The organism is Vibrio sp. A1-b2, from assembly GCF_021726015.1.
Classification (GTDB): Bacteria; Pseudomonadota; Gammaproteobacteria; order Enterobacterales; family Vibrionaceae; genus Vibrio; species Vibrio diazotrophicus.
The window spans coordinates 115344-173014 of sequence record NZ_JAKKCI010000003.1 but is presented as its reverse complement, the minus strand read 5'-3'; the positions used below and the strand labels follow the sequence as shown (position 1 = coordinate 173014).

Annotated in this window: 46 protein-coding genes (2 of these 46 cut by a window edge); 29 read left to right on the top strand and 17 right to left on the bottom strand. The window is 42.9% G+C overall.

Translation table 11 applies throughout. The annotated features are described in order from the left end of the window. Nucleotides 1–192: the 5' end (the start) of a response regulator transcription factor gene (locus L3V23_RS08255; RefSeq protein WP_102962489.1), read on the bottom strand. Its footprint begins 429 nt before the window's first position; only the first 192 of its 621 coding nucleotides appear in the window; it begins with the start codon at nt 190–192; its stop codon lies beyond the left edge, outside the window. 488 nt (nt 193–680) lie between these two features. Here L3V23_RS08255 and L3V23_RS08250 point away from each other — a divergent pair, with 488 nt between their 5' ends. From L3V23_RS08250 to L3V23_RS08235, 4 genes are read left to right on the top strand one after another with little or no spacing between them, the layout of a single operon-like run. Further along, nucleotides 681–1289 (top strand): hypothetical protein, encoded by a 609-nt coding sequence (locus L3V23_RS08250; RefSeq protein WP_052404598.1) that lies wholly within the window; start codon nt 681–683, stop codon nt 1287–1289. A 25-nt stretch (nt 1290–1314) separates the two neighbouring features. Beyond that, the gene (locus L3V23_RS08245) at nt 1315–1641 is read left to right on the top strand and encodes a hypothetical protein (RefSeq protein ID WP_042485895.1); all 327 of its coding nucleotides are present in this window, start codon (nt 1315–1317) and stop codon (nt 1639–1641) included. Nucleotide 1642: 1 nt separating this feature from the next. Beyond that, the gene (locus L3V23_RS08240; RefSeq protein WP_237292193.1) at nt 1643–2320 is read left to right on the top strand and encodes a C39 family peptidase; all 678 of its coding nucleotides are present in this window, start codon (nt 1643–1645) and stop codon (nt 2318–2320) included. Nucleotides 2321–2337: 17 nt separating this feature from the next. Beyond that, nucleotides 2338–2895 carry a hypothetical protein gene (locus tag L3V23_RS08235; RefSeq protein WP_237292192.1) on the top strand — a complete coding sequence of 186 codons (558 nt, stop codon included), beginning with the start codon at nt 2338–2340 and terminating at the stop codon, nt 2893–2895. A 37-nt stretch (nt 2896–2932) separates the two neighbouring features. Here the strand turns inward: L3V23_RS08235 and L3V23_RS08230 are convergent, their stop codons facing one another. Further along, a complete protein-coding gene (locus L3V23_RS08230; protein ID WP_102969648.1) occupies nt 2933–3928 on the bottom strand; it encodes a transporter in 996 nt (331 codons plus the stop codon). 586 nt (nt 3929–4514) lie between these two features. Here L3V23_RS08230 and L3V23_RS08225 point away from each other — a divergent pair. The 3 genes from L3V23_RS08225 to L3V23_RS08215 all read left to right on the top strand — a co-directional run bounded on the left by L3V23_RS08225 (nt 4515) and on the right by L3V23_RS08215 (nt 7582). Further along, a complete protein-coding gene (locus L3V23_RS08225; RefSeq protein WP_237292191.1) occupies nt 4515–5888 on the top strand; it encodes an L-cystine transporter in 1374 nt (457 codons plus the stop codon). A gap of 236 nt (nt 5889–6124) precedes the next feature. Continuing rightward, entirely contained in the window at nt 6125–6487 is a 363-nt protein-coding gene (locus L3V23_RS08220; RefSeq protein ID WP_102965238.1) for a hypothetical protein, read from the top strand. A 396-nt stretch (nt 6488–6883) separates the two neighbouring features. Further along, nucleotides 6884–7582, top strand: coding sequence for a response regulator (locus tag L3V23_RS08215; protein WP_102954255.1), 699 nt, complete (start codon nt 6884–6886; stop codon nt 7580–7582). A gap of 59 nt (nt 7583–7641) precedes the next feature. Here the strand turns inward: L3V23_RS08215 and L3V23_RS08210 are convergent, their stop codons facing one another. The 4 genes from L3V23_RS08210 to L3V23_RS08195 all read right to left on the bottom strand — a co-directional run bounded on the left by L3V23_RS08210 (nt 7642) and on the right by L3V23_RS08195 (nt 11962). Then, complete coding sequence (locus L3V23_RS08210) at nt 7642–8697, bottom strand: 4-oxalomesaconate tautomerase (protein WP_237292190.1); 1056 nt, start codon at nt 8695–8697, stop codon at nt 7642–7644. A 246-nt stretch (nt 8698–8943) separates the two neighbouring features. Then, nucleotides 8944–10458, bottom strand: coding sequence for a tripartite tricarboxylate transporter permease (locus L3V23_RS08205; RefSeq protein ID WP_102954257.1), 1515 nt, complete (start codon nt 10456–10458; stop codon nt 8944–8946). 20 nt (nt 10459–10478) lie between these two features. Further along, a complete protein-coding gene (locus L3V23_RS08200; protein ID WP_102954258.1) occupies nt 10479–10964 on the bottom strand; it encodes a tripartite tricarboxylate transporter TctB family protein in 486 nt (161 codons plus the stop codon). 14 nt (nt 10965–10978) lie between these two features. After that, complete coding sequence (locus tag L3V23_RS08195) at nt 10979–11962, bottom strand: tripartite tricarboxylate transporter substrate binding protein (RefSeq protein WP_237292189.1); 984 nt, start codon at nt 11960–11962, stop codon at nt 10979–10981. A gap of 264 nt (nt 11963–12226) precedes the next feature. On the opposite strand from L3V23_RS08195, the gene L3V23_RS08190 reads away from it, so the two are divergent. The 3 genes from L3V23_RS08190 (at nt 12227) to L3V23_RS08180 (ending at nt 18529) form a co-directional block, all read left to right on the top strand. Continuing rightward, nucleotides 12227–13831: an ATP-binding protein gene (locus L3V23_RS08190; RefSeq protein WP_237292188.1), complete on the top strand. Its 1605-nt coding sequence runs from the start codon at nt 12227–12229 to the stop codon at nt 13829–13831. A 120-nt stretch (nt 13832–13951) separates the two neighbouring features. Then, the gene (locus tag L3V23_RS08185; protein ID WP_237292187.1) at nt 13952–16534 is read left to right on the top strand and encodes a bifunctional aconitate hydratase 2/2-methylisocitrate dehydratase; all 2583 of its coding nucleotides are present in this window, start codon (nt 13952–13954) and stop codon (nt 16532–16534) included. Between the two features lie 108 nt (nt 16535–16642). Further along, complete coding sequence (locus L3V23_RS08180) at nt 16643–18529, top strand: methyl-accepting chemotaxis protein (RefSeq protein WP_102965244.1); 1887 nt, start codon at nt 16643–16645, stop codon at nt 18527–18529. Between the two features lie 230 nt (nt 18530–18759). Here the strand turns inward: L3V23_RS08180 and L3V23_RS08175 are convergent, their stop codons facing one another. Further along, complete coding sequence (locus tag L3V23_RS08175; protein WP_102954263.1) at nt 18760–19470, bottom strand: GntR family transcriptional regulator; 711 nt, start codon at nt 19468–19470, stop codon at nt 18760–18762. 300 nt (nt 19471–19770) lie between these two features. Here L3V23_RS08175 and L3V23_RS08170 point away from each other — a divergent pair, with 300 nt between their 5' ends. Next, on the top strand, nt 19771–21375 hold the full coding sequence (locus L3V23_RS08170) for an alpha-glucoside-specific PTS transporter subunit IIBC (protein ID WP_237292186.1): 1605 nt from the start codon (nt 19771–19773) through the stop codon (nt 21373–21375). Between the two features lie 65 nt (nt 21376–21440). Beyond that, a complete protein-coding gene (locus L3V23_RS08165; RefSeq protein ID WP_237292185.1) occupies nt 21441–22769 on the top strand; it encodes a 6-phospho-alpha-glucosidase in 1329 nt (442 codons plus the stop codon). Between the two features lie 110 nt (nt 22770–22879). On the opposite strand, the gene L3V23_RS08160 is transcribed toward L3V23_RS08165, so the two are convergent. Together L3V23_RS08160 and L3V23_RS08155 are read right to left on the bottom strand one after the other, a co-directional pair. Beyond that, a complete protein-coding gene (locus L3V23_RS08160) occupies nt 22880–24577 on the bottom strand; it encodes an FAD-dependent oxidoreductase (protein WP_237292184.1) in 1698 nt (565 codons plus the stop codon). Nucleotides 24578–24645: 68 nt separating this feature from the next. After that, nucleotides 24646–24831: a DUF2892 domain-containing protein gene (locus tag L3V23_RS08155; RefSeq protein ID WP_042482844.1), complete on the bottom strand. Its 186-nt coding sequence runs from the start codon at nt 24829–24831 to the stop codon at nt 24646–24648. Between the two features lie 156 nt (nt 24832–24987). Here L3V23_RS08155 and L3V23_RS08150 point away from each other — a divergent pair, with 156 nt between their 5' ends. The 5 genes from L3V23_RS08150 to L3V23_RS08130 all read left to right on the top strand — a co-directional run bounded on the left by L3V23_RS08150 (nt 24988) and on the right by L3V23_RS08130 (nt 30595). Further along, the gene (locus L3V23_RS08150) at nt 24988–25290 is read left to right on the top strand and encodes a metalloregulator ArsR/SmtB family transcription factor (protein WP_042482847.1); all 303 of its coding nucleotides are present in this window, start codon (nt 24988–24990) and stop codon (nt 25288–25290) included. Between the two features lie 37 nt (nt 25291–25327). After that, nucleotides 25328–25747 (top strand): YeeE/YedE family protein, encoded by a 420-nt coding sequence (locus tag L3V23_RS08145; protein WP_237292183.1) that lies wholly within the window; start codon nt 25328–25330, stop codon nt 25745–25747. A gap of 100 nt (nt 25748–25847) precedes the next feature. Beyond that, on the top strand, nt 25848–26306 hold the full coding sequence (locus tag L3V23_RS08140) for a YeeE/YedE family protein (RefSeq protein ID WP_237292182.1): 459 nt from the start codon (nt 25848–25850) through the stop codon (nt 26304–26306). A 114-nt stretch (nt 26307–26420) separates the two neighbouring features. Continuing rightward, nucleotides 26421–27425 carry an efflux RND transporter periplasmic adaptor subunit gene (locus L3V23_RS08135; protein WP_237292181.1) on the top strand — a complete coding sequence of 335 codons (1005 nt, stop codon included), beginning with the start codon at nt 26421–26423 and terminating at the stop codon, nt 27423–27425. Between the two features lie 2 nt (nt 27426–27427). Continuing rightward, nucleotides 27428–30595, top strand: coding sequence for an efflux RND transporter permease subunit (locus L3V23_RS08130; RefSeq protein WP_237292180.1), 3168 nt, complete (start codon nt 27428–27430; stop codon nt 30593–30595). 135 nt (nt 30596–30730) lie between these two features. Here L3V23_RS08130 and L3V23_RS08125 read toward each other — a convergent pair whose 3' ends face one another. Further along, the gene (locus tag L3V23_RS08125; RefSeq protein WP_237292179.1) at nt 30731–31627 is read right to left on the bottom strand and encodes an endonuclease/exonuclease/phosphatase family protein; all 897 of its coding nucleotides are present in this window, start codon (nt 31625–31627) and stop codon (nt 30731–30733) included. A 308-nt stretch (nt 31628–31935) separates the two neighbouring features. Here L3V23_RS08125 and nrdD point away from each other — a divergent pair, with 308 nt between their 5' ends. The 4 genes from nrdD to L3V23_RS08105 all read left to right on the top strand — a co-directional run bounded on the left by nrdD (nt 31936) and on the right by L3V23_RS08105 (nt 36578). Further along, a complete protein-coding gene (gene nrdD / locus L3V23_RS08120; RefSeq protein ID WP_102942185.1) occupies nt 31936–34056 on the top strand; it encodes an anaerobic ribonucleoside-triphosphate reductase in 2121 nt (706 codons plus the stop codon). Nucleotides 34057–34074: 18 nt separating this feature from the next. After that, nucleotides 34075–34542: an anaerobic ribonucleoside-triphosphate reductase-activating protein gene (gene nrdG, locus L3V23_RS08115; RefSeq protein WP_102942186.1), complete on the top strand. Its 468-nt coding sequence runs from the start codon at nt 34075–34077 to the stop codon at nt 34540–34542. Nucleotides 34543–34669: 127 nt separating this feature from the next. Further along, nucleotides 34670–35851, top strand: a complete 1182-nt coding sequence (locus tag L3V23_RS08110) for an amino acid aminotransferase (protein WP_102965251.1) — start codon at nt 34670–34672, stop codon at nt 35849–35851. A 28-nt stretch (nt 35852–35879) separates the two neighbouring features. Beyond that, complete coding sequence (locus tag L3V23_RS08105; RefSeq protein WP_102954285.1) at nt 35880–36578, top strand: ATP-dependent zinc protease; 699 nt, start codon at nt 35880–35882, stop codon at nt 36576–36578. 49 nt (nt 36579–36627) lie between these two features. Here L3V23_RS08105 and L3V23_RS08100 read toward each other — a convergent pair whose 3' ends face one another. From L3V23_RS08100 to fruB, 4 genes are all read right to left on the bottom strand, one after another. After that, nucleotides 36628–37095, bottom strand: a complete 468-nt coding sequence (locus L3V23_RS08100; RefSeq protein WP_102965252.1) for a 2TM domain-containing protein — start codon at nt 37093–37095, stop codon at nt 36628–36630. 498 nt (nt 37096–37593) lie between these two features. Further along, complete coding sequence (gene fruA, locus L3V23_RS08095) at nt 37594–39336, bottom strand: PTS fructose transporter subunit IIBC (protein WP_237292178.1); 1743 nt, start codon at nt 39334–39336, stop codon at nt 37594–37596. 17 nt (nt 39337–39353) lie between these two features. After that, entirely contained in the window at nt 39354–40313 is a 960-nt protein-coding gene (gene pfkB, locus L3V23_RS08090; RefSeq protein ID WP_042483396.1) for a 1-phosphofructokinase, read from the bottom strand. Between the two features lie 25 nt (nt 40314–40338). Next, a complete protein-coding gene (gene fruB / locus L3V23_RS08085; RefSeq protein ID WP_237292177.1) occupies nt 40339–41478 on the bottom strand; it encodes a fused PTS fructose transporter subunit IIA/HPr protein in 1140 nt (379 codons plus the stop codon). A 325-nt stretch (nt 41479–41803) separates the two neighbouring features. Here fruB and cra point away from each other — a divergent pair, with 325 nt between their 5' ends. The 6 genes from cra (at nt 41804) to L3V23_RS08055 (ending at nt 50872) form a co-directional block, all read left to right on the top strand. Beyond that, entirely contained in the window at nt 41804–42784 is a 981-nt protein-coding gene (gene cra, locus L3V23_RS08080; RefSeq protein ID WP_042482883.1) for a catabolite repressor/activator, read from the top strand. Nucleotides 42785–42962: 178 nt separating this feature from the next. Then, nucleotides 42963–44099, top strand: coding sequence for an exonuclease SbcCD subunit D (locus L3V23_RS08075; RefSeq protein WP_102965254.1), 1137 nt, complete (start codon nt 42963–42965; stop codon nt 44097–44099). Nucleotide 44100: 1 nt separating this feature from the next. Beyond that, on the top strand, nt 44101–47142 hold the full coding sequence (locus L3V23_RS08070) for an SMC family ATPase (protein ID WP_237292176.1): 3042 nt from the start codon (nt 44101–44103) through the stop codon (nt 47140–47142). Nucleotides 47143–47330: 188 nt separating this feature from the next. Continuing rightward, on the top strand, nt 47331–49835 hold the full coding sequence (locus L3V23_RS08065) for a cache domain-containing protein (protein WP_237292175.1): 2505 nt from the start codon (nt 47331–47333) through the stop codon (nt 49833–49835). A gap of 71 nt (nt 49836–49906) precedes the next feature. Continuing rightward, nucleotides 49907–50320, top strand: a complete 414-nt coding sequence (gene arfB / locus L3V23_RS08060; RefSeq protein ID WP_102965257.1) for an alternative ribosome rescue aminoacyl-tRNA hydrolase ArfB — start codon at nt 49907–49909, stop codon at nt 50318–50320. A gap of 111 nt (nt 50321–50431) precedes the next feature. Continuing rightward, on the top strand, nt 50432–50872 hold the full coding sequence (locus L3V23_RS08055) for a universal stress protein (RefSeq protein ID WP_237292174.1): 441 nt from the start codon (nt 50432–50434) through the stop codon (nt 50870–50872). A gap of 126 nt (nt 50873–50998) precedes the next feature. Here the strand turns inward: L3V23_RS08055 and L3V23_RS08050 are convergent, their stop codons facing one another. Beyond that, a complete protein-coding gene (locus L3V23_RS08050) occupies nt 50999–52594 on the bottom strand; it encodes a DEAD/DEAH box helicase (RefSeq protein WP_237292173.1) in 1596 nt (531 codons plus the stop codon). 236 nt (nt 52595–52830) lie between these two features. On the opposite strand from L3V23_RS08050, the gene L3V23_RS08045 reads away from it, so the two are divergent. Next, on the top strand, nt 52831–53793 hold the full coding sequence (locus L3V23_RS08045; RefSeq protein WP_042483399.1) for a sensor domain-containing diguanylate cyclase: 963 nt from the start codon (nt 52831–52833) through the stop codon (nt 53791–53793). Here the strand turns inward: L3V23_RS08045 and L3V23_RS08040 are convergent. Together L3V23_RS08040 and clcA are read right to left on the bottom strand one after the other, a co-directional pair. After that, nucleotides 53790–54755 (bottom strand): TDT family transporter, encoded by a 966-nt coding sequence (locus L3V23_RS08040; protein WP_237292172.1) that lies wholly within the window; start codon nt 54753–54755, stop codon nt 53790–53792. The genes L3V23_RS08045 and L3V23_RS08040 overlap by 4 nt on opposite strands. Before the next feature lie 203 nt (nt 54756–54958). Further along, nucleotides 54959–56356 (bottom strand): H(+)/Cl(-) exchange transporter ClcA, encoded by a 1398-nt coding sequence (gene clcA, locus L3V23_RS08035; protein ID WP_102962512.1) that lies wholly within the window; start codon nt 56354–56356, stop codon nt 54959–54961. 609 nt (nt 56357–56965) lie between these two features. Here clcA and L3V23_RS08030 point away from each other — a divergent pair. Further along, a protein-coding gene (locus L3V23_RS08030) for a GTP-binding protein (RefSeq protein WP_237292171.1) crosses the window boundary here: on the top strand, nt 56966–57671 show its 5' portion. It continues 281 nt past the right edge of the window; only the first 706 of its 987 coding nucleotides appear in the window; its start codon is at nt 56966–56968; the stop codon falls past the right edge of the window.

Here is a 57671-nt window from a genome sequence, read left to right as displayed (position 1 = left end):
CAGTTGCTCTGACTGTTCAAGTTCTTTACACACATTGAAATCAATGACGACTAAATCGACATTATTCTGCTTCGATAATTCGGATACTTCACTTGTCTCAATTTTAATATTCTCAATTTTGTTCAATTGATTTTTTATTAAATTATTTTGTAAGGTGTTCTCTGAAATTATCAACAAGTTTTTGATGTTCATAGAAAAACCTAGTAGTTGGCTAGTATTGATAATAATTATTTTATTGGTTTGATTAATAGGTTAGCAATGAGTTGTTCAATTGACCAATTTTTAGGAGGTAATTATTAAAAAGATAACCATAAATAAACTTTAGTACTATTTTAAAGTTTTTTACTTATTAATTTATATCAAATAAATGTTTGAAATTGTTGTAATCAATCTTTTAATGTTGTTTTGAGTCTTGATGTGATTTATTGGTTATTAAAAAGTATCTTTTTAGTCAGTTTAAATAAGTTTTAAAAACATACTTTCATACTACTTGTTAAATTTTTCTGCGTAATGATTTGATTTGGATTGAGTTTATTTATTGTACGCTTGGTTAATTATTCGGTTATTGGTAAGTGTCATTTTTAACTTAATTATATTTTAAAAATACTACCTATAATGAATTTGCCAATCGGCATCCTTAAGCAGTAATTAAAACACTTAATTCACATGGAGTGGATATTATGAATATATGTAAAACAGGTATCGCTATCGCTGTCAGTTCATTAATGGCTAGTGGTTCTGCTTGGGCATTAGTAGACAATAATGATGTGTTGAGTAACAACACAACGTATGTTGATGCGAGTGACACAACGACAACAACAACCAATACTGATCTGAGTGATAACAATAGCTTCAACGATACAAACAGCAACAACAGCAGTACGGACGTTGACCTATTGAGCAACAATGATACAGAAACCAACACGCTAACCAGCAATGATAATGATACAGATGTCGATCTGCTCAGCAACAACACCGACAACAGCGTGAATAACAGCGGTAACTCTTCAAACTCAGCAAGTTGGACAGATAACAGCAGCTCGCAAAGTTATGAGTTGAGCATTGACTCTGAAGTTGTGGTGGCGAATGCCTCTCTCAGCGGCAATGTATCTGGTGTCGGCGTCAGCTATGGTGGTGGTTTTGTAAGTGCGGGTGTCAGTGTTAACAATATGAACTCATTAGATGGTATGAGCGGTGCAGCGGGTATTGTCACTGTGTCTCAAAACTCTGGTGCAAACTCTTTGACACAACAAGCGGTGACTACTAACGCATCATTGTTTACGGATTAATTTAATATCTAAGCAGGAGAAAGCGATGCGCTTAGCAATAATCGCCTTGAGTGCGATGGCTTCGCTATCCGCTAGTGCCGATGATATTAATTTGACTGAACAAGAACTGTCTACAGAAGTCATGGAGAGTTCACGAGGTGGTCAATATTACATCGACATTGAGAGTATAACGGCATCGTCTGAACTCAATGGTGTCAATGCGGGTAATACGGTTAATGACTCTGTGACAGGCAACAATATTATGTCATCAGGCGCATTAGCCAATAGTTCCGGCATTAACAGTGTTATTCAGAATAGTGGTAACAACGTGCTGATACAAAACTCAACGGTCGTAAACCTGACACTCAAATAACATGAACGTTTATCGTTTTTTAATAGTGGCGGTGCTTTTCGTATCAGCACCGTCATACTCATTAAATATACTGCCTAGTCGTGGCCAATATTCTGTGCCAGTAAAGAGCTACAGTGAAGTTGTATTTGGTAATGTATTACGCCAAAAATACGATTTCAGTTGTGGTTCGGCTGCTTTGGCATCCTTACTTTCCTTTCATTACGATATGCCTTCTGAAGAACAAGATATTTTCCAAAAAATGTTTGATAGCGGCGATAAAGAGCTCATTGAACAACAGGGTTTTTCATTGCTTGATATGAAAAAGTACTTGGAATCTGTTGGTCTTAAATCAGACGGTTTTAGACTCAATTTAGACAAGATTCGAGAGCTTGGTGTACCTGGGATTACTCTGGTTGACTTCGATGGTTATCTACATTTTGTCGTGATTAAAGGAATGAACGATGGATTCGTTATCCTTGGCGATCCTTCGAGAGGGACCATGAAAATGAAGTACGAAAGATTTGCAGAACACTATCAGGGAATTGTTTTACTTATTCGTAACCGCGCTGAAGTTGGAAGAACCACGTTTGTTACGGATAACGATTTCTCTGTGTACGCAACGTCTCCCATTCAGCAAGGTATCATGAGAGACAGTTCCGGAAATCTCGGTATTCTTCGACCGAACGTAGGGCAGTATTGAACGCTATGGAGGGATGTATGAAATATCGTTACCTATTTGGAGTCATGATAGCTTTAAATATTCCGGTAGGAGAGGTGGTGGCGAACCCAAATACTAACGCTAACGCACTGTTAATGGTGAGCAATGTGAATCCTCTGGATGACCAACAACTAGCCAGTTATCGAGGTGGGTTTAAATTTCAGAATGACTATATTGTGAATATTGGTTTGAGCATTAAGACAGCAATTGATGGGAATGTGATGCTCAATTCGAGAATTGCCAATTTAGTGATACAGAATGGGAATTTGAAAAATCTTGCGGTGAGTAGTAGTGAGCAAAACCAGCAAGAGGTAGGGCTAGTCAATGTGATTCAGAATGGTGGTGGAAATAATATTTCTGTGGATGAGATCTCTTCCTCATACCGTCCTGAAGTTGTCAGTGCTTCTTCCATCACTAATATTGTTCAAAATACGCTGGATAACAGTGTGATTGGTTTGAGCACGATTGTTGATGTCGACGCACAAGTCGGTTCCGCTTTACAGCAAGTTAGAGTAGCAAAGCAGCTTGAAGAAGCCGTCATGGCTCGCTTCTATTAAAACCTCATATCCTTTCTACTTAGGTAGAAAGGATATTTTAAAACGTTACGGGTACTCTTACTGAAAGCTGAAAGTCTGGCGTATCTTCAGTTAACCCCGCTTGAGCACTAATCCCAAGAGATGTTTTCTTACTAATCGCATAGTTGATCCCAAAGTTAAGCGAGTCCAGTTGGAGCAACTTCGCATCATCATTCTCCACGCCGTTAACTTTGCTTTTAAGTATGGTTTTATGGCTAAGCCCAACGGAAAAAGAAAAGTCAGGGTTAATAGCAAAACCAAAACCACCACTGAGTGAAATGGTGTCTCCTAAATCAACTTCGACCTGTTGATTACTGATTTCCACATCGTCTTTAAAGTTGTAGATGTAGCTAAGACTCGAATAGATGACGGCGGGATCGGAAGGGAAGATCATCGAAATTGAAGGCTCTACGCTCCAAAAACCGGATCCGGTAGGGACATCTAAAAACGTATTTGTACTGGAATCTACCTCAACATCGTAGGGAGATTTACCAGTATCCGATTTCACAATGAAACCCGCCACCCAATATGGGGTGGTGTTAAAGTTGAGTTGCTGGCGAAGCGCAAACTCAATATCCCCAAGCCCTCCACCGTCTAAAGTGGTATTGATGGTATTCGCTTCTGCTCCATCTTGAATTGGCCGGGTAGAGACTTGATCGTTGCGGTAAACATAGGGCAGACGGAGCTCCAACTCAGTACTTCGGGTTAATCCGTAGCGCATCGTCAGCCCCGTGGTAATAGTTGTTCGGTCAGAGTCGGAAACCTCTATTCGACCCACAAGAAGGGTTGGTAAAATTGTGTAACCAACGACGGAAACTTTATTCGATGAGTTTTGCGTGTAACTTATCGAAGTATCGACAGCGAATTTCCCTTTCGGTGTCAAAACCCCTGGTCTTTCAATTATGTCACTGACGGATTGTGGTCGTTTCGCCTCGTCCTTATCCTCAGCCAATACGGGTTGGAATAGACTCAATATGACTGGAAGAAAGGCAACCGATTTATATTTTATTAGCATGTGATTTTTCTATTTAGTTAGGTTCTATTTAACTTAGGTAAATAGTCGAGAAAAATCTTTTTAATGGTCGCTGGAATATGGTTCTTTATTGCTTGTTGGAATTATAAGTTTTGTTGCTTTGTAAGTGGGATGTTGTGTGTAAAATTTAAATGAAGTTGTAAATATAATAGTAAAGTTTATGGATGTTTTTATGTGTCCTACTTTCATAATACTAATTGTTAAAATATTTAGATTAACGTTATCTCTTCAATTTACTTGGAAGGTGAGTGGAACTGATAACAGAACTTCTGGATATCAGTTTAACCTTTTAACTTTGCCTCGTGAGTGCCGCTTTCTTCTAATTAATCGATTCTACGATGAATGACTTTCTGCGATGAAGATTATTTTTTGACCTATGAGTAAGGTTGAACGGATTCGTTAATCAGCGATTCTGCTGACGGTTTGTTGTTAGTTATGAACAATTAAGAACAATTTTGCATATCCAAGAACAAATGTGCATTGGATAAATGCAGGATAAACAACTACTTTACACTCCTTTATTAGAATTATATCTAAAACCCATTTTCCAACGTCTGAGGAATGCAGTATGTCAGTTGCGGTTATCGCTGCTTTAGCAGTATTTACCGGTATTCTCTTCTTGTTGTTTAAACAGCAGCAGAAAAAACACTCACTTTCACGTCTAGTTCTTTTAGGCTTAGTATCAGGCAGCTTGTTTGGCCTTGGTCTGCAACTCATTTTTGGTGAAGGTAACCCAGTAGTTAGCCAGACTCTTGACTGGGTAAAAGTGGTCGGCAGTGGCTATGTCGGTTTACTGAAAATGGTCATTATGCCGCTAGTGCTTGTTTCAATGATTTCTGCGGTTGTAAAACTGGAGAAAGGCGGCTCACTGGGCAAAATTTCTGGTTTAACCATTGGCGTACTGCTTTTCACTACGGCAATCTCTGCGATTATCGGTATTGGTATTGCTCATGTCTTTGGCCTGAGTGCAGAAGGTTTAACAGAAGGTGCGCGTGAAACTGCGCGTATCGCTGTGTTAGAAAGCCGCTCTGCTAGCGTAAGTGATTTGACTATCCCTCAAATGCTCATCAGCTTTATTCCAACAAACCCGTTTGCTGATTTAACGGGTGCTCGTTCAACATCAATCATTGCCGTGGTTATTTTCGGTGTTCTTAGCGGTATTGCTGCACGTAAAGTGATGATTGAGAAAGAAGAGTCAGCTTCGTCTATCCGTAGCTTTGTCGAGAACGCTCAGTTTGTAGTAATGCGCCTTGTGAAAATGATCATGGCTCTAACTCCATACGGTGTTGCTGCTTTGATGGCGAAAGTGGTTGCGACTTCTAGTGCATCAGACATCTTGAATCTACTCAGTTTCATCGTAGCTTCTTATGTGGCTATTGCTTTGATGTTTGTGGTGCACGGTGTGTTGGTTTCTTTTGTTGGTGTAAGCCCGAAAGAGTACTTCACTAAAATTCTGCCTGTACTGACGTTTGCATTTACTTCTCGTAGCTCTGCGGCAACGATTCCGCTAAACGTAGAAGCGCAAATCGAGAAATTACGTGTACCGCCAGCGATTGCAAACCTATCAGCTTCATTCGGTGCAACAATCGGTCAGAACGGTTGTGCGGGTATCTACCCAGCAATGCTGGCTGTAATGGTTGCGCCTAGTGTCGGTATTGACCCACTAAGCATTCATTTCATTGTTTCTCTGGTTGCGATGATCACGATTAGCTCATTTGGTATTGCTGGTGTGGGTGGTGGCGCGACTTTCGCAGCATTGATTGTTCTACCAGCAATGGGCTTACCTGTAACAATTGCTGCTTTGCTTATCTCAATTGAACCACTAATTGATATGGCACGTACGGCGCTAAACGTTTCTGGTGCAATGACAGCAGGAACGATCACTAGCCGAATTTTGGGTGAAACAGTTTCAGACGAAGAGCTGCAAACTCAGAAAGCGTAAGCGAATCAGTTCTATTCATTCGATAAAGGCAGGTATGAAACCTGCCTTTATTTTTTGCCTCAAATATCCTCCACACATTCTATTTACTAGTAAAGGGTGAATAGAATTTCAAAATAGTCTGCCTCATAAGCCATACCTGCCATGTGATATCACTCGAAACACAAATGCATTAAGTTGCTTATTATTCGCTCTCGCCACTAATGATCAGAATCGAAGATGAAAAAGGAGTGAGTTAAATGCTAGAGAAAGTCGAAAGCGTGATGGAAATGAATGGTCTTGAATATGCGCGCAGCACGTACAGTTTGACTGCGAAGTTTAGTTACGGGATTGGTAGCGTAAAAATCAGATACGATCCTGCGACCAATACTTATCTGTATAGCGGTTGTGAAAAAGTGATATGGGTCGGATGTTTTATCTTATTCTGTGTTTCTTTTAACATGATGCTCCATCCATCTGACTATATTCTCGCGGGATATTTAGCGGGGATGATGTTCGCATCGGCAATGTTGAGCTTTTTTCAGCAAGTGCTTCTTCATATTCAGATGTTGGACATCAAAGCACAGCTTAGAGGAGAGGGTATTTATCTCAAGCTCGGTTGATTGCAAAGGCACTTTAGTTAGGAATTTCTTATCTGTTGGATTAACTGGGTTTAGAGATCCGTTAATCCTATGACTGGTGTCGCGATTTATAACCAATCTCAATGTTTAACTTGGTAGTTTGACTCATCTCATCTCTCGCCAATAACAGTTCATATATTATTGCTTTCACCCTCACCCCTATAGTTTAAATGTGATGGCTCACCGCTAATAATTAATACCATAAAAACCATACTGGTTATTGTGGCCAAAAAATTACGTACACAAGTCTACGTTTTAGTTAAGTCAACTGAGTATAGTGTGCATGCTCAGCCACATTAGTAGAAAAGGTATTTTTTTAGCACGATTATAATAATGAAACTTAGTGCACAAATTTTATGTATTTAGAGCGAGCATACTATGTTTAACATTCCAGTCTTAATAGTTGAGGACATTAAAGAAATGTCCAGTATGTTATCCGAGCATATTTCTGGACTTTATCCTTACCAAGTGATTGGCATAGCCCCGACCATAGCAGAAGCGAAGGTGATGATTAACCATCTTAAACCTGCGTTAATTATTCTAGACAATTTCCTTCCTGATGGTACGGGTCTTGATCTGTTAAAATATTTACGAGCCAAGGACAATCCAGTCGATGTTATCTTTGTGACGGCTGCAAATGATTCTCAAACTGCAGTCACAACTGTCCGTTATGGTGCTTTTGACTACTTGTTAAAACCATTCTCTTTGGAGCAGGTTACTGATTCATTAGAGCGCTATTTTGAGTTTAATCGCAGCGTGTATATCGAGAAAGGTGAGAATATCAACCAGTCGTTTGTGAAACGTATATACAATACTCACCTCAATTCTGACAGTATGACTAAACGACCAAAAGGTATTGATTCAATTACTCTACAAAGGGTTTTGGAAGCATTCGATGATGGTGAAAGTTATACCTCTGTAGATATTAGTGAGAAAACGACGATTAGCAGAACAACTGCCAGAAGATATTTAGAATATGCAACGAATATAGGTCAGCTTGTTGCAGATATTGAATATGGCAAGGTAGGCCGGCCTCAGCGAGTATTTCGCAAAGTATATAATAAGCAGAAAGGTTAAATTGTTGATGTCCTCAGTTACATATTAGATATGAAGTATGTAACTGAGGATATGGTATTTTAAAGTGATACGTAGCCTTCAAAAATTTTCTTAGCCGTTCGGATTAAAGAAACAGAAGATACTTTATCGCCTTCTCTGGCAATTTTTAGATCGATAAAGCCAGATGGATGTTCAATGCAGCATTCTTCAAGCTTCTCTTCTAGCTTAAGCAAGTCAGAACTCACCGTTCCCTTATGACAAAGTGACATGGTAATAGCAATACTTCCTGTTACTGCAATCGCTTTGTGACAACGTTTAGGGACGTAATATCTAGCGCAGATTGTACCGCGGCTGCTAGCAGGTTTAGCGATTAATACAGGTTTAGGGATAACTTTATCTGATACATCTCCAAGCCCCATCATCTCACCAGCTTGGCAACGTAGGGCTTCAAGTTTATTAGTAAAGTCTGTGTCGGCATCCAGTTCGGCAGGAGACTCATAACCCGTTTTACCAAATTGTGCGGCATCGACGATCATTACGGGGATGGCTGCATCGACACAGCTAATCCTAAATTCGCCAATGCGGTCGGTGGTATTCCCAGTAGGAAACAGCTTGCCCGTTTTAGCGCCTTCAACACCTATAAAGTTAAGTTCAATTGGCGCACCTGGGCTATTTACACCGCTGATATAGGTGTCCCCTTTATAGCTTACTTTTCCGTTTGGTGTTTGTACGTTCGCGTGAATGATTTTGTTGGTATTAACATTGCGGATTTTTACCGTTGTCATATCTCCCTGAACTTTAACCAGCCCTTTTTCAATTGAAAAAGGGCCAACACCAGAGAGAATATTGCCGCAGTTAGGTGAAAAATCGACAGTACGCTCTTCTATACCAACCTGAGCAAACAAATAATCAACATCAACATCAGGTTGGTCGGAAGGTCCGACAATAGCTACTTTGCTGGTTAAACTATTGCCACCACCAATACCTTCTACTTGAAGTTCGTGGCCTGAACCCATTACATTCACTAAAATTTTGGCTATTTCATCGTGGCTTTGTGGTAAATCGGTAGAAAGGAAATAGGGCCCGCGGGAAGTACCGCCTCTCATTAGAGTACATGGCAGCTTTTGCTCAGTCATAAGATCCTCATTAATAGTTAGTTTGTGTGGAGTCAGGCTATATTCGGATAAATGATGAGAGAGAATTGCGATAATCAAAGCGAGTTGCTTGGGAAATAAAAGATACTATGAACGTAATGGATAAAATTACTTTGTTAATTAGCTTTCTAATTAACAATTCAAACTAAGGTTAAATATAAAAATAAAGCCATTACATAAAGTGTAATGGCTTTTATTAAGATAAGAATTAGATTCTAATTAACGAAATTAAGCTGAAGCTATTTTCTTTTCCTTTCTTATAGCAAGTTTTGAACTAATCATTGGCCAGAAAATCATACCTACTACCGCAATAAGAATAATAACGGTAATTGGGCGTTGGAAGAAAGATAAATAGTCACCATTTGAAATAAGCAGCTGGCGACGGAAAGTTTCTTCCATCATATTGCCAAGTACAATACCCAAAATTAAAGAAGCAGAAGAGAACTTAAATTTCTTAACAAAATAGCCGAAAATACCAAACGCTAACATAATCCAGATTTGGAATACGTCGTTGGTTCTTGCATAAGCACCGATAATTGAGAACATCACAATCATTGGAGCAATTAAGCCGTACGGTAATCTAAGAACCGCCGCGAACGCTTTCACCGCAATACGGCCACTAAAGAAAACAATAATACTTGCAATCAACATTGAGAAGAAGATGCAGTAAAGTAGCAAAGGTTGCTCTGTCATCAACTGCGGTCCAGGTTGCAAACCTTGCAATACCAACGCAGCAAGAATAATTGCGGTTGTTGGTGAACCAGGGATACCCAGTACCAATGTCGGAATCATCGCACCGCCACCTGCAGCATTGTTTGCTGTTTCAGGAGCTAATACGCCTTCTTCCGCGCCTTTACCAAACTGCTCTTTATGTTTACTTGAGCGAGCTGCTTCGCCATAACTAACGATAGAAGCAATTGAGCCGCCTGTACCAGGTAAGATACCAACAGCAGTGCCAATAATAGCAGACTTAAGCACAGTCGCCTTGTAAGACCAGAACTCTTTAAGGCTGATACTCTCAAGAGAGACTTTGCCAGTATCGCCAGTCGTATTATTGTTGTTGCTAGAACGATCAATGATCTGTTTGAACACCTCAGCCATGGCGAATGAACCAATCATGATTGGGATATATTCAATACCATTGAGGAATTCTAGTCGGCCAAATGTCAAACGAGAAACCCCTGTCATCGGATCCATACCAACCATAGCGATAAGAATACCGATAAGGCCTGTAGCAAGTGCTTTCCCAAGGTTTTTTGAACCAACAGAAGAGATACATGCCATACCAAGAAGAGTGAGGGCAAAGTATTCAGCACTTTGGATTTCTAATGCGATGGTAGATAGTGCGGGTGCTAGCAATAGCATTACTAATACGGAAAAGATGCCACCGAATGAAGATCCAGACATAGCAAGCCCAAGAGCTTTACCAGCTTTGCCTTGCTGTGCCATTGGGTAACCGTCAAATGTGGTCGCTACCGATTCTGCTGTTCCCGGTGTGTTGAATAGTATTGCAGTGATTGAACCACCGTAAGCGGAACCCGCATACAAAGCAACAAGCAGAATAATTGAAGGGTAGATACCCATGTAATAGGTAAATGGGATCATAAGAACGATACCCATCGAGGAACTGATACCCGGAAGTGTACCAAAACACACACCCAAGAACATACCGACGATGATCAAGATAAAATTCGCAGGTACAAAAATAACTTGTAATGCGTCTAACAATAATGAGAAGTCCATTATTTTACTCCAGATTAATATTAGTAGAGTAGGTAACTAATTGATTGGAAAATACTGATACCGCGCGGAAGTGGTATGCTCAAAATATTACCAAATACAACAGTGAATGCGATTGCACTAATTACAGTGGTTAAGGCCAGTTGTAATGGCTTTCTTTGATTAAGAATATACATTACCGACGAAACGATAATAGCCGCGCCAAACCAAAAACCTACATAATCAATAACCAATACGAACATGACAATCACGGATAAAACCGCAAGGAAACCTGGATCTAACTCTTTAATTTTTCCGTTATTCTTACTACTCTCGCCTTGGGCTTTATAAGCCTTAAAGGCTTTATAGAGTGAAGGAATTAAAAGTAAAATAGCTAGAATAATAACTACCTGAGGAAATCCAGCAGGACCAATTGGGTCACTCATTCGAGCTGTATTGATATCTAGTGAAGCGTTAAAAAATAACCCTAGCACTGTTAAAAGAAATACATGGAAGATTATCTCACCCATTTTATTTACCTCGCTTATTTAAGCCCAACTTTAACGGCGACTTTGTCAAACTTCTTATACTCAGATTCCCACTGTTTATAGAAACCTTCGGCGTCAAGATAGCCTGGACGAATATTAACTAAGTTCAGTTCTGCAAAATCTTTGTATTCTTTTGTTTCATAGGCAGATTTCATTTTATCAATCAGATACTGTTTAACTTCTGGAGCAGTACCTTTCTTAACAACAAATCCACGCCATGAACCGATAGTAACGTCGTAGCCAAGTTCAACAGCTGTTGGTACTTCTTTAAAGACATCAATTTGATCAATACGTTGGTCATTCAATACCAAAACTGGTTTCACTTTGCCGTCTTTAATGTAATTGACCGCTGATACAATTTTGTCCAAGTAAATGTCGACTTCACCACCCAGTACAGCCGCTTTTACTTCTGAACCAGAACGGTAAGGGATGAACTTAACTTGAACGCCTGTTTCATCGGCTAATGCGTTAAGAGTTAAATCATCCAGTCCACCAGGGCTTACACCACCGAATGTGACAGGGTTAGTTTGACCGAATTTAACAAGTTCTTCGAATGACGCGAATTTACTGTTTTCAGGTAGGCACAATACGTATACATCTGATTGAATTCGCGCAAGCGGTTCAAAATCACGCATAAATTTAACAGCTTTGCTGACGCCTAACGCATCCGCAATCACCATAGAAGGAGTAACTTCTAAGATGGTGTACCCATCGCTTGGTTGTTGAGCCGCATAAACCATTCCGACAAGGCCACTACTGCCTTTTTTATTGACCGCCTGAATAGGTTGAGGCATATCGCTAGCCATTAGTGTAGAAAATTTACGAGCGAAAGTATCGCTAGCGCCACCTTCACCAAAAGGAATAATCATTTCTATAGGTTTCGCTGGGTATACTGATTTATCTTCTGCTTTGTTTTCTTGCCCACAACCTGCAAGTAATAATGCTGCTGCAACACCTGATAGAGCAATTAACTTTTTCATATTTACATCCTCAAATTATTGGATTTTATGCTGGTTCAAAACTTGAATATGGGACCAATCATATCGCTCTAATAAGATTAGGATTGTGATGGTTATTGATATCAATCTGGAACATAATTGATAGTATGAAGTTAATGGACAAAATAAGAAAATCACTCTAACTTAATGTTTTTTAAAGGATGAATATTTTAATTATATTAGTTTCCTACAAAGGGATTTTATGTATACTTTGAACTAGTGAATTTTATTCAGAGATAAGCCATTGTGAAGCCGATATCATTTTTCCAGAAAATTTTACTTATAATGCTATTTTCAGCTTTTGTTATTGTATTTACATTTGAGTATGTTCTTTATGAGAATATTAATTCTGTAAGAGTTGATAGCATAAAATCTCTCGCATTAAGCCAGGCTAAGCTTATCGCATCCAATCAAAACCTCAGACAGGCTGTATATCACCAAGATAGCCTTATGATATCCAGATTAATGGAAAACTATATTCCACCAGAAGATATAGATTATGTTTCCATAACAAATACTCAACAGATTCGACTCTATCATAGTGAAGGTCGAGGAATCGGGCAGCCTTTGGTTAATGTCGATTTTGATAAAATAAAAAATGGTAATGATGTTACTTCGATTAGTACAGGAATGGAAAATAAGCTTTTGATAAAAGCTAGAGTTCCAGTTTTCTTTGATGATAAATTTTGCGGTGTAGTATCCGTTGGAATTAATTATGATAAGGCCTTAGGTCAACTCTCAAAAAGATATTTTTCTACCCTAATAATCTCTTTGTTACTTCTGTCTTTTTTTGGTTTCTTTAGCTTAAAATTTGTTCATTACCTCAGAAGGAAAATGTTTCATCAGACACCTCAGCAAATTGAAATGGCTTTAAAGTTGAGGCAGGGAATACTTAATACAGTCTTTGAAGGTGTCGTTGCCATAGATAAAGCAAATCATATTTTAGTGATTAATGACTCTGCGCTGCGCGATCTAAACATTCTAGATGGGCGTGATAAAGTGAATGGTTCTCACATTTCAGACTACTTATATCCCATTGAATTTTTTGATATTTCAAATGAAGACGAGATTGTAAGTTATCCCATGACATGCAATGGGGAAGAGTTTATTGCGAACAGACGATTTATGTATGATGAGCAAGGTGAAAAATCCGGTGTTGTCATTAGCTTACGTATAAAAAAGGGATTAGAAGAACTCGAACAAATTATAAACTATGCCAATAATGATAAAGAGAATTTACGCGCGATAATCCATGAATTTAATAATCAGTTGTCAATCGTTTATGGCTTGCTACAAATGGAGCAATACGATAAAGCAATTAACTTTATTAAAGACGAACATAAAAGCAAGCAAAGTGACATTTTTAATCTTTCAAAAATGTTCCAGTGTTCTACTTTTGTTGCTTTGATTTTAAGTAAGCTCTCAAGAGCTAAAGAGCTTGGTATTGTTCTAGAAGTCGACCCATTTAGCTATGTTCAATCTGATACTATGCCTATCAGTGAAAATGAATTGAACTGTATTGTTGGTAATCTATTAAATAATGCATTTGAAGCTATTATTTCATCAAAAAGTAGTGACCGGACTGTTCGATTGTATGTGTATGAAGGTGATGATTTTATCATCGAAGTAGAAGATAGTGGCTGTGGTATTCGTGATGACGAAATAGATAAGATATTTGATAGAAAATTCACCAGGAAAAAAGACCCGAATCATGGGATTGGCTTAAACCTAATAAATAATATTGTAACTAGCTCTAATGGAACAATTGTTGTAGAACAATCAGAGTTGGGAGGAGCACTATTCTCTATATATATTCCCTCCACTGAAGTGAGCCTAGTCAATGAAGCATAAAAATTATGTTCATAAAAAACATAGTGTTCTTTATGCTAAGTGGGCAGTTAGTTATTAATCACGTTACCGACAATACAAACTAATGACAATAATACTATTCATCACAATAGGAATAGTATTATGGATACAATTTATCAGCATTACATTAATAAGTGTAAAGAGCGTGAACTGATTGGCGTGAACAAACCCTCTCTATCCGCTGAAGAGGTCACCGCTTGCTTTTCATTGCTTGAGACTGAGACAAATGACTTTCGAGTAGCTGAATTGGTTGAACTGATTACCAATCAAACTCCAGCAGGGGTCGATGACGCAGCACTCGTTAAGGCTGATAAGCTATTTGCTATCGCGCAACAGAAGTTAAGAGTAAGTGGAATTAGCCCAGTAGAAGCAACAAAGCTGCTAGGCAGTATGGTAGGCGGTTACTGTGTCGATAAGCTAATAACAATCCTAGATGATGATGAGCTGGCTCAGACAGCGGCTGAGCAATTGAAAAATATCATCTTGGTTTACGAAAAAGCGGACGATGTTGTTGTTAAAGCGCAAGCTGGTAATAAATACGCTGCTGAAGTGGTAGATAGCTGGGCAAACAAAGAATGGTTCACTCATCGTCCAGAGGTTGCTCAGTGCTTGACGATGACGGTATTTAAAGTGTCTGGCGAGAGTACAACGGATGATTTCTCTCCTGCTCCAGATGCTTGGTCTCGCCCCGACATTCCTCTACATGCGAGAAGTATGTATAAGAACCCGCGTGATGGTGTACAACCAGATGAAGAAGGTGTCACTGGTCCGGTAGCTCAAATAGAACAACTAAAATCTAAAGGACATCCCATCTGCTTTGCCGGTGATGTTGTTGGTACGGGGTCCTCTCGAAAATCCGCCGCTAACTCATTGATTTGGTATATCGGTGACAATATTCCATTTGTACCCAATAAAAAGGCTGGTGGAGTTGTACTAGGTGGGAAAATTGCGCCGATATTCTTCAATACGCTGGAAGATTCCGGAAGCTTGCCAATTGAGGTTGATGTTACTCAGCTAAACACTGGTGATGTTATCGACATTTACCCTTATCAGGGGGTTATCTGTAAGCATGGCTCTAATGCGGAAATTGCGACCTTTAAATTAAAGCATGAATCAATTTTGGAACAGGTTCGCGCTGGCGGTCGGGTTCCATACCTAATCGGACAGTCTCTAACGAATCGAGTACGTAATGCATTAGGAGCTCCTTCAACAGAAAAGGGTAGCGAGAAGGCAACTGGACCGTTTACTCAGGCACAAAAAATAGTAGGTAGAGCATGCGGTGTTGAAGGTATAAAACCCGGAATGTTTTGCACACCTAAAGTGACTACTGTCGGTTCACAGGACACAACGGGTGGTATGACTCGAGATGAGATAAAAGATCTCGCCTGTACGAAATTTAGCGCAGACCTTGTTATGCAATCTTTCTGTCATACCTCTGCTTACCCAAGAGCTATCGATAGCAAACTGCATGAGACATTACCGGGTTTCTTCCATTCTCGAGGTGGTATCGCACTTCGCCCGGGCGATGGTGTCATTCACTCATGGTTGAACCGCATGTTGGTACCAGACACTCTTGGTACTGGTGGAGACAGCCATACGCGTTTCCCTGTGGGAATATCATTCCCAGCAGGCTCCGGAATGGTCGCCTATGCTGCTACAACAGGCACTATGCCAATAGATATGCCGGAATCCGTGCTTGTCCGATTTACCGGCGAAATGCAGGCGGGTATTACCTTACGAGATCTGGTACACGCGATTCCATATTTCGCTATTCAGAAAGGATTGCTCACTCTGGAAAAAGCAAACAAGAAGAACGTTTTTTCTGGTCGCATCATCGAAATTCAAGGGCTTGAACATCTAAGTGTTGATGAGGCATTCGAACTAACGGACGCTTCTGCTGAGCGATCTTCTTCAGCTTGTAGCATTGCACTCTCAGAAGATAAAGTGATCGAACATATGAAGTCGAATATCACTTTATTGAACTGGATGATAGCTAACGGTTATGGCGATCGTACGGCACTGCTAAATAGAATCCATGCTATTGAAACATGGTTGAAAGAGCCGACTTTAATTAAAGCCGATGAAGATGCTGAGTATGCAGACATTATCGAAATTGACCTCACTGAAATTAAAGAACCTATCCTCTGTTGTCCTAACGATCCTGATGATGCGAAGCTTTTATCAGATGTCACTGGAACTGAGGTAGAAGAAGTCTTCATTGGTTCGTGTATGACTCATGTTGGCCATTTCAGAGCGGCTGCACAGTTGCTATCAGAACAGAACCAAATTGTTCAATCAAAATTATGGCTAGCACCACCTACCAAGATGGACGATGTTCGCCTCCGTAAAGAAGGGTGTTTTAACACCTTCGTCCGATTTGGTGGACGTATAGAAGAACCCGGGTGTTCTCTATGTATGGGTAACCAGGCGAGAGCGATGGAAGGTACAACGGTTGTTTCAACCTCTACTCGTAACTTCCCCAATCGTATGGGAACAAATACAAATGTGTTTCTTGCATCAGCGGAACTGGCTGCAATTACCGCAATTATCGGACATCTTCCAACGGTAGGTGAATATCTTGAGGCGGTGTCTGTACTTCAAGAGAATAAAGAAAAAATCTATCATTATTTGGCTTTTGATAAGGACCCACTTTATAACAAAGAGCTAAATCTTCTTATTGCTTAATTTAACCCATGTACTATCCATTTTTATGGATAGTACATTTCATATTCCAGTTTTTGTCCGTTGGTTTTAATTAAAAATTGGAGATAAAGTCGATAAGGTTTAATTCATATGTCCCTTACTAAGAAAATCTTAGTTATTTGCTGCATAATTGTATCCATTTTTAGCGTAATACAAGCGAGTATTGCTATTAATCGAATTCAAGCACAAATAATGGAAAATATTTCCATTTCAAATAGCCTCTATGTAAGAAGAAATGCAGAAGCTATTGGAGAGTGGTTTGGTCAAAGAATTACGGTATTACAAGCTTTTTCCTCTGCGCTAGACAGAATTGAAGACTCATCTGTACTCATCGGTGAGCTCGATACAGTAGGTCGGGCAGGAGAGTTTGGCTCGGTGTTGTTCAGTACGCCCAATGGTGACACTTATAGAGCTGAAGGTTTAAATACCAAGGAGAATTATGATCCAACGATACGTCCTTGGTATAAGAATGCACTGTCGAGGGATACTGTATATCTTAGCCAGCCCTATGTTGGGTCCTCTAGTGGAAAACTAATTACAACCGTATCAAAAAAAATATTATCTGGTAGCAAGTTACGCGGAGTGGCGATGGCTTCTATTCCACTGGATAAAATTAATAACGACATCCTTTCTGTGAAAGTTCCAGGTGATGGCTTTTCAGTCTTGTTTTCTGAAGACGGTAAGATCATCTCTCATTCTAGTAAGTTTAAAGAAGATGAGATCTTTGCATCGGTTAGAAATAATTCTTCTGTTAAAACACTCATTGAGCAACAAGACAGTGAGCAGTTAGTTCCGATATCTATCAATGGAATTGATTACTTAAGTACTATTTCATCAGTACCTAATACCAATTGGTACTTGGTTATGATGAGTCAGAAATCATTATTGTTAGAACCGGTTAAAGAGTTATTAATATATCAGGCGATAGCAACGGTAATTATTATATTAGTATCTATCATTATGCTGACAATGGTATTGAGATATTTGTTGTCAAACCTAAAAACAGTTGCTACTGAGCTAGATAAAATTGCTTGTGGAGAGGGTGATTTAACCGCATATATTCACTCTAAAGGTAACGATGAAGTTGGAAAACTAGCAATAAGTTTTAACCTATTTGTCAAAAAAATGCATAGTTTAATATTATCTATCAGCCAGCTTTCAGAAGAAGTTCAGGAGCAAGCGGAAATTATTTCTGATGCTTCCAGTGAGAGGCAAGCGATGATCAGCAATCAGCAGGCTGAGGTCATCATGGTTGCAAGCGCGATGACAGAAATGTCCGCAACCACAGATAATATTGCCGATAATGCTGAACACGCAGCAGAACGCATGCGTGAAATGACGGACGTTAGCCAAAACGCGAATGATTTAGTCTATAAAAGTCAGGCATCAATTAGCGAACTGTTGGAAGAGGTTCAAAACGCAGGTTCCGTAGTAGATGCGCTGCATAAACAGGGTGAGAGAATAACTCTGATTGTTTCGGCAATAAATGAGATTGCTGAACAAACTAACTTATTGGCACTAAACGCTGCAATTGAAGCTGCCAGAGCGGGTGAGCAGGGTAGAGGATTTGCTGTAGTTGCGGATGAAGTAAGAAGCTTATCTTTGAAGACTCGAAACTCTACAGAAGAAATTAGTCAAATGATCAGTCAACTGCAAAATACTGCTATGAAAGCGGTTAACGGAATGAATCATTGCCATGAGTTAGCAGAGCAAAGTGTGAAGAATACCAGTGACGCAGTGGATGTGTTTTCTGTCATTCGTAGCTCTGCAGTCGATATCAATAATATGTTTACTCACATTGCTACAGCAGCAGAACAGCAGGCGGCGGTAAGCCGTGAAATCAATAGTAATACTGAGTTGATCAAACAAATTTCCGACCAGTTAAATGAGGAAGCATGCAAAGGTGCTGAACATTCTATGGTGTTAAATAGGTTTGCTCATGAACTGACAGAACAGGTCCACAAGTTCAAAGTTTAGGTCGCCAATAGCCTTAGTTTTCATCTCCTCTAGCCTAAATTACTCAAGAGTCTTCGCTAATCATGTTACTAGCGAAGACTTTAATTTATTGGTCAAACCATAACTTTATTGGTTAAACATAGGCGACGTTCGCATATGGAAGGCGTCGTGCGCGAACAAATAAGTAAGCCCTCTATTTTTCTGACTGTGTATCTTGAACTCATGTGAAATAGCTCATTAAGCTGAATCAATCATGATGCTCTGTGTCTTCTGAAGTAGTAGGTGGTCTGATGGTAGTGAGTATTCTCAGTGGTAATAGAATAATCCAGTACTTTTCCATTTCGAGATTGACTAATAGAAGTCACTTGCATTGCTAATGTTCCGGGAGCAATTTCCATATGGGTGGCGATCGCCTCTGGTACTTGATATGGCGTAAAGGTGAAATAGTTGCCTTCTATGACTAGCCCCATCTCTTCTTCGATATATTGAAACTTAGAGTTTTCCATATGAGAAACGGACAATGTCGGGTATAGCTTTACGGGTAAAAATGATTCTTCATAATGCACGGGGTGTTTATCGACATAACGGATTCTGATTATGTAATAGATAGATTCTCCGGGATTAATTTTGAGTCTGCGAGCGACACTGGAAGGGCAAGGAATAACTGAAAAACCGATGACTTTACTGGTTAGTTTTTTTGTTGTTTTTGTAATTTGTTCGGTAAGGCTATTCAACCCTTTATTCTCGAAAGTCACATCCTTGTCTATGATGTAACAGCCGCTGCCATGTTTTCTTTCCAACATCCCCTCATCAACGAGCGTATCAATTGCTCTTCTGACGGTCATCCTGGCTACCCCATATTCTTCAGCGAGTTTCTTTTCACTAGGAAGCGGTTGGTTGAGTTGAAATTCCTCTGAATTAATTCGGTTTCTAATCTGATTAGCAAGAAAAATGTAGATCACTTTTATACCTATTTTTTTGATGGTATCTATTAATTTTTGTCCGTTTTTCTCTTGAATTTATTTTTAATTCAATGAGTTATTTTTATTCATTTATTACTTTTATGTAAGTTGTCTAATTTCTTCACTGTATGTATACAAAATGTTCAGAGATATAAAAGTGATGAGGTTCACGAAGCATATTCCCCGCGATGTTTTGGCAAAACTAAATTGCCTACTGTTTCCCTGCTGGCTGGCAAATCGGATCAATTTGAATCTTAAAAATTGAGTGAAACAAAAACAAAGATAGATAGAGATATAGATATGTTAAAAGCACTGCAAAGATTCGGGGGTGCAATGTTTACTCCCGTGCTTTTGTTCCCATTTGCGGGGATAGTGGCGGGTATATCAATCCTGTTTACCAATCCAAGCCTGATGGGTTCACTAGCGAATCCAGATACTATTTGGTTCAAACTGTGGATGATTGTTCAGGAAGGAGCCTGGACAGTGTTTCGCAATATGCCAATCCTGTTTGCCATTGGTCTGCCAATTGGTTTGGCTAAAAAGGCACAAGCACGAGCCTGTATGGCTGTCATAGTGTCTTATATGACATTTAACTACTACATCGCTGCAATTCTAACTACTTGGGGTGCAGATTTTGGTGTGGACTTTAGCCAACCGATTGGTGGGCTTAGCGGTTTGACCATGATTGCTGGCGTGAAAACTCTTGATACCAGCATTATTGGCTCTATTTTCATAGCTGGCGTTGTAACTTATATCCACAACCGCTTCTTTGACAAGCAACTGCCTGATTATCTGGGGATCTTTCAGGGGGCTGCATTTGTCACTATGATCAGCTTTATTGCTATGCTGCCGTTGGCGTTTATGACGGCCATGATTTGGCCGCAAGTTCAAATTGGCATTGGTTCCCTGCAAGTGTTCCTAAGTCATGCTGGTGCTTTTGGCGTTTGGCTTTATACCTTTTTGGAACGCATTCTAATCCCGACCGGCTTGCATCACTTTATTTATGGCCCTTTCATTTTCGGACCAGCAGCGGTAGAAGGAGGCATTCAGGCCTACTGGCTACAGCATATTGGCGAGTTCGCTCAATCCACTCAACCTCTTATCGAACAATTTCCACAAGGCGGTTTTGCTCTGCATGGTAACTCAAAGATATTTGGTGCCATCGGTATTGCTGCCGCAATGATTGCTACTGCCGCGCCGGAGAACAAACACAAAGTTCAAGGTTTGTTGATCCCAGCCGCTTTAACTGCCGTCTTGGTGGGTATCACCGAACCTCTTGAGTTCACTTTCTTGTTTATCGCTCCATACCTATTTGGTATTCACGCTTTGCTTGCTGCAACGATGGCAGCAGTGATGTTCATGTTCGGTGTGGTCGGCAATATGGGCGGTGGCGTATTGGAAATCGCTGCGATGAACTGGTTACCAATGTTTGAGAATCACTCAATGATGATGGTAACGCAATTGTTGATTGGTTGCGGTTTCACAGCCATTTACTTCTTCACCTTTAAGTATCTGATTCTACGCTTTGATATTAAAACTCCAGGTCGGGATGCGAAGGAAGATGAGATCAAACTGTTTTCAAAAGCTGAATATCGCAACCGAAGAAATGGCCAATCTGATGGAGTTGAAAGTACTGACGACCCGCGCGACCTTCAGGCTCTACAGTTGCTGGAAGCTCTGGGGGGCATGGACAACATCGAAGAGATCAATAACTGCGCGACCCGCTTACGTATCAGTGTGAGAGACCCAAGCCTGCTGATGACGGACTCAGTATTTTGTCAGTCAGGTGCTCACGCAGTAGTGCGTAATAAAGACGCCATTCAGATTGTTATTGGATTATCGGTTTCTCAAGTGCGGGATCGTATGGAAAAGCTAATGGAAAGCCCTGTTGCTGTTACAGCTTAAATAAAGTTAATCACTAAAGTCACAAATTAAAAAACTTAGCTACTGATGTTTTAATGGAGATCAATATGAAAAAGCATTCTGTATTAGTTGCCGGTGGCGGCAGCACATTTACCCCAGGCATTGTATTAATGTTATTGGATAATCTAGACCGTTTCCCTATAAGAAGCCTCAAGTTCTATGATAATGACGGCGCAAGACAGGAAATTGTCGCAGAAGCATGTAAAGTTTTACTAAAAGAAAAAGCGCCACAAATAGAGTTTACTTACACCACAGAGCCTGAAGTGGCATTTACAGATGTCGACTTTGTCATGGCGCATATCCGTGTTGGTAAATATCCGATGCGCGAGTTGGATGAAAAAATTCCACTTAAATATGGTGTCGTCGGTCAGGAAACCTGTGGTCCGGGTGGTATCGCTTATGGCATGCGCTCTATTGGAGGTGTTCTGGAGTTGGTGAAATATATGGAGAAATATTCACCCAACGCTTGGATGCTAAATTACTCTAACCCTGCTGCCATCGTTGCAGAGGCAACACGAGTACTGTGCCCGAACAGTAAAATTCTGAACATTTGTGATATGCCAATAGGTATCGAGAACCGTATGGCAAATATTCTGGGCATGGAATCCCGTAAAGAATTAGAAGTGATGTACTACGGTTTAAATCACTTTGGCTGGTGGAAGAGTATCACCAATAAAAACGGTGAAGATATGATGCCGGCTCTCAAAGAGTACGTCGGCAAGCATGGTTATGTGCCACCGACTGCGGAAGGTGGGCAGCACGTAGAAGCTAGTTGGAATGATACTTTTGCTAAGGCTAAAGATGTGTATGCATTGGATCCAGAGACATTACCAAATACCTATCTGAAGTATTATCTGTTCCCTGATTATGTGGTTGAGCATTCAAATCCGGACTACACCCGTGCAAATGAAGTGATGGATAACCGTGAGAAGCTGGTCTTCAGTGAGTGTCGTAAGATCATTCAGCAGGGGAATAGCGAAGGTTGTGAGCTTGAGGTGGATGAGCACGCTTCCTACATTGTGGATTTGGCCAGAGCGATCGCTTTCAATACCAAAGAGCGCATGCTACTGATTGTGGAAAACAAGGGTGCAATTGAAAACTTTGATTCCACAGCTATGGTGGAAATTCCATGTCTTGTCGGTAGCAATGGCCCAGAGCCGTTGAGAGTTGGAAGCATCCCTCAATTCCAGTTTGGTATGATGAGTCAGCAAGTATCCGTAGAAAAACTGGTTGCGGAAGCTTGGACTGAACAATCGTATCAGAAGTTGTGGCAGGCAATCACATTATCTAAGACAGTGCCAAGTGCAACAGTAGCCAAGCTAATATTGGATGACCTTATTGAAGCAAATAAGGCTTATTGGCCTGAACTTCACTAAACGAGCGTAAACAAAAGGAGTGCCTATGTAGGCACTCCTTTTTTGTCGTTGATGTTTCCGCTTATTAATCTGTATTTACGAGTCAATATATTTAGCAGAAACAGACTGTATTACGCTTTAGCAAACAGGTAAGTACGGTAACCACCAAGTAGGTTACGTGCTTTATAGCCGTTATTCACTAGCTGACGATACGCCACGTATCCACGCAGACCTACCTGACAGTAGATGATAATCTCTTTGTCTTTTGGCAGCTCATCCATACGTTGACGAAGTTGGTCAACAGGAATGTTAACTGCACCCGGTAGATAACCGTTTTGTAGTTCACCTGGGTTACGAACGTCTAGCAACAATTGGTCTTCTGTAAGGTTATCAATCTCATCAAAGTGAATCGCAGTTGAATCGCCTTTGATTAGGTTGTTTGCCACGAATGCCGCTTGGTTGATGACGTCTTTCGCACTGCCGTATGGTGGCGCGTAGGTCAGCTCTAAGTGCTGTAGCTGCTCTACTGTCATACCTGCACGTTGAGCAACAGCCATCACGTCGATACGTTTGTCGATGCCATCTTTACCCACCGCTTGCGCACCGAAGATTTTGCCTGATTTAGGATCGAACAACATTTTGAACGAAACCACTTCAGCACCTGGGTAGTAGCTCGCGTGGCTGGCAGTGTGTACGTACACTTTTTGGTACTCAACGCCTTCACGTTTTAGCTGCTTCTCGTTCTTACCGGTTGAAGCGACTGCCAAATCGAAGATCTTACATATCGCAGTACCTTGAGTACCTTGGTAAGTTTCTTTGCGGCCTAACATGTTATCTGCTGCCATACGACCTTGACGGTTTGCTGGTCCTGCTAGAGGAACCATAGTTTGTTTACCCGTCACGAAGTCTTTCTCTTCGATAGCATCACCAACCGCGTAGATAGACGGATCGCTGGTTTGCATGTACTCGTTAGTATAAATACCACCAAGCTCACCAATTTGCAGACCTGCTTCTGACGCTAATTTGGTTTCAGGACGCACACCAATCGCCATGATCAGAATATCAGTGGTGAGTGTATCGCCATCGCTTAGCGTCAACTCAAGTTCACCATTAATGTGCTGATGTTCTTTCTGACCTGAGTCCATGCTCGCTAGTGAAGTCGTTGGTTTGAATTCAACCGCTTTCAATGCCGTGCCTAAACGTAAATCGATACCTTTAGCGCGGATCTCTGCGTGAGCAAAACCAGCCATTTCGCGGTCTACAGGCGTCATCACTTGGTCTGCCATTTCTAGCAAAGTCGTTTTAATGCCAAGTTGATGGAACGCTTCCATCATTTCCAAACCGATAAAACCGCCACCCACAACCGTTGCGTGGTCAACTTGGTTGGTATTAATGGTTTGGATAATCTTATCCATATCTGGAATATTGCGCAGTGAATGCGTCAATGGGTTATCTAGCCCCGGAATTGGCGGAACAATCGGACCCGCACCTGGGCTTAGAAGCAGAAAATCATAGCTTTCTGTGTATTCAGTTTGATCGAGAAGATTACGCACAGTAATGGTTTTTTCTGCGCGATTAATGCGGAGCACTTCATTCATTACGCGAACATCAACGTTAAAGCGAGCTAAGAAACTCTCTGGCGTTTGAAGTAGAAGATTGCCGCGTTCTTTGATGTCTCCACCGATGTGATATGGTAATCCGCAGTTGGCGAAAGAGACGAACGGCCCACGTTCAAACATAATAATTTGTGCATCTTCGCTTAAACGACGAGCACGAGCCGCGGCAGAAGCACCACCTGCAACACCACCAATGATCACAATCTTAGTCATAATTTACTCCAAGTTTTGTTCTGGCTCGCAGGGCTAACAAAGCACTTTGTCAGCCTTGTGACGAGCGACTAACGTAAGCCTAATTTTTTCAGAAAATAAACTGCTGGACATATCCCTGTGAAGGCACTTTGAATCAGGTTGGCACCGACAAATACCGTCAACCAAACAAAGTTAGGGTGGACGAATGCAGTCAAAATTACTGAGATCAGTATCATACTGCCCGCTAATAGTCTTACACCGTTTTCAATAGTCATAATATTACCCTCCGTTGGATTACTGAGCTCACTATAGAACCATTTATTAGATATGTCTAATGTTAATTTATCTAATTTTTGTGATGCTAAATAAGCATTGACTAATGTAGTTTTATTAGTAAAATCTAATTCATCGAGTTAAATGAGGGTAAGACGATGGAAGCTGTCGACATTAATACAATGAAGCAAAATGCAGCGGAAGTGTCTGAACTGCTAAGAATTATGGCGCATCCAGAGCGCTTAATGGTTTTATGCCAACTGACAAAAGGTGAAGTCGGTGTGGGTATGTTGCAACAAGGCTCAGCATTGAGCCAGTCTGCTTTTTCTCAACACTTAACCGTGTTACGTAAACATGGTCTTATCAAGGCTCGTAAAGAGTCACAACAAGTGTTTTATTCACTCGCAGACAACCGTGTAACACAACTGATTCAAAGTCTACAAACGACATTTTGTGGATAATAATTTTCAATTTAAAACTTAATCTATAGAGGTAGTTATGGCGTTTTCCATTCCATGGGAATCTTTAGCCGGAGGCATATTATTAGGTATTTCAGCGACATTGATGTTGCTAATGAACGGAAAAGTAGCAGGTATCAGCGGTATTTTAACTGGCTTGATGACACCAAAAACGGAAGACTTCGCTTGGCGACTATTGTTTGCTCTGGGGATGATTTCTGGTGGTGTACTGGCTGCGTTGATGCTCGGTGGAGAAGCTCCTGTTCAGTTCGAAACAAGTAGTGCGATGCTCGCAATGGCGGGTCTATTAGTTGGCGTTGGTACCCGTTTAGGTAACGGATGTACTAGCGGACATGGTATCTGTGGCATCGGGCGTTTATCTAAACGTTCTATCGTCGCTACCTGCGTATTTATGGCAGTAGCAGCAGTAACGGTGTTTGTCCGTTTCCATGTTCTTTAATTTTAGCTTTTAGAGCTAAAACATAAGTTTAAAACTCAGTGAGTTAAAAACCAGATTGGTTTAAGAATTGGGTTTATTTAAAACTAATAGGTGCATTCAAATGAATAATATGTTGTTTCGATTAACGTCTCTGTTGGCTGGCGCGTTGTTTGGTATTGGTATGATCATTTCTGGCATGGCAGACCCTGCAAAAGTGTTGGGTTTCCTTGATGTCGCTGGAAATTGGGATCCGAGTTTGATGTTTGTCATGGGTGGCGCACTGATGGTGTTTATGCCTGCTTACTTCTTACTGATTAAGCCAAAACAAAAGCCAGTGAATGCTGAAACATTCTGTTTAGCCACGAACAAAACAGTGGATGGTCGTTTACTTAGCGGTGCGGCGATCTTCGGCTTGGGTTGGGGGATGGCGGGTATTTGCCCGGGACCTGTGGTTTCAAGCCTAGCTCTGGGTAATTCAGGCGCTTGGATTTTCTTCGCTTGCATGATGGTTGGTCTAGGTGCAACGAACTTATTGATCTGTATTAATAATAGTAAACATGCTGAATCACAAACTGCTTAGTCACACTATGCTATTAGTGGTATAGGAATCGAGTATAGGTAACGACTTATACAAACGAAACTTATATAAATGAAATAGTAGCTAGCGGTATCTAAGCACTAAGGAGAGTGACTTATGAGATGGTTAACTTTGAGTATTGCTGCGGCACTCGCCAGCACTGGCTATGCGAATGCAGAACAACCCAGTGAACGTTACATCGTAAAGAGTGAGTCACTCGCGCAAGTTGTGCAACTTGATGGCGTGGTTCAGCCCATTAATCAAGGTACGGTAGCTTCACAAACATCGGGCCGCATTGTTGGCTTAAATGTCGATGTGAATGACTACGTGAAAAAAGGAACGGTACTGTTGGAAATCAGCGCCGTTCAGCAATCCGCTTCTTTAGATGCTGCTCAGGCTCAGTTGGCAAGTGCGATTGCGCAAGACAGAGAAGCCCAAGCGCAAGTGAAACGCTATCGTCAACTTTTCCCCAAAGGTGCGATTTCACAAGATGTGATGGATTCTGCTGAAGCTAGAGCTCGCAGTGCATCTGCAGCGGTGAAATCCGCTCAAGCAGCGGTTGCTCAGGCCAAAGAATCTCTTGGCTATACCAGTGTGGCCGCGCCTTATGACGGTGTTGTTACCCAAAGGCACGTTGAACTGGGTGAAACCGTTGCTCCGGGAACCCCGCTTGTCAGTGGCTTCTCGATTGATAAACTTCGTGTTGAGACTGAAATACCTCAGCGTTACCAACCCGCAGTGTCTGACGTTGCTCAATTTGAAGTCGTTTCGCCTCAAGGTGAACGTATACTTCCGACGCAGTACAGCTTGTTTAGCTACGCGGATCCGCAATCTCACACCTTTAAAATCCGTCTTAACTTACCCGAAGATATCTCGACTTTTGTTCCGGGCATGTGGGTGAAGACTGAATTCCATTACGGCAACAGAGACACGATTCTGATTCCGAACAGTTCAGTGGTTCGCAGAGCCGAGCTGAGTTCTGTCTACCGAATTCAGGATGACAGCCGCGTGCTTAATCCAGTGCGATTAGGACAAACTTACGGCGACTACACCGAAGTGTTGTCTGGCCTTGAAGAAGGCGACGTCATTTCGACTACCGCTCTTAACGCAGAAGGTAAGTAATTATGGACAAACGACTCGGCATTTCGGGTCGCATTGCCGCGGCCTTCCAAAATTCTGCTATGACACCTTTGCTCGCTTTAGTCGGGCTTTTGATGGGGCTTTTCGCGGTCATTGTGACGCCAAAAGAAGAAGAGCCTCAAATAGATGTGACATTTGCAGACGTTTATATTCCATTCCCCGGCGCTTCTCCTGCTGAGGTTGAAAGCTTAGTAACCACGCCTGCGGAGCAAGTGATCTCTGAAATTCAGGGTATAGATAAGATCTACTCTTTCTCTCAGCCTGACGGCGCGATGATTGTTGCCATATTTGATGTTGGTGTAACGCGCAATGACGCTGTGGTTCGTATCTACAATAAACTGTATTCCAACAAGGACTGGATGCCTCAAGGTGTTGGGGTAGGCGAACCTATTATTAAACCCAAGGGCATTGAAGATGTGCCTATTGTGACCATCACTTTGGCGGATAAGAGCGGTGAGTTTGATCAGCAACAGCTGACTCAAGTCGCTCACGGTTTAGAAACCGAACTGAAGCGCATTGATGGTACTCGCGATATTTACACTGTGGGTGGGCATAACACCATCGTTGATGTGCGTCTTGACCCGGTGAAAATGAACAGCTTTGGTATCACGCTTGATCAACTGAATCAGCATCTGCCTTCAGCGAATTCAAGTTCGACCATGCTGTCACTTACTCATGATAACCAACAATTTCCGGTTCAAGTCGGTCAGTTCCTCACTCGTGTGGAAGAAGTCAAACAACTGGTTGTTGGCTTACATAACAATACCCCTGTGTATCTGGAAGATATCGCGACTGTGAAATTTGGCGTCAACACACCAACGCAAAATGTTTGGACCAGTGATAAACAAGGTATTTATCCAGCGGTGACGTTGGCGATTGCCAAAAAAGGTGGTGAAAACGCAGTAAATGTAGCGAACGCTATCGAGTCTCGCTTGGTTGAGTTAGAAAACCAGCTTATTCCTCAAGGTATTGATGTTGATATTACCCGTGACTACGGTAAAACCGCCGCGGATAAAAGTAATACTCTGATTGGTAAACTAGCGTTTGCGACCACTGCGGTGGTTATCTTGGTGGTACTAACCATGGGTTGGCGCGAAGCAGCGGTAGTAGGCTTAGCGATTGTGGTTACTTTGATGATCACGCTATTTGCTTCATGGGCATGGGGTTTTACACTCAACCGAGTCTCATTGTTCGCTCTGATATTCTCAATCGGTATTCTGGTCGATGATGCGATTGTGGTGGTGGAAAACATTCACCGACATATGGCAATGGGTAAGCAAAAGCTGAGCGCGTTGATCCCACCAGCGGTTGATGAAGTTGGTGGGCCAACCATTCTCGCGACATTAACGGTCATTGCGGCACTCTTACCTATGGCATTTGTGTCTGGTTTGATGGGGCCGTATATGAGCCCGATTCCGATCAATGCATCTATGGGTATGCTGATTTCATTAGCGGTGGCATTTATTGTTTCGCCATGGCTTGCTGGGCATTTCTTGAAACCCGCGGCGCATGGTCATCAAGAAGGCGGTGCAACGAACACAGTGTTCCATCGCATCATGACTCCGTTTGTGACGGCGAAAAATCAGGGGCGTAATCGTTTTATGCTGCTGTTGGCTATTCTGGCTTTGATTGCTGGATCAATGCTGCTACCTGTGTTTCAAGCGGTTGTATTGAAGATGCTGCCGTTTGATAACAAATCAGAGTTTCAAGTTGTGCTGGATATGCCGGAAGGTACGTCTTTGGAGAGAACTCAGCGCGTGTTGTTCGACATGGGCGCAGAGCTGAACAAAGTGCCAGAGATGGAAAGTTACCAAATCTACGTGGGAACAGCAGCGCCGATTAACTTCAACGGTTTGGTTCGTCACTACTTTATGCGCAATCAAGCGAATCAGGGCGACATTCAGGTTAACCTTGCTGGACGTAAAGAGCGTGATCGAGACAGCCATGAAATCGCCAGCTCCATACGCTCTGTATTAAAAGCTGTCGCAGATAAATTTGGCGGTAAGGTGAAAGTGGTTGAAGTACCACCGGGTCCTCCTGTCTGGTCTCCGATATTGGCCGAAGTTTATGGCCCAACGCCGGAAATTCGTAATGCAGCCGCAAGACAAGTCAGAGAAGTGTTCCGCACTACTCAGGATATTGTCGATGTGGATATGTACCTGCCGGAGCTGCATCAGAAATGGCAAGTAGTGATCGACAGAAGCAAAGCATCTCACTACCAAGTGCCTTATGCTTCGATTGTTGATGCCTTGGCAACGTCGATTGGCGGAAAACCTGTGACTTATCTGCACAGTGAGCACAGTAAGTACCCAATTCCAATTCAGATTCAGGCGAGTGAAACGGCAAAAGTACGTTTAGAACAAGTGCTGAATATGAAAGTGGGCAGCATGACGGGTAGCGCTTATCCACTGTCTGACTTGGTGTCGGTTCGTCAAACACCTATGGAAGATTACATTGTGCATAAGAACCTTGTGCCTATGGTCATGGTCGTCGGTGACATGGCGGGAAATGTAGATAGCCCACTGTACGGTATGTTTAATGTGGGCAGTAAACTGGACAAAGCAATGGCAGTTGACCAGTACTACATCAATCAGCCAGATGGTTTAAACGGTATTTCTATACTGTGGGATGGTGAGTGGACAATCACTTATGAAACCTTCCGCGATATGGGTATCGCTTACGCTGTCGGTATGATTCTGATTTACCTGCTGGTTGTGGCGCAGTTTAAGTCGTATTTAGTGCCGTTGATCATCATGGCGCCAATCCCGCTCACCATAATTGGTGTGATGCCGGGGCACGCCTTATTAGGCGCACAGTTCACGGCGACTTCAATGATCGGCATGATTGCCTTAGCCGGTATTATCGTGCGTAACTCAATTTTGCTGGTGGACTTTATCAATCAACAAGTGGAAGAGGGTATCGAGTTCTCAGAAGCGGTGATTCAGTCGGCGGCGGTACGTGCCAAACCTATTATGCTGACAGCACTGGCTGCGATGATAGGCGCGGTATTTATTCTAGATGACCCGATCTTTAACGGTTTGGCTATCAGTTTGATTTTCGGGATATTCGTATCAACAATTTTGACCTTGTTGGTTATCCCTGTCCTATACTACGTAGTGATGAGAAAACGCTTCGAAAAAAGTCCTGTTTAGGTACAGGGATTTGTAGTTAGTTAACTTGTGTTAATGCCTCACAATGTAAGCCAATACAGAGTGAGGCATTTTTGTTTTTGTAACTGTTAAATCAACGTATCGTCTATTACTGTCTCTGACATCACCAGTTATCCATTACCAGTTGAGCTGAGACACAATAGGGCAGTGATCACTTAAGTGGTAGTTGAGAGCATCTTGGTCTTTATAGACCATTTGTTTGGGCGGTGTTGCGTTAAGTTTAGGGCTGACAATCATATGGTCAATCACGGAGCGAAACTGATGCAGCTGTGAAGCATCATTACGTTTGCGAACCTTGCATAAAGCCTGAGTATTGCGGGTTGCCAGTTCAGGTTTCTGTTTCAAACCCTGAGTAAACTCTTGCCACAACCAGTCGCCTTTAAAGCTCAGGTTATGATTGAAATCCCCCATAATCACATATTCCTGCCCCTGTTTTTCACGCTCTTTAATCCAACGGTTAAGACTTTTTCCTTGTGCTAACAGAGTCTGACAAGTCTCTTTCTGAGAATAGAATTTTCCTACACAACCCGCTTTGAGGTGTAATGAAAGTGCGTGGACAGGTGTGGCACTATCAGGGTAGAGAATGACATAAGAAGCAAACCTTAGTTTGTGATTAGCTTTGCCGTACAAGTCGAGGTCTTTGGGATCAGAAAAAGGCACGTTATTACGAATCGCAAAGCCCGTGTATTGATTAATGTCTGAAAACTGGTGGCTAGCATATTTTGGCATCTTTCTGTCCGACAGAACGACAGTGTATTCGGGTTGGCTTACTCGCTTAAAAGCGTCGATGCTATCGACTTCCTGAAAAGCAATCACATCCGCATTGAGTTTCTCAAAATAGCCTTTCAGGGCAGAAAAATCGTCATTGTTTCGCTTCCCTTCATAGACATTATGGTTTGGATTGACGGTGAGCCATTCCATATTCCAAGTGCTCATGGTTAATTTTTCAGCATGCGCAGTGAGTGGCATCACTAAGGAAATCACACTTACAAATAGAGCATAAAATAGGCGCATTTTTTCAATCCTTGTGTCGTGTCTTTTATCGAGATTTCGTCAGCGCTTAATCTATCAGGCTTCCTAAAAAATCAACAACGGATATCACAATTTTTGCGGTTTGCAGCATTTCTTACGAGTTTGAGATCTTGAGCTGTAAGTTTGAATCAATTCTGCTCGGTGGTCCAAATCCATTGATCTATATCAATACTCCAACTTGATGTCGGAGGTTAAATACGCCACAACATATAGTGTCAGTTGGATAATAAAAAGCCCTATATAGTGTGTTTGTGGATAAGTCTGTGAGTATGCTGGGGTAAGGAGAAATTTTGAAACCTATCGTGATCAAACGTGATGGCTCTAAAGCCCCGTTTAACAGGGATCGTATTCAATCTGCAGTTGAAAGTGCCGCAGATCATGTGGATAAAGAGTTGGCTATTTACGCTCTTAATGTAGCACTTGCTGTTGAACTGAAATTGAAAGATTACGAAGAAGTTCACATCGCCGAAATTCAGACGATGGTAGAGAACGAGCTAATGCAAGGTCCGTACAAAGCATTAGCTCGTTCATACATTGAATATCGCCATGACCGCGATATTTCTCGTGAAAAGCAAAGCGCGTTGACCAGAGAAATTGAAGGCTTAATTCAAGAAAGCAACGCCGATCTGCTAAACGAAAATGCCAACAAAGATGGCAAAGTGATTCCAACACAGCGTGACCTGTTAGCAGGTATCGTTGCTAAGCACTATGCGAAAACTCGCATCCTGCCTCGTGACATCGTTCAGGCTCATGAAGAAGGTGATATTCACTATCATGACCTTGACTACGCACCATTCTTCCCGATGTTTAACTGCATGCTGATCGACTTACAGGGCATGCTGACACACGGTTTTAAAATGGGTAATGCGGAAATTGATACACCAAAATCAATTTCGACTGCGACAGCGGTAACCGCTCAAATCATCGCTCAGGTTGCAAGCCATATCTACGGTGGTACTACAATCAACCGTATCGATGAAATTCTTGCGCCTTACGTGGCAGCAAGCTACGAGAAACATTTAGAAATCGCTAAAGAGTGGGATATTCACAGCCCTGAAGAGTTCGCTAAAGCACGTACTGAGAAAGAGTGTTATGACGCATTCCAGTCTCTCGAATACGAAGTAAACACTCTTCACACGGCGAATGGTCAAACACCATTTGTAACGTTTGGTTTTGGCTTAGGTACTTGTTGGGAATCGCGCTTAATTCAGAAGTCTATTTTGAAAAACCGTATAGCGGGCTTGGGTAAAAACCGCAAAACAGCGGTGTTCCCTAAACTGGTCTTCGCGATTAAAGACGGCTTGAACCACAAGAAAGCCGATCCAAACTACGACATCAAACAGCTTGCGCTGGAATGTGCGTCTAAACGTATGTATCCCGACATTCTGAACTACGACAAAGTAGTAGAGGTTACGGGATCATTTAAAACTCCAATGGGCTGCCGTAGCTTCCTGAATACATACGAAGAAAATGGTGAACTTGTTCATGAAGGTCGTAATAACCTTGGTGTAGTGAGCTTGAACCTGCCTCGTATTGCTTTGAAAGCGAATGGTGACTTAGATAAGTTCTACGAACTGTTGGACGGCAAATTGAAACTGGCTCGCCGTGCGCTTGAAACTCGTATCAGCCGTTTAGAGAAAGTGAAAGCTCGTGTTGCTCCAATTCTGTATATGGAAGGCGCGTGTGGTGTTCGTCTAAAAGCTAACGACTCCATTACTGAGATTTTCAAAAACGGTCGTGCATCCATCTCTCTTGGTTATATCGGTGTGCATGAAACGATTACTGCACTGTTTGGTGCGGACGAGCATGTGTATGACGATGCAACTCTACGTCAACACGCAATTGATATTATCCAACGCTTGCGTGAAGCCGTTGACCAATGGAAAGAAGAAACAGGTTATGCATTTAGTCTGTACGGTACACCTAGCGAAAACTTATGTAGCCGCTTCTGCCGTATCGATGCAAAAGAGTTTGGTGTTATTGAAGGTGTCACTGACAAAGGCTATTACACCAACAGCTTCCACTTGGATGTGCAAAAAACAGTAAACCCATACGATAAGATCGATTTTGAGATGCCTTACCCAGAAATTTCGAGCGGTGGCTTTATCTGTTACGGTGAGTTCCCGAACATGCAACGCAATATTGAAGCGTTAGAAAACGTCTGGGATTACAGCTACTCTCGAGTGCCTTATTACGGCACAAATACACCGATTGATGAGTGTTACGACTGTGGTTTTACTGGCGAATTTGAATGTACCAGCAAGGGCTTTGTATGTCCGAAGTGCGGCAACCATGATTCGTCTAAAGTATCAGTCACTCGTCGTGTATGCGGTTATTTGGGTAGCCCTGATGCTCGTCCGTTCAACTTCGGTAAACAAGAAGAAGTTAAACGTCGCGTTAAGCACCTTTAAACGAAATACGATTGAGCAATGAACTACCACCAATATCATCCTATTGATGTAGTCAACGGACCGGGGACACGCTGTACACTGTTTGTCTCCGGCTGTGAGCACAACTGTAAAGGTTGCTATAACCAGAGCACATGGTCTTTGCGCTCTGGTCATCCCTATACTCAAGATTTAGAAGATCGCATCATCGCGGACTTGAACGATACCCGCATACCTAAACGTGGTTTGTCGTTGTCCGGTGGTGATCCTCTGCATCCGCAAAACGTCTCTGCCATTCTTCATTTGGTGAAACGTGTTAAGCAAGAATGCAGCGGTAAAGATATCTGGCTCTGGACGGGTTATCTGCTCTCGGAACTGAGCGAAGCGCAAAAACAGGTATTGGAATACATTGATGTGCTGATAGATGGCAAATTTATCAAAGATCTTGCCGATCCGAGCCTAGATTGGCGAGGCAGCAGTAATCAAGTTATTCACTACCTCAAATCTTAAGCATAGTTTTAATGATTAGCTCCGGTTTAGGAGCTAATAACTTGCCAATAAACAAGTATCTTGAGCCGTTTCAGCGATAGTGTTACTTTGAAACTCATTACTTGAATTTCAAAAGGCTGTGACTTTCATGTTCTCTCATTTAACTGCTCCAACTCTTGACCCCATCATTTCTCTGTCGGCGGCTTTCCGCGAAGATCCTCGCGCTGAAAAAGTCGATTTAGGCATTGGTGTTTATAAAAATAGCTCAGGCGAAACGCCAATCATGCAAGCAATTTTGCAAGCTCAAGATATTGTGGCGAAAACACAGAAGTCAAAGTCGTACGTTGGCCTTGCAGGATGCGAAGAGTTCAACCAATGCATGGCGGATTTAGTGTTAGGTGATACACCAGTGCGTGATCGACTCTCCGTTATTCAGACTCCGGGTGCCAGTGGCGCATTACGTATGCTTGCTGATCTTATGCATTTTGCTCAGCCAGAAACAACGGTTTGGCTAACAGACCCTAGCTATGTCAACCACAAACCGATCATGGAAGCCGCAGGGCTTAAAGTGAAGTTTTACAGCTACTTTAGCCAAAAGACCAAAATGGTGAATGCTGATCGCATGCTTGCGGACTTGGCACATGCGGGGCCAAAAGATGTGGTTGTTGTGCATGGTTGTTGTCACAACCCAACAGGAGCCGATATTGATTTTGCGGCTTGGCAGGCGATAACGGAACTGGCACAGAAAAATGGTTTTATGCCTTTTGTAGACATTGCCTATCAAGGCTTTGGTGATGGCCTACAAGAAGATGCAAAAGGCATTCGCCATATGGCGGAGCGTGTAGAAGAGATGCTGATTACGACCTCATGTTCAAAAAACTTTGGCCTATATCGCGAACGTACTGGGGCTGCGATGGTGCTGGGAAAAAATGCGACAGAAGCAACCAATGCTAGAGGGAAACTGCTGACTTTAGCGCGCACCACCTACACTATGCCGCCTGACCACGGCGCAGCTTTAGTAAAAACAGTATTACAAAGCGATGCATTAACCATAACTTGGAAGAATGAGTTGGTTGAAATGCAACAACGTCTGTTAAGTCTTCGTAAAAGTTTATGTAACCAGTTGAGAAATCAACACAATACTTCACAATTTGATTTCATAGAAAGTCACAAAGGTATGTTTACTATGCTAGGCTTAACAGCAGAGCAAATGTTACGACTACGCGAAGACTTTGGTATCTATGGGGTTGCCGATAGTCGTATTAACATTGCTGGTTTAACAGAAAAAGACATCCCTTATGTGGCGGATGCGATAATGAAAGTTTTATAGATATTTTTCAGTTTGAGTAGGTGAACGAATGAAACAACAGTGGAAATTTTTAATTCCTTTGATGCTGAGTGGCGGTTTAATGGCTTGTTCTACAACGTCTAATGAAGGTGATGCAAAGGATCAAGCTGTTCAAGTTGAAGAACCTAAACAAGAGGTTTCTCAACCAGAAAGAGACCTTAGTAAATATGAAACCATAACCCCAAAGGTTGAGCCTATTGTTGAACCTAAGCCGGAAGTAAGACCTGAACAGCAACCAAAGCCGGATCCTAAGCCACCTATGGTGGCGGACGCTAAGAAAACAGCCGATGGTCGTTTGATTCTTGGAGAACAAGAATGGGTTTATATTACGGGCTTGAAAGAGAACTTCCGTGCGCGTATTGATACAGGTGCGACTACTTCTTCAGTAAGCGCTGTTGACGTTGTTCCATTCGAGCGTGATGGCAAAGACTGGGTAAAATTCAAGATTGCACACGATGATGTGATGAGCAAAGAGTTTGCTTTACCTGTAGAGCGTTGGGTTGATATTCGTCAGTCAAGCGCTGACGGTACACAACGTCGAGCTGTGGTTATGGCATGGATTCAAATCGGTGATTTGAAGGAAAATACCGAGTTCACTCTAACAGACAGAAGTCACCTGACTTTCCCTGTGTTGCTAGGTCGCAGCTTCTTTAAAGATGTTGCACTGGTGGATGTAAGCCGTAAGTACATCCAACCAAAGCATAAGTAAGCTTGAAATGGATAATCAAAAAGCCAGCAGAAGCTGGCTTTTTCTATTTTTACATCTTCCTACCAAGGCGTTTTTCAATTTGACGCTTTTCCCATTTTGGACCGAAGAGATTGAACACTTCGAAGGCATTTAAACCATGGTTCAAAATACCAATGCCCCAGCCTAAAGCTGGCCACCAAGCCCAAATATAGTCAGAACTGGTAAATAGGTTGATGGCGAAAAGTAGGCTGATCACCATAACGTATGTCATCAGGTGTGAGTAAAAACCCTTGATGGCTCTTACTTGGTCGATCACCGTTTGTTCTTCTTCAGTATACTTTGTGTCACTGGTCATTTCTGGCTCCTGCTGAAGTTCTTCGATACTGGTTTCAAAGACAGCAGCTAGGGATTTTAGTGACTCCAAACCAGGCTTTTGACCACGTTCAATTCTCTGAATAGTACGGATGCTTAAGCCACTAAGATCGGCCAATTGCTCCTGAGACCAACCATGTTTTAGTCTGAGTTTTCTAATAATCATTTAAAATTTCCTTCTACTGCTGTGAAACAGAGCTTACCAATTGTGTATCCAGCATATAACGTCATATAGACGACATAGTTATGACACTTCTATAAATTCAATAAGTTAGCGAATCAGGTTTTAAAGTTGAACAATCACAATATTGTGATGAATTTTGTGAAGGGTCGCTATAATCACAGCTCTCATCAAGCTGCCATGCTTCGATCCTAGACAAATTTCGACATTCTTCGCGATATTCAATCATATTAATCAGGTTAGATGTCATTAGTGAAAGGACTGTGCGTTGAGTTAGTTGGCTAGGGTAAGGGAAGCGTAGGGGAAAACAGTCACGTCATATAGTAGCCAAGTATGCCGAAGTTTGTGTTCTTTGGAATTTGTATCATTGGCCAAAATAAAAAAGCCAGTGAACAATGTCACTGGCAACAGCCTTCGGGGGGCAAAGACTTGGATACTTATAAGAAGCTAAGCTTAGAGCTTAGCTTCTAGTTTTCGCTTAACTTAAGAAGCAGTTACCGCAGATTTGTCAGTAGCACGAGCTTTGAAAAATGCGTAGCCAAAGCCAGTTACTGCTGTACCCGCTGCGATTGCTACTAGGTACATAAACACAGGAGTAATAGCACCAGGAATTGCTAGTACGAATAAACCGCCGTGTGGAGCCATCAGTTTTGCACCAAACAGCATTGATAGAGCGCCAGTTAACGCACCACCTGCCATACATGCTGGGATAACACGCATTGGGTCTTTCGCTGCAAACGGGATAGCACCTTCAGAGATGAAACATAGGCCAAGTACGAATGATGCTTTACCTGCTTCACGCTCGCTAGGTTCAAATTTGTTTTTAGCAAGGAAAGTCGCTAAACCCATACCTAGAGCCGGAACCATACCTGCTGCCATGATAGCTGCCATTGGTGCGTAAGTTTGTGAAGCCAACAGACCAACACCAAATGTGTAAGCCGCTTTGTTGACAGGACCACCAAGGTCGAAACACATCATTGCGCCAAGAATAATACCAAGTAGTACTGCGTTAGCTGAACCCATGTCGTTAAGGAACGTCGTCATCGCAGTCATGATGCCCGATACTGGTCCACCAACGATGTAGATCATAACCAAACCAGTTACTAAGCTAGCAATAAATGGAATGATAAGAATCGGTTTCAATGCTTCCATTGACTGAGGAAGAGAAACTTTATCAGCAATGAACTTCGCAGAGTAACCCGCGATGAAACCAGCAGCGATACCACCTAGGAAACCTGCGCCAGTAGAGCTTGCTAACATGCCGCCAATCAAGCCCGGTGCAAGTCCAGGACGGTCAGCAATTGAAAACGCGATGAAACCAGCAAGTACAGGGATCATAAGTGCAAATGCTGAACCACCACCGATAGTCATCAATGCCGCTGCTAGAGTACCTTCTTCTTTAAACGCTTCGATACCGAATACGAAAGACAGTGCGATGATCAAACCACCTGCTACTACCACTGGTAGCATGTGAGAAACACCTGTCATTAAGTGTTTGTACACACCTTTCTTCTCACCAGTGCTTTCAGCACTTTTTGAAGCTTCAGCTTGGGTGTAAACCGTTGCTTTTTCGAATGCGTTGTTGATCTCTTGTTCTGTTTTCTTCAGAGCAAGACCCGTACTGGTTTTGTAAAGTTTTTTGCCGTTGAAGCGGTCTAGTGGAACGTCGATGTCTGCAGCAATGATAACAAGATCAGCTTCAGCAATCTCTTGAGCAGTCAGTTGGTTTTTCGCACCAACAGAGCCGCGTGTTTCTACTTTGACTTTGTGGCCAAGACGAGAACCCGTCTCTTCCAACGCTTCAGCAGCCATGAAAGTGTGTGCAACACCAGTAGGGCATGCAGTGATAGCAACAATCTTCTTCGCGATTGCTGCAGGAGCCGCAGGTGCTTGGTAAGTTGTTGCAGCGCTTGCGCTAAGCTCAGACGCTTGCTCAACCGCTGTTTTTAAGTAAGCCGTTGGGTTACTTGTGCATGCAGAGATATCACTTTGGTAGACTTTTTTACCAACAAAGCGAGTAGTATCAACAGGTGTATTGGCTGCGATAATAACGACTTCAGCGTTGTTGATGTCTGAATCGGTAAGCTTGTAGCCTTCAATCACAGAAGAGTGACATTCCACAACGGAAGTCCAGTTTAGTGATTTTGCGGCTTGTTCAAGCAGTCCTGCAGCAATAATGCTGTTTGCAACGCCGCTAGGGCATGCAGTGATAATAGCAATATTCATAGTACGACCTTCTGTCCTTATTTGTTAGATACTTCAAAAGTACCAACTGGTTGTAATTGGATTTCTTTTTGTAGGGTGATTAGTTGAGTTTCTGAAGTCACACCCACACCTACCTGCGTAACTGCAAGGGCAGATAATGCTGTAGCGAATGTGATTAAAGATTCTTTGTCCATATTTTGCATATGACCCCAGCAAAGACCGGCAACGAGAGTGTCACCTGCACCAACAGTGCTGACAACGCTCATACGTGGTGGTTTTGCATGAAGCCATTGGCCTTGGTTTAGCCACATGGTTCCGTTGGCTCCCATTGAGACAACAATGTTTTCAATACCTTTTTCTGCAAGTTCAGCCGCCGCTGTGCGGCACTCTTCAGGAGTAACCAACTCACGACCAACAAACTGAGACAGCTCTTCATCGTTTGGCTTAATCAGCCAAGGGTGAGCGTTCAAGCCTGCTGCCAAAGCATCACGACTGCTATCGAACAGAACGCGTTTGCCTAGTGAGTGCAGTTTTTCAATCCAAGAAGCACATAAGCTTGGAGAAACACCGGTAGGCAGACTGCCTGCAAGAACAAAATAATCATGGTCTTGCGCAAGGCGAAGTAGAGTCGCTTCGAAAGCCGCGATATCTTCGTTGGTTACGTTGATGCCTGGGAAGTTGATGTCGCTGACTTCACCGCTCGCTTCAACGAGTTTAACGTTGATACGAGTTGAGCCCTGAATGCGGATGAATTCGTCATGCGCACCCATCTCTTCAAACAGCTGGCAGAACATCTCTTGATTGTCTTTGCCTAGAAAGCCAGTCACAGTAACGTCTGCACCAAGGTCACTCAGCACTTTCGCTACGTTCACCCCTTTACCTGCCGCGTGCAGTGAACCTTGCTTAACAAGGCTCACAGTGCCCACGTTGAGCGTGTCCAAGCTACCAGTAAGATCCAGCGCTGGGTTTAGGGTGATGGTGACGACTTTCGTTGTCATGGCGTTATTTTGCATAAGTCGCCCCTTAACCTTCACCTAGGCCAGCGTTGATAGCAGCACCGATAGACTCCAGCGCTTTAGCTGCATCTGGACCTTCAGCAGTGAACTGAAGTTGGTGACCGTGTTTAACACCCAGAGCAATCACTTTCATTAAGCTCTTAGCATTAACAACTTTGCCGTCACCGTCTAAGTTAGACACTTTGATTGCAGATTCGAATTTCTTCGCTTCAGCAACCAGCATCGCGCCCGGACGAGCATGAAGACCGTGTGAGTTCTTAATCTTAAATACAGCAACATTATCGCCAGTCGCTTCTGTTACCTTTTCTTCTTCCGCTTCGTTGCTGAAAAGAGCCAGTAGTTGCTCAGAGTTTGCTTTCAAGAACACGTCTTGTTCGCCAGCAAAGACTTTTTGCGACAGTGTGTTCAGCATATTTTCATGTGCGCTATTGCATGCAGCGAACGCGACAAGTGCTTTAACTGGTAAACCGTCACATTCACAAAGATTAGCAGTAGAAACGAAAGACATACCTGTGCGTTTTACCGTTTTGTCACTGCTCACAACCCATAGACCTTTACCAAGGTGAGTTGGTTTCTTAGTCACTAGGTCAGCAACGAACTCAGAGTCTGCACAGCCGCTATTCTTTAACAAACCGCCAGCCACAGCGCTCATTTGCACCATGTCACTTGCAGGGAAAAGAAGTTGAATCAGTGAAGCGTCGAAATCGGCTTCGAACTGAACTTCACCATTTAGCAGAGCAATGATGTCATTTGCAGATTTTGCATTTTTCAGTTTTTCTTCCACGCCGTCAGCAGAAAGCACTTTGGTTAACTGTTTTAAGATACCTAAGTGTTCATCTGACTTCGCAGCGATACCGATAGCAACATAAACCGTATTGTCGTCGCCCCAGTTCACACCGTTAGGGAAGTGGTGAACAGCAACACCGGTTTGTTTCACTAAATCGCGTGTGTCGGTTGTGCCGTGAGGAATCGCAATACCGTTACCCAGGAACGTAGAGTTCTGAGCTTCACGGTTTAACATGCCTTCAACGTAGCCATTGTCGACTAAACCTTTCTGGGTGAGGTCGGCAGCGATAGCGCGAATTGCGTCCAACTTGTTAGCGTGAGCTTGACTAAGTTGGATATTTTGAGTGGTTAATTGCAGCATTGTTTGCCCCTTCTTCTGTCGTAGTTAGACAGGATGATTTTTTAATTCTTTTTTATTGTAGTAACTTTTGCTTAATCTTGGCTGAAACGATTCAGCATTTGGTCCAAAAAAATTCAGCAAAGTTGCCAAGATACTTTCTTTACAATCGGGTGGTGCATCTACCGATTGTTGAGAATTTTACCGTAAACATTGACACCGTTATCAATTCCCAACTTTGCTGAATCCTTTCAGCTTTTATACTGAATCGATTCAGCGTATAATTCAACACCAATGAGGATCGAAAAATTGTTTCTATGATCCGCCGCACATAAATAGAGCAGTTGATATGACACTAGATGAAATCGCAAAATTAGCTGGAGTTTCGAAAACGACTGCAAGCTATGTGATCAATGGAAAAGCCCAGAAGTACCGCATTAGTGAAAAGACACAGCAAAAAGTGATGGCTGTGGTTAATGAATACAATTACCGCCCTGACCACGCGGCATCCTCTTTGCGAGCGGGTAACAGCCGTTCATTCGGTTTGATTATTCCGGATCTAGAGAACACCAGTTACGCTCGACTTGCAAAATTGATTGAGCAAAACTCTCGACAAGCGGGCTACCAGATTTTGATAGCTTGTTCTGATGATGATCCTGAAACTGAAATTAGTGCAGCAGAAGCGTTGGTATCAAGACGAATAGATGCTCTTTTTGTAGCAAGTTCAATTCCAAACGCCAGTGACTACTACTTAAAAATGCAAAACATGGGTACGCCAGTTATTGCGATTGACCGTCCGTTGGATGACGAATACTTCGCCTGTGTGATCAGTGAAGATTACGGTGCCGCTTACGACTTAACATCTTCGCTTTTGACAGACAATGTAAAAACTGTCGGTTTAATTGGTGCGTTACCCGAGCTGAACATTTCTCAGGAGCGTCAGCTTGGTTTTGAGTCTGCAGTTAAATCAAACCAGCGTGAATTTATGCTGGGTTATGGCGAGCACTTTAACCGTGAAGAAGGGCGCAGAGTGTTTGAACAATGGGTAAAGAAAGAGCGCTTGCCTGATGCGATAGTGACGACGTCTTATACTCTGCTGGAAGGCATATTAGATGTGTTGATGGAGCATCCTGACTTGCTGAAAAAAATTCGTTTAGCAACGTTTGGTGACAACCGCTTATTGGACTTTCTTCCAGTGAAAATCAATTCATTACCGCAGCAGTTTGAAGTGATTGCCGACAGCGCGTTGGCGCTTGCGCTAAATGCTTCAGCAAAACGCTATCAATCCGGTGTTGAGTTGGTTCCACGTCGTTTGAAAGTCAGAGCGTAAGATAAGCGCTCAAATAAATCTCGATCCTGATTGCCCTTTGATTTCGTTGATGAAATACAAAGGGTAATCATTCCTGCATCATCACTCACTCTTTGCCTTTTCAGCGTCGCATTTGCTCGTAAAACGGGTATCATATTCGGCAACTATTTTAAAAAAGTGTTCGTTGCACAGGAAAGGCATGAAGTTTCTTCACACCTCAGATTGGCACTTAGGCCGTCAGTTTCATAATGTGTCGCTACTTGAAGATCAAAGACACGTATTATCTCAAATCGTTGATTACATAAAACACAACTCGGTTGATGCTTTAGTGCTCGCCGGTGATGTATATGATCGCTCCGTTCCTCCAACACATGCAATTGAGTTGCTGGATGACGTCGTCACCAAGATTTGTGGAGAGCTTGGCGTTCCTATGCTTGTCATACCGGGCAACCATGACGGAGCAAAGCGATTAGGCTTTGCGGCGAAACAGATGAAGCAATCCGGTTTGCACATCATTGCAGACTTCGAACATATGCTTGAGCCAGTCGTTCTTACTAGTGAACAAGCCGGTGAAGTCGCTTTTTACGGTATGCCTTATAACGATCCTGAGCTGGTACGTCACTACTATCAAACTGCGGTTAGCACTCATGACGAAGCGCATCAGCATCTTTGCGGATTAATTGCCGAGCAGTTTAAACCTTCTCAGAAGAACGTATTGATCAGCCACTGTTTTGTTGATGGCGCTATTGAGTCTGAATCAGAGCGTCCGTTATCCATCGGTGGTTCTGACAGAGTCAGCCACGAACACTTTTTAGCCTTTGATTATGTGGCTCTTGGTCATTTGCATCAGCCGCAAATGAAAGGCACTGATTATATTCGTTATTCCGGTTCACTGATGAAGTACAGCTTCAGTGAGCAGCACCACAAGAAAGCGATGACTTTGGTTGAGCTTAATAAAGAAGGTTTTGTCTCTGCCAGCCAAATTCCACTCAATGCGCCTCACAACATGCGAATTGTTGAAGGCGAGTTAAACCAGATTTTAGAACAAGGCCGAACGGACCCCAATAGCCATGATTACCTGCTGGTGCGTCTGCAAGACAAGCATGCCATTCTCGACCCAATGGAAAAGCTGCGTAAGGTCTACCCAAATGTATTGCACCTTGAAAAGCCGGGTATGTTGATTGGTGTCGATCAGGAAATGGGCAAAGCTCGTCTCGCTCGCGGAGAAATGGAGATGTTTAAAGACTTCTTCTTAGAAGCCAAGCAGGAAGCATTAACAGAAGCTCAAGAGCAAGCTGTTAGCGCTGTTATCCAGTCATTGAAGCAAGGGGAATAGAATGCGTCCATTAAGATTATCGATTCAAGCATTTGGTCCTTTTGCTGGCAAAGAGGTGGTGGATTTCACTAGCCTTGGTGCATCTCCGCTGTTTCTGATAAATGGTCCTACAGGGGCAGGCAAAAGCTCAATCTTAGATGCGATCTGTTTTGCGCTTTATGGTGAAACCACTGGCAGCGAACGCACCGGCGATCAGATGCGCTGTGATTATGCAGACGCCGAACTTGTAACGGAAATTGAGTTTGAGTTTGAACTTGCAGGCCGAGTGTACCTTGTGACTCGTAGCCCAGATCAGGAAACACCGAAAAAGCGGGGCGAGGGCACAACTAAGAAAGCTCACTCCGCTACTTTGGTGGAAATCGTAGACGGCGAACATAAGCTACTGGCAAACCGTCCGAATCCCGTTGCAAAAGCGATGGTGGATTTAATTGGTCTAGATGTGAAGCAGTTCCGTCAGGTGATGGTGATTCCACAAGGTAAGTTTCGTGAGCTTTTAGTCGCTAACTCAAAAGAGCGTGAACAAATCTTTGGTCAGTTATTTCAAACACAAATTTATACCCAGATAGAGCGCGCTCTGTTTGAAAAAGCAGCGGGAATTCGCAAAGAAAAAGATGAGTTCGATAACCAGATCAAAGGTGCGTTGAATGTAGTGTCTGTGGCTTCGGAAGAAGAGTTGAAAGAAGAACAGGAAAAACTTCAACCTGAACTAAAGCAAAGCGAACAGAGCTATCAATCACTGCAACAGCAACTGGATGAAGCGAAGAAACAACGCAACTCAGCTCAGGAGCTGAAACAGAAATTTGTACAAAAGGCTGAGATTGAGAAAGCGGTAACCGAGCATCAATCTGAATTGCCGAACATTGAACAACTGCGCCAGAAAAGAGCCAAAGCAAGGCAAGCGCAGGCGCTCGATCTGCCATTTAATCAATGGATTAGTGCAACGAAGCAATTTGAGCAAGTATCAAAAAGCGTTTTAGATAAGCAGCTACAAGCGTCTAAAATTAAGATCCAATCTGAACAAAACGAAGCTGCTTTGCAGCAAGCGGTTAAGAACTCTAAACAGATTGAAAAATTGGAACAGCAGCGGTATCAACTTGAAGAGATAGGTAAAAAATACCGCATACTTGATGACAAACAAAAAGCGCTTGAGACGGCTAAGCAAGCCTTCACCAAAGCGAAAGTGGAAGAAGAGTCGTTTGAAAAGCAGCTAAAAGAGCTGGATACAGAAATTCAAAGCAAGCGAGCTGAATACGAACAAACTACTCATGCAGTATCGAGTCTAGATGCCAAGCGCTTGTCGCTAGCTAATGTGGTGGAACAGATCAAAGTTCGTCAAAGCAGCGAGCAGCTAATTGAACAACAAAGCAAACTTAAGCAAGCCGTGGCTCAGTCGGAAAAAAGATATGCCGAAGCGCAAGCCGCCACCGCTAATGCTAAGAAAGACGCTGACAGACTGGAAATGATTTGGCACACCAACCAAGCTGCTGAATTGGCGAAGTCGTTAAGCGAGGGTGATGCTTGTCCTGTCTGTGGCAGTTTGGAACATCCTCAGTTAGCAAGTTTTACCGGTGACGTGGTTACGCGTGCGGAAGTGAAAGTTGCCCGAGATGCGCAGCAGTTGTGCGCGTCAAACGAGTTAGAAGCGCTGAAAAATCATCAGTCTGCGGTATCAAATCTTGGTCAAATTGAACGTGAACTGAACCAGCTGTTAGCCAAAATTGCAGAGCAGTCGATAGCCGAACTCGCGGTGCTTGGGCAAAGCAAAGAAACGTTAGAGAAAGAGATTCAAACTCTGGCATCAATGCAGCCTCAAGCATTGAAAGCTCAGTTGGAAGCTCTGGAAGGTCGTCATTTACAAACCAAGGCTAATCTCGAAAAGTCTATTGCAGGTACAGCGGACAGCAAGCATGCAATGACGGTTTTAGAAACGGAAGTGGCTTCACTATTCGAAGGTGTTTCATCTGGTTTCGATAATGTCGAGCAGGTAAGAGCCCAATATGTCGCGGTTAAAAAGCAGATCGAAGAGCTGCAAAAAGCAGAGCAGCAGATGCAGCAACAGTTTGCTGAAACGCAGAAGCAGCTTTCAGCAATTGAATCATCATTAAATGATGCTCTGGCGCTACAGAAACAGTGGTCTGATGAAAAGCAGAGTACAGAAAAAGCTTGGTTAGAAGCGCTGTCTGCAAGCTCGTTTGAAAATCAAGACGCCTATTTAAGCGCCAAACTGGTAGAAGCGGCGATAGCCGAACTGGAATCGTCAATTCGCCAATACGAAGATAAAGGGGCATCACTGAAAACTCAGCTTGAATCGATTAATGGTGAGTTGAAAGACAAACAGCAACCTGAGTTAGAGCCTTTAGAACAAGCCTTGACGGCAAAACAGCAACAAGTCGAACAAGCGTTGCAAAGCTATACGCAACTTCGCTCGAGGATGGATAGCCTTAATCAGGTTCAACAGAAACTCAGCGCGCTTTATGCGAAGAATGAAGAGTTAGAAAAAGCCTATCAGGTGTTTGGCACATTAAGTGATATTGCAAACGGAAGAACGGGAGCGAAAGTCAGCTTGCATCGTTTTGTGCTTGGCGTGCTGCTGGATGATGTCTTAATTCAGGCTTCTCAGCGTTTGCAATTGATGAGCAAAGGCCGTTATCTGCTGAAACGTAAAGAAGAGCGTGCAAAAGGTAACACTGGCTCAGGCTTGGATTTGATGGTTGAAGACGGCTACACAGGGAAATGGCGTGATGTCGCGACCCTTTCCGGTGGTGAATCGTTTATGGCTGCGCTTTCGCTGGCGCTTGGTTTGTCGGATGTGGTGCAGTCGTACAGCGGTGGTATCCGTCTCGATACTCTGTTTATTGATGAAGGTTTTGGTAGCTTAGATCCAGAGTCACTCGATTTGGCAATTCAAACCTTAATTGATTTACAGCAGGGGGGCAGAACGATTGGCATTATTTCACACGTCAGTGAGCTCAAAGAACAGATTTCGCTAAGGCTGGATGTTGAAGCTGCGAGAACGGGCAGTTCAATTAAACTGGTTGCTTAACAATCTGAAAATTCGCCTTAAAGCGGGCGGTTTGATAAACGGCTCGCTTTCTTGTTGCGTTTAAAATCCCACAAAGTCATTCGATAGTTCCCTATCTTTCTCGAATTGCAAGTTTAGATCTTTCATTACTTGTAACTAGTTAAAATTGACTATTCTTAATGAGTAACCACATCCTTAAGTAGGCAGCGATGACTCCACTAAATGATAGAAAATTGCTGAATATTATCCGATATGCACCAGCAGTGTTCATCACACTATTTGCTGTCGTGGTTAACGTTATTCTGATCCAAAGCAATCGGGTGGAATCGGAAGAGAAGATAGAATTCATTCGCGAAAACCTTATCGAACAACAAAAACAGGCTGTTCAAGAACAAATTCAGCAAGTCTCCAATCAAATCGAAAGACAAAAGAGCCTCACCGTTAAAACCCTAGAAGATCAGTTGCGAAGCCGTGTGTATGAAGCGCACAACATAGCAACCAATATTTATCAGCAGCATAGAGAGAAACCGAAAGAAGATGTTGTCCGTATGATAAGAGAAGCTCTCCGCCCCATTCGCTTCAACTCTGGGCGTGGCTACTTCTTTATTTTCGATCGTGAAGGCATGAATGTCTTGCACAGTTATATCCCACAGTTAGAAGGGCAGTCTGTCTGGGAAACCAAAGATGTTAAAGGGACCTTGATTGTTCAGGAGCACATTGACAAAGTGAACAACTCAGGTGGTGAAGCTTTTTATCGCTGGTGGTACAGCAAGCCAGATGAAGCTCCTGATAAACATTTCGAAAAAATAGGCTTTGGTAAGTATTTTGAGCCATATGGCTGGTATATCGGGACGGGGGAGTACATTGTTGATGTACAAGCAGATATACAAGAACAAGTTATAGATTGGTTGAGTGATTACCGATATGGCAACAACGATTATGTCTTTGCGATTGATAACCAAGGGATAATTCTCTCACACCCTGAAGCGGCAATGGTTAACACTGCCGTTTCTGACGAGCTCGGCGTTCAGATAGATGAGATTCGCGCTAAAGATACAGATCGTTCCGGCTTTACTCACTACATGGCCAAATATATGCCCGGTGCGCTTAACGGTGGAGAAAAAATCAGCTATCTCAAAATGATTGATGGGTGGGACTGGACAATCGGCACTGGCTTTTATGTGCAGCGTTTTGAAGCTTATCTGGCCGAAAATATTCGTGCTCTAGAGGCCAGTAACAATGACGAATTAAAACGCATCTTGTATGCAAGTTTGATTTCCACGCTAATTATCATTGCGCTTTCACTGAAACTTGGGCGAGTGATTGGTGATCGTTTTAATCGTTTTCAGGAGCGTATAGCTAAAGATTTCAATGAGCTCAACCAAGTCAAAGATAAGCTTAAATATCTGGCGGAGCATGACTCTTTAACAGACTTACCCAATCGACTTCTTCTCAACGGCATTATCCACACTGGGATTGATTACGCTCATCACAACCAGTGTTGCGGGGCTGTAATGTTGCTGGATGTGGATGATTTTAAGAAGATTAATGATCTTCACGGGCACTCTTCAGGGGATAAACTTCTGAAGACCATCAGCCGAAAATTTGAAAGCATTCTTGGCCCTCACGATACCGTGTCACGTTTTGGTGGCGATGAGTTTATTTTCTGTTTCCCGGATCTGACGGATGACTTGGCTGCCCAAGAGAAAGTGTTGCTGATACAAAAAGTGTTTGAAGATAAGTTCATCATTGACGGCAAAGTATTGACTACCAATTGTAGTATCGGTGTGGCGATGTTCCCGCGTGATGACACCGAACCAGAAGCCTTGATTCGTAAGGCTGATGTCGTTTTGTATAAATCAAAAGCGCAGCGTAAAGGTAGCGCCATGTTTTATAACTCTGACATCAATGAAGAAATACAGCTTGATTACATGATAGAGGAAGAGCTGCGAAAAGCCCTCAAAGGCGATGAGTTCAAAGTGCTTTATCAGCCACAAGTTAACGTAGAGAGTGGCAAGATCATGGGGGTTGAAGCGCTGGCGCGTTGGAACAGTGCTCGACTAGGCCCAATATCGCCAGTGAAATTTATTGCATTGGCAGAAGACATTGGGGTGATACATGAGCTTGGTAGTTTTGTCTTCCGTAAAGCTTGTGAAGATATTCTCTCGATCAGCCCTAATGGAGCCGAGGCTATGTGCGTTTCAATCAACATATCGCCCAAACAACTGATGGAACCAATCTTTCCTGAAACCTTGGTTGGAATTACTCATGAAGTGGGAATTGATATCTCTCGCGTGACTCTGGAAATCACAGAGAACGTTTTATTGGAGGATTTAGATACGGTTGCCGAACGTCTCAATAGCATGAAGAGCTTTGGTTTTGGACTCTCGTTAGACGACTTCGGTACTGGATATTCTTCAATGAGCTATCTCAATACGTTGCCGATTACAGAAATTAAAATCGACCGCTCTTTTATTGAGAAGTTGTTAATCAGTGAGCAGACCAAGACTTTGGTAAAAGCCATTATTGCCATCGGTGAATCGTGTCAAATGACCGTTGTTGCTGAAGGAGTGGAGACGATGGAACAGTACAATGAACTGGCTGAATATGGTTGTGATGTCGTACAGGGCTACTATTTCGCACCGCCTTTGACAATAGAATCCATCGGTGAACTTTTGTGTTCTAAGCTTCAGTCGGGTTCAGAGTCGATCTAGTCTTAGGCATAGAATTCACAGTGGAAGTTCTCTAAAATAGCACCTTACTCTTTACCTTCGTACATATTGTCATGCTTAAAATATCAAACACTGTAGAACTGGCGGACTGGGAAATCGAGTTGTCAGCCATTCGGGCTATGGGCAGTGGCGGGCAGAATGTAAATAAAGTATCGAGTGCGATTCATCTGCGATTTGATGTTCAACGCTCTACCTTACCTCAAGTCTATAAAGAGAAATTACTTGCGCTTTCAGACAGCAGAATCACCAAAGAAGGGGTGATCATCATTAAAGCGCAGACATTCCGAACCCAAGAACAAAATCGAGAAGATGCGCTGAATCGTCTGAGAGAGATGATTGTCGCTGCCATGGTGGTAGTGAAAAAGCGCCGGCCAACCAAGCCTACAAAAGCATCGCAACACCGCCGTGTTGAGGCTAAGAAGCGAAATGGCACGAACAAATCTTTACGTGGGAAAGTCGTCTATTAAGCTTTTGAAGTTTCACGATTAACTGTTCTTTTCATCATGTGATCTCAGTGACACCTTTTTTCTGCATAAAGGCTATGCTCTCAACAGTCATATTGGCATGAGGGCAGAGTGATGAAATACCGACATATTTTGGTCGCGTTAGAGCTGACCGAAGAGAACAAAGTTTTGATCAATAAAGCGATCGCAATGGCGAACACTTTTAACGCGGATGTCTCATTCATCCATGTTGATGGTGCGGTTGGTGAGGTTTATAGCCAGTTAATTGATATTCAGCAGGACCCAACACAAAAGCCGCTCAATCAGCATGCCAATGATCTTCTCCATAAGTTCCAGAATTACACCAAAGAACAGTTTCCTGATTTTCCGATCAAACATTTCTGGGTTGGGACGGGCAGTTTGGGGAGCAAACTTAAAAAAGTTATTGAGCAGCATGAATACGACCTGCTTATCTGCGGGCATCATCATGACTTCTGGAGCAATATGGTTTCCTACTCTCGAGATCTGATTAACAAGTCACCGATTGATATTTTGGTTGTGCCCATGGAATCCTAACGGTTTAAGCTAGCCTTAACTTAAGTAGTAAGTTGAGAACGGAAAGATCGGATTGAAGATAAAGGATATGGAATAAAAAAAAGAGTGTGGCTTTTTGGGCCACACTCTTTTTTATTGAGTTCGAGATTATGCCGATTGAGTTGGTTTACTATTGTTTTGATTACGGTCTTGGTTTGAACCGCGATTCGGCTTTCTGTTTCCGCTTGGTTTGCCGTTTGCACTTGGCTTACCGCTTGTAGCAGGTTTGCCATTTGAGCTAGGTTTACCATTTCTGTTTGGTTTACCGCTGCCACTCGGTTTGTTGGCATTTGGCTTGTTATCCGAACTTGGTTTGTCCCCAAATCTCTTGCTGCGATGTTTGTTCTCGCCATTTGCTTTTGGCTGAGCATTTTGATTGCCATCACGATGACCTTCGCCACTTGGTTTAGGGCGCTTAGGCTTAGATGTGCTTTTAGCCGCAGGTTTGTCATCTTTGGAAGCCCCTCGAGCCGATTGGTTACCTTCTGCGTTATGCATTTTAGGCTGTTTCGGTTTTTTAGGCTTCTTCGCTTTAATAGGACGAGTATCTAAAATAGACTCAGGAACTTTGTTGCTTGGTGCAAATCCTTGCAGTTCGATACGTGGAAGCACTTGTTGAATAAGACGCTCAATAGCAAAAAGTTCAGGTGCTTCAATTGCTGAAACCAAAGTAATCGCTTTACCCACTTCACCAGCACGACCTGTACGACCAATACGGTGCACATAATCTTCAGCAACTTTAGGCAGTTCAAAGTTCACCACTTGCGGTAGCTGAGGGATATCAATACCACGAGCGGCAATATCTGTTGCAACGAGTACGCGAACTTCGCCAGATTTAAAATCGGCCAACGCTTTGGTTCGAGCGCCTTGGCTCTTGTTGCCATGAATCGGTGCTGAGCTGATACCTTCCTCATTCAGAAACGCTGAAAGCTTGTTTGCACCGTGTTTAGTTTTGGTGAAAACCAACACTTGCTGCCAGTTACCATCTTTGATCAGCTTCACCAGCATCGGTGCTTTCTTTTTCACATCCGCTGGATAAATGCATTGCTCTACAGTTCTTGCTGTTGAGTTCGCTGGGCTTACTGATATCTCAACTGGGTTGTTGACCATCGTTTTGGCTAAGGCACGAATTTCGTCAGAAAACGTTGCTGAGAACAGCAGGTTCTGGCGTTTCTTCGGTAACAAATCAAGGATCTTACGGATGTCACGAATGAAGCCCATATCGAGCATGCGGTCTGCTTCATCAAGAACCAGAACTTCCAGTTGGTCAAACTTAACGGCATTTTGGTTGTATAGATCCAACAGACGTCCCGGTGTGGCTACCAGCACGTCCGCGCCTTTACGTAAACGCAGCATTTGCGGGTTAATCTTCACACCACCAAAAACTACAGCACTTGTCAGAGGTAGGTGACTGCCATAGGTGTTGACGTTGTCTTCAACCTGAGCGGCAAGCTCACGGGTTGGAGTGAGGACCAGAGCACGAACCTGATTGCCACGAACTTTTGGACCGCGTGATAGAAGCTCTAAAATAGGCAGAGTAAAGCCAGCAGTTTTACCTGTACCAGTCTGTGCCGCTGCCATTACATCTTTTCCTTCTAATACAGCTGGAATCGCCTGTATCTGAATCGGTGAAGGAGTGGTATATCCTTTTTCTTCAATAGCTTTAAGGATTGGAGCAGATAGACCTAACGAGGTAAAACCCATATTTAATTCTCAATATTGTACTTAATTAATACTCACCACAGATAAATGATTATTGATGGCGAAAAGTGCGACATTCTGAGGCTTTCGCCCCATAGTAGCAACAGATAATTTCTTTTCGGCGCTTTTGATTGATGGATTGAAGTTGCGTTTTGCAAGGGAATTATAATTTAAGCCTATTGATATAGTGCTAAACTATTAGCTCTCAAATGTTAGGCGCACTACAAGTACTGAAGTTGATGGACGAATATCTAAAGCGAATTAATCAGCTAGAACAGCAGGTTGAAAAACTGACACGTGATAACCAGCGCTTGGAAGAAAAGCTTAATGTCGCACTCGATGGCAACGGTTTGTGTTTGTGGGAGAATCATTTACCTACTGGCAAACTCACCATATTTAATATGGAGTGGGGCAAAATGCTGGGCTTTCAGCCTCATGAGCTGGAAGCGACCGTTGAGATCTGGAAAAGCCGGCTTCATCCCGATGATTATGATTTGGCAGTGGGTGCATTCGAAGATCACATCAATGGCAAAGTAGACACTTATCAGGTGATTCATCGCATGATCCACAATGACGGCAGTACGAGTTGGGTATCTGATCGGGGCCGGATTGTCGAATACGATCAAGATGGTAAACCGCTACGAATGATGGGTACTCACATCGATATCACTAAAGAAAAGCGATATGAACTCGAACTGTCGAGATTAGCAACGTTAGATCCACTTACTAATTTGCTTAACCGCAAGGTGTTGGTTGAAAAATGCGATGAAATTTGTCGTGGCTTATTGGACCAACCCGCCTCTCTTATATTTATCGACCTTGATAACTTCAAAACCGTGAATGATCACTCAGGTCATAAAGCGGGTGACTCAGTGTTGATAAAGGTTGCGGAGTGGCTCAATCAGTACGCCCCGAGCGAGTCGATTATTGCGCGCTTAGGCGGTGACGAATTTGTCGTGCTGTGCGTGGACCATCCGAGAGAAGTGATCAGCCGTTATATCGATCAGTTGCTGACGAATGTCAGTGAACCGATGAAAGTGGATAACGGGTCGGCTCAGATCGGTTTTAGTATTGGCGTGTGTGAGTTCACCACTTCCAATTACACGTTCGAAGAGCTGTATGAACTCGCAGATAAGGCAATGTACCAAGTAAAACACAGCGGAAAAAATGGCGTGGCGTACATCAAAGCCGAGGAAAATTAGCCGCTACTATTCTTGTTTGGGAAAAACTCTGGCCAGTACATTCTGATATAACCAGCGGAAACCCACACCACCAATACGGTTGCAATGGTGAGTTCAAGAAATCCGAAATTGTGTAGCCAGTGCCAGTGTGGAAAATCTGACTCAAAAAAGGTGGTCAATCTGTGCATTGCGATAGCACTGATCACGGATGGGAAAGTGACGGCCGCGATCGAAGGCTGAAACTTCAACCGCAACAATCGTAAATAGCACAGGTAGATCAGCAGCGTCATGGTGATGGCAATACCCGCCAACGCTCCGGTTAGTATCGGGTCTGGGTCAGGGAAATTGACCAGATAGGAGGCGAGAGTTAAGTTAATCGGTGCCGCCATAATAGCCAACGTTGGTCTTGCCCTGCGTGGCAACGAACCAAAGAACACCAAGCGATACAAAACCACAGGCAACATAATAAAGTAGATAGCGACACATACCTGTACGAGTGTTTCTGAAAACAAGTTGTGTCCAAACTGCGTTCCCGCCAACGAGCTACTGATCATTCCCACCGGATATAAGAACCAGCTAGGCACGATGTTCGACATCTTGAAATTCATGAGCTGAAAGCCGAAGAACAATATCATCATGGTAAAATGCAGCATGAGCGCTAAGGCCCATAGTGGGTAGGCAATCAGTGGCGAGATAACAACTAGGTAATCGCACAGAATTAACAGTGCCATGCTCATCGGTGCCATTAGGCTACCAGAGAGAGGGTGTTTAATATCAGCGATAAAGGTTTTGTAGCTGGTTAGATACCTTGCTAACACAGGCAACAGCAGTATTGCGCCCATCGTAACCAGATAAGGGCGTACAGCAAGGCCGAACGTTGGCAGATACAGCGCCCACGCTTGACCTAAGCCAATCATGCCTAATGCAAGGGCTGCTTGAGAAGGGGGAACAGCTTGTACTTGAAGAAACCTTTTCCAGTTCAACGAAAACTCCGCATTCCATCGCCATACAGTGGTGTTATGCAGTTTTGGTGTCTGAGATTAAGGCAACACCGCTACCACTCGCTTTAGGGTGGCGATATTAACAAGTTTCGTCACTTTCTGTACGACAATAATGTGTGCGATTGTCACAAAATACGCAGCAAATTCATAACATTTAGGCGGAAGACTAAATATTAATCCTCTTTTTATTCCTGTTGTGGCAGATCTTGCTGACGCAGTTTCTCGTTCTTCAATGTACGGTTTAGAAGTTGACTGTAGATAGGTTGTCCGCCAAACATCTGCGCAAATATCACTGCGCCTAAGCCAGTGATGATCAGTGGCAGAATCAGGTTGTAGTTCCCCGTCATTTCAATAACCAGCAGGATGCCCGTAATCGGTGCTCGTACGGTGGCACAAAACAGAGCGCCCATTCCCGCAATCGCAAACATACCCGGTTCGATATCCAGCTCTGGCAATAGGCTTTTCGCGATCAGGCCAAAGGCATAGCCAAACAGTGTGCCCAGAGCCAGCATTGGAGCGAAGATACCGCCCGGAGCACCCGAGCCAAAACAGATCACAGTGGTAAAGATGCGCCCAATAAACAACAGCAGCAATATCGTAGCGCTATAGCCGCCATTTGTGACGTCTGGAATAAAGTTGATACCACCGCCCGTCAGTTCAGGAACATAAAGTAGGGTCAAACCAAAAAAACCACCAAGCAATGAGCCTGTGATCAGATAGCGTTTACGTTGGTTCTTGTGAATACGAACAAAGATGTCCTGAGACAGCGTAATGAGTCGGTTAAATATCACGCCGAAAATGCCAAACAACATACCCAGAAACAGAAACAAACCAAGCGCTTTCAACTCAGGCGCATCATATTCCGGCATGGTGATGACGGCTTCCTGACCATTGATTAAGCGAAACACAATATTGGCTGACACCGCAGAAATAATAACCGCACGGATGGAGATCAATGAGTAACGAAACTGAGGGCGCATTTCCTCTACGACAAACATGATGCCAGCAAGAGGCGCATTAAAAGCCGCTGCCAAACCACCTGCTGCACCTGATGCAAGCAGAGAGTGACGAGTGTCCTCATTCTTAACTCGAAATACATCTGAAATCATGCGGCCGATAGCGCCGCCCATTTGTACGGTTGGTCCTTCACGTCCTAGCACCATACCTGAACCCAATGCACCCATGCCGCCAAAAAACTTCACTGGAATGACTCGCCACCAACGAACAGGTCGAATTCCGTCCATTGCACCTTCAATTTCAGGAATACCAGAGCCCGCCGCTTCCGGTGCAAAGCGGTGAACAAGGTAATAACCCACAAACGCCAGTGCCGCACTGATAATAAATGCCGCTAGCCACAATGGGAGCAGGTTACCAATCTCACTTTTCAGCCATTCTGTACGCGTTTCTGAGACGAAATGAACGGCTTTTTCAAAGTAAGTGCCGACAATGCCAGCCAATATACCGACAGCTAGAGAGAGAAAGAGAACTGAGATGGGGGTTTTATCTTTAGAGAGAAATTGGTTGATAGCATCTTTTGGAACTTTTGCTAGAAGACTGTGCGTAAACTTCTCTCTGTTGGTCATTTAAAACGGGTCTCATGGTTGGCGTTATGTGAGGAATGTCAGATTATACTTACCATTACCATCAACTATAGCTGCAAAGATGCAAATTAGATTTTCATATATGACTTTGATATGAAAACAGATGTGTTTTTACCACTTTTCAAAAAGGTGATTTAGATAAAAATTTTGCTTATAAAATTGGCTGAGAAACTTGTATTTCAAGGGATATGAGCCATATTTAAATCGTAAGGCGTTTATCGATATTTCTTACGGAGGATGTGAAAAGAGCCTTACTTACAATTTGGAAGGAATCAAAATTCTATTCGATTGACCTCGTATTTGATTCTATAACATCTATCTACAGATGACTGAATCCGCACACTCACGATTGAGTAACGAGGAATAAGGCGCGCTCCCGCAGTGCGCCTTTATACTGTCTGCTTTCTGCTTATTGTATTTATACTGCATACTTCTTGTTTCCAGCTATCAGCCTTATCAGTCGAGCTGCTGAGTGCTGAGGTTATAGGGCATTCTATGTTTGCTTGCTTACCTGCTAATCGCTTTGTAGAAATCGACTATATAGAAAGCTTTTAGCCTCCTATGTATACTCCTTGGAAAAGGAGTATGACGATGACGAATAAAGTCCCAACCAATATCATCACGGGTTTCCTCGGGGTAGGGAAAACAACAACGATATTGAATCTGTTAAAGAACAAGCCTGAAAACGAAAAGTGGGCGGTGCTAGTCAATGAGTTCGGTGAAATTGGTATTGATGGCGCGATGATGACTGAACAAGGGGCTTTGATTAAAGAAGTTCCGGGCGGTTGTATGTGTTGTACGGCAGGCGTGCCTATGTCTGTGGGTATTAATGCGCTGCTACGCCAGAAACCTGACCGTTTGATCATCGAACCAACAGGGCTTGGACACCCTAAACAAGTGATTGCCACTTTAACTTCTGACCAATACACGCCATATGTCAATCTTAAAGCGACGATTGGTCTGGTTGATCCGCGAAACTTGAGTAATGAAAAATACACCAGCAACCAAAATTTCAACGACCAATTGCAAACGGCAGATGTGATCATTGGCAACAAGGTTGATGAGTGTACCGCTCATGATATCGATGTATTCAACGACTGGGTAACGGACCAAACGCCAGCAAAAGTATTCCATAAACTGGTCACACGCGGTCAACTACCGATTGAAGTATTAGATATTGAACGTGTCCACGGTGGTGCGTCATCGCATATTGAATCTCACCATCATCACCATGCAGAGATGGAACCTGAGTTTCAGTTAAATCCAAACCAAGCTTTTGCTCGTAAAGAGAACAAAG

Coding starts and splice junctions, on each gene's coding strand:
- L3V23_RS08100 (WP_102965252.1), bottom strand. CDS start 37,095: ATGATTATTAGAAAACTCAGACTAAAACATGGTTGGTCTCAGGAGCAA.
- L3V23_RS08155 (WP_042482844.1), bottom strand. CDS start 24,831: ATGACTATTGAAAACGGTGTAAGACTATTAGCGGGCAGTATGATACTG.
- L3V23_RS08055 (WP_237292174.1), top strand. CDS start 50,432: ATGAAATACCGACATATTTTGGTCGCGTTAGAGCTGACCGAAGAGAAC.
- L3V23_RS08200 (WP_102954258.1), bottom strand. CDS start 10,964: ATGGGTGAGATAATCTTCCATGTATTTCTTTTAACAGTGCTAGGGTTA.
- L3V23_RS08160 (WP_237292184.1), bottom strand. CDS start 24,577: ATGACTAAGATTGTGATCATTGGTGGTGTTGCAGGTGGTGCTTCTGCC.
- L3V23_RS08215 (WP_102954255.1), top strand. CDS start 6,884: ATGTTTAACATTCCAGTCTTAATAGTTGAGGACATTAAAGAAATGTCC.
- L3V23_RS08140 (WP_237292182.1), top strand. CDS start 25,848: ATGAATAATATGTTGTTTCGATTAACGTCTCTGTTGGCTGGCGCGTTG.
- L3V23_RS08135 (WP_237292181.1), top strand. CDS start 26,421: ATGAGATGGTTAACTTTGAGTATTGCTGCGGCACTCGCCAGCACTGGC.
- cra (WP_042482883.1), top strand. CDS start 41,804: ATGACACTAGATGAAATCGCAAAATTAGCTGGAGTTTCGAAAACGACT.
- L3V23_RS08240 (WP_237292193.1), top strand. CDS start 1,643: ATGAACGTTTATCGTTTTTTAATAGTGGCGGTGCTTTTCGTATCAGCA.
- L3V23_RS08075 (WP_102965254.1), top strand. CDS start 42,963: ATGAAGTTTCTTCACACCTCAGATTGGCACTTAGGCCGTCAGTTTCAT.
- fruB (WP_237292177.1), bottom strand. CDS start 41,478: ATGCTGCAATTAACCACTCAAAATATCCAACTTAGTCAAGCTCACGCT.
- arfB (WP_102965257.1), top strand. CDS start 49,907: ATGCTTAAAATATCAAACACTGTAGAACTGGCGGACTGGGAAATCGAG.
- L3V23_RS08230 (WP_102969648.1), bottom strand. CDS start 3,928: ATGCTAATAAAATATAAATCGGTTGCCTTTCTTCCAGTCATATTGAGT.
- L3V23_RS08110 (WP_102965251.1), top strand. CDS start 34,670: ATGTTCTCTCATTTAACTGCTCCAACTCTTGACCCCATCATTTCTCTG.
- L3V23_RS08180 (WP_102965244.1), top strand. CDS start 16,643: ATGTCCCTTACTAAGAAAATCTTAGTTATTTGCTGCATAATTGTATCC.
- L3V23_RS08145 (WP_237292183.1), top strand. CDS start 25,328: ATGGCGTTTTCCATTCCATGGGAATCTTTAGCCGGAGGCATATTATTA.
- L3V23_RS08225 (WP_237292191.1), top strand. CDS start 4,515: ATGTCAGTTGCGGTTATCGCTGCTTTAGCAGTATTTACCGGTATTCTC.
- L3V23_RS08165 (WP_237292185.1), top strand. CDS start 21,441: ATGAAAAAGCATTCTGTATTAGTTGCCGGTGGCGGCAGCACATTTACC.
- L3V23_RS08220 (WP_102965238.1), top strand. CDS start 6,125: ATGCTAGAGAAAGTCGAAAGCGTGATGGAAATGAATGGTCTTGAATAT.
- L3V23_RS08070 (WP_237292176.1), top strand. CDS start 44,101: ATGCGTCCATTAAGATTATCGATTCAAGCATTTGGTCCTTTTGCTGGC.
- L3V23_RS08235 (WP_237292192.1), top strand. CDS start 2,338: ATGAAATATCGTTACCTATTTGGAGTCATGATAGCTTTAAATATTCCG.
- L3V23_RS08185 (WP_237292187.1), top strand. CDS start 13,952: ATGGATACAATTTATCAGCATTACATTAATAAGTGTAAAGAGCGTGAA.
- L3V23_RS08065 (WP_237292175.1), top strand. CDS start 47,331: ATGACTCCACTAAATGATAGAAAATTGCTGAATATTATCCGATATGCA.
- fruA (WP_237292178.1), bottom strand. CDS start 39,336: ATGAATATTGCTATTATCACTGCATGCCCTAGCGGCGTTGCAAACAGC.
- L3V23_RS08170 (WP_237292186.1), top strand. CDS start 19,771: ATGTTAAAAGCACTGCAAAGATTCGGGGGTGCAATGTTTACTCCCGTG.
- L3V23_RS08195 (WP_237292189.1), bottom strand. CDS start 11,962: ATGAAAAAGTTAATTGCTCTATCAGGTGTTGCAGCAGCATTATTACTT.
- L3V23_RS08130 (WP_237292180.1), top strand. CDS start 27,428: ATGGACAAACGACTCGGCATTTCGGGTCGCATTGCCGCGGCCTTCCAA.
- L3V23_RS08045 (WP_042483399.1), top strand. CDS start 52,831: ATGGACGAATATCTAAAGCGAATTAATCAGCTAGAACAGCAGGTTGAA.
- pfkB (WP_042483396.1), bottom strand. CDS start 40,313: ATGACAACGAAAGTCGTCACCATCACCCTAAACCCAGCGCTGGATCTT.
- L3V23_RS08210 (WP_237292190.1), bottom strand. CDS start 8,697: ATGACTGAGCAAAAGCTGCCATGTACTCTAATGAGAGGCGGTACTTCC.
- L3V23_RS08205 (WP_102954257.1), bottom strand. CDS start 10,458: ATGGACTTCTCATTATTGTTAGACGCATTACAAGTTATTTTTGTACCT.
- L3V23_RS08245 (WP_042485895.1), top strand. CDS start 1,315: ATGCGCTTAGCAATAATCGCCTTGAGTGCGATGGCTTCGCTATCCGCT.
- clcA (WP_102962512.1), bottom strand. CDS start 56,356: ATGACCAACAGAGAGAAGTTTACGCACAGTCTTCTAGCAAAAGTTCCA.
- nrdG (WP_102942186.1), top strand. CDS start 34,075: ATGAACTACCACCAATATCATCCTATTGATGTAGTCAACGGACCGGGG.
- L3V23_RS08105 (WP_102954285.1), top strand. CDS start 35,880: ATGAAACAACAGTGGAAATTTTTAATTCCTTTGATGCTGAGTGGCGGT.
- L3V23_RS08125 (WP_237292179.1), bottom strand. CDS start 31,627: ATGCGCCTATTTTATGCTCTATTTGTAAGTGTGATTTCCTTAGTGATG.
- L3V23_RS08050 (WP_237292173.1), bottom strand. CDS start 52,594: ATGGGTTTTACCTCGTTAGGTCTATCTGCTCCAATCCTTAAAGCTATT.
- L3V23_RS08150 (WP_042482847.1), top strand. CDS start 24,988: ATGGAAGCTGTCGACATTAATACAATGAAGCAAAATGCAGCGGAAGTG.
- L3V23_RS08250 (WP_052404598.1), top strand. CDS start 681: ATGAATATATGTAAAACAGGTATCGCTATCGCTGTCAGTTCATTAATG.